The sequence below is a fragment of the Rhodoferax sp. GW821-FHT09E07 genome (assembly GCF_059416145.1).
In genome coordinates, this window is sequence record NZ_JBWKOP010000011.1 from 1 (window position 1) to 56,699 (window position 56,699).

General features: G+C 62.7%; 54 protein-coding genes and 1 riboswitch (1 of these 55 running past the window's edge). Of the genes, 12 read left to right on the forward strand and 42 right to left on the reverse strand.

What is annotated here, in order from left to right:
- The first annotated feature begins 185 nt into the window (after positions 1-185).
- Complete coding sequence (locus AC07OE_RS19385) at positions 186-1,922, forward strand: lysoplasmalogenase family protein (protein WP_495072203.1); 1,737 nt, start codon at positions 186-188, stop codon at positions 1,920-1,922.
- Here the strand turns inward: AC07OE_RS19385 and ruvB are convergent.
- Positions 1,919-2,986 (reverse strand): Holliday junction branch migration DNA helicase RuvB, encoded by a 1,068-nt coding sequence (ruvB, locus tag AC07OE_RS19390; protein WP_495072204.1) that lies wholly within the window; start codon positions 2,984-2,986, stop codon positions 1,919-1,921. The genes AC07OE_RS19385 and ruvB overlap by 4 nt on opposite strands.
- 15 nt (positions 2,987-3,001) lie before the next feature.
- On the opposite strand from ruvB, the gene AC07OE_RS19395 reads away from it, so the two are divergent.
- The gene (locus tag AC07OE_RS19395; RefSeq protein WP_495072205.1) at positions 3,002-3,148 is read left to right on the forward strand and encodes a hypothetical protein; all 147 of its coding nucleotides are present in this window, start codon (positions 3,002-3,004) and stop codon (positions 3,146-3,148) included.
- Positions 3,149-3,163: 15 nt separating this feature from the next.
- On the forward strand, positions 3,164-4,171 hold the full coding sequence (locus AC07OE_RS19400; protein WP_495072206.1) for a carbonic anhydrase: 1,008 nt from the start codon (positions 3,164-3,166) through the stop codon (positions 4,169-4,171).
- Positions 4,172-4,222: 51 nt separating this feature from the next.
- Here AC07OE_RS19400 and ruvA read toward each other — a convergent pair whose 3' ends face one another.
- Positions 4,223-4,795 carry a Holliday junction branch migration protein RuvA gene (gene ruvA, locus AC07OE_RS19405; RefSeq protein ID WP_495072207.1) on the reverse strand — a complete coding sequence of 191 codons (573 nt, stop codon included), beginning with the start codon at positions 4,793-4,795 and terminating at the stop codon, positions 4,223-4,225.
- Positions 4,796-4,907: 112 nt separating this feature from the next.
- Here ruvA and AC07OE_RS19410 point away from each other — a divergent pair, with 112 nt between their 5' ends.
- Both AC07OE_RS19410 and ybeY read left to right on the forward strand, forming a co-directional pair.
- Entirely contained in the window at positions 4,908-5,921 is a 1,014-nt protein-coding gene (locus AC07OE_RS19410) for a PhoH family protein (RefSeq protein ID WP_495072208.1), read from the forward strand.
- Positions 5,918-6,367, forward strand: a complete 450-nt coding sequence (gene ybeY / locus AC07OE_RS19415) for an rRNA maturation RNase YbeY (protein WP_495072209.1) — start codon at positions 5,918-5,920, stop codon at positions 6,365-6,367. The genes AC07OE_RS19410 and ybeY overlap by 4 nt, the downstream gene beginning before the upstream one ends.
- A 58-nt stretch (positions 6,368-6,425) precedes the next feature.
- Here ybeY and dtd read toward each other — a convergent pair whose 3' ends face one another.
- A complete protein-coding gene (gene dtd, locus AC07OE_RS19420) occupies positions 6,426-6,890 on the reverse strand; it encodes a D-aminoacyl-tRNA deacylase (protein WP_495072210.1) in 465 nt (154 codons plus the stop codon).
- 9 nt (positions 6,891-6,899) lie between these two features.
- Positions 6,900-8,144 (reverse strand): tyrosine--tRNA ligase, encoded by a 1,245-nt coding sequence (gene tyrS / locus AC07OE_RS19425; RefSeq protein WP_495072211.1) that lies wholly within the window; start codon positions 8,142-8,144, stop codon positions 6,900-6,902.
- A 122-nt stretch (positions 8,145-8,266) separates the two neighbouring features.
- Between tyrS and AC07OE_RS19430 the strand changes: the two genes are divergently transcribed.
- Together AC07OE_RS19430 and AC07OE_RS19435 are read left to right on the forward strand one after the other, a co-directional pair.
- The gene (locus tag AC07OE_RS19430) at positions 8,267-9,640 is read left to right on the forward strand and encodes a peptidoglycan DD-metalloendopeptidase family protein (RefSeq protein WP_495072212.1); all 1,374 of its coding nucleotides are present in this window, start codon (positions 8,267-8,269) and stop codon (positions 9,638-9,640) included.
- Between the two features lie 11 nt (positions 9,641-9,651).
- Positions 9,652-10,767 (forward strand): anhydro-N-acetylmuramic acid kinase, encoded by a 1,116-nt coding sequence (locus tag AC07OE_RS19435; protein WP_495072213.1) that lies wholly within the window; start codon positions 9,652-9,654, stop codon positions 10,765-10,767.
- A gap of 21 nt (positions 10,768-10,788) precedes the next feature.
- Here the strand turns inward: AC07OE_RS19435 and erpA are convergent, their stop codons facing one another.
- The 6 genes from erpA to AC07OE_RS19465 all read right to left on the reverse strand — a co-directional run bounded on the left by erpA (position 10,789) and on the right by AC07OE_RS19465 (position 15,170).
- Complete coding sequence (gene erpA, locus AC07OE_RS19440) at positions 10,789-11,154, reverse strand: iron-sulfur cluster insertion protein ErpA (RefSeq protein ID WP_310344961.1); 366 nt, start codon at positions 11,152-11,154, stop codon at positions 10,789-10,791.
- A 61-nt stretch (positions 11,155-11,215) separates the two neighbouring features.
- Positions 11,216-11,611, reverse strand: a complete 396-nt coding sequence (locus AC07OE_RS19445; protein ID WP_495072214.1) for a bactofilin family protein — start codon at positions 11,609-11,611, stop codon at positions 11,216-11,218.
- Positions 11,612-11,629: 18 nt separating this feature from the next.
- On the reverse strand, positions 11,630-12,358 hold the full coding sequence (locus AC07OE_RS19450; RefSeq protein WP_495072215.1) for a DUF6776 family protein: 729 nt from the start codon (positions 12,356-12,358) through the stop codon (positions 11,630-11,632).
- An 88-nt stretch (positions 12,359-12,446) separates the two neighbouring features.
- A complete protein-coding gene (rpsI, locus tag AC07OE_RS19455) occupies positions 12,447-12,839 on the reverse strand; it encodes a 30S ribosomal protein S9 (protein WP_094477218.1) in 393 nt (130 codons plus the stop codon).
- Positions 12,836-13,306: a 50S ribosomal protein L13 gene (gene rplM, locus AC07OE_RS19460; protein ID WP_495072216.1), complete on the reverse strand. Its 471-nt coding sequence runs from the start codon at positions 13,304-13,306 to the stop codon at positions 12,836-12,838. The genes rpsI and rplM overlap by 4 nt, the downstream gene beginning before the upstream one ends.
- 175 nt (positions 13,307-13,481) lie before the next feature.
- Positions 13,482-15,170, reverse strand: coding sequence for a serine/threonine protein kinase (locus AC07OE_RS19465; RefSeq protein ID WP_495072217.1), 1,689 nt, complete (start codon positions 15,168-15,170; stop codon positions 13,482-13,484).
- A 109-nt stretch (positions 15,171-15,279) separates the two neighbouring features.
- Here AC07OE_RS19465 and AC07OE_RS19470 point away from each other — a divergent pair, with 109 nt between their 5' ends.
- Together AC07OE_RS19470 and AC07OE_RS19475 are read left to right on the forward strand one after the other, a co-directional pair.
- On the forward strand, positions 15,280-16,170 hold the full coding sequence (locus AC07OE_RS19470; protein ID WP_310344949.1) for a 23S rRNA (adenine(2030)-N(6))-methyltransferase RlmJ: 891 nt from the start codon (positions 15,280-15,282) through the stop codon (positions 16,168-16,170).
- 13 nt (positions 16,171-16,183) lie between these two features.
- Positions 16,184-18,115 (forward strand): YhgE/Pip domain-containing protein, encoded by a 1,932-nt coding sequence (locus tag AC07OE_RS19475; RefSeq protein WP_495072218.1) that lies wholly within the window; start codon positions 16,184-16,186, stop codon positions 18,113-18,115.
- Between the two features lie 25 nt (positions 18,116-18,140).
- Here AC07OE_RS19475 and metF read toward each other — a convergent pair whose 3' ends face one another.
- The 4 genes from metF to AC07OE_RS19495 form a co-directional block, all read right to left on the reverse strand.
- Complete coding sequence (gene metF, locus AC07OE_RS19480; RefSeq protein ID WP_495072219.1) at positions 18,141-18,995, reverse strand: methylenetetrahydrofolate reductase [NAD(P)H]; 855 nt, start codon at positions 18,993-18,995, stop codon at positions 18,141-18,143.
- A gap of 43 nt (positions 18,996-19,038) precedes the next feature.
- Positions 19,039-19,926 carry a TlyA family RNA methyltransferase gene (locus AC07OE_RS19485; RefSeq protein WP_495072220.1) on the reverse strand — a complete coding sequence of 296 codons (888 nt, stop codon included), beginning with the start codon at positions 19,924-19,926 and terminating at the stop codon, positions 19,039-19,041.
- A 12-nt stretch (positions 19,927-19,938) separates the two neighbouring features.
- Positions 19,939-21,456 carry an adenosylhomocysteinase gene (gene ahcY, locus AC07OE_RS19490; protein WP_495072221.1) on the reverse strand — a complete coding sequence of 506 codons (1,518 nt, stop codon included), beginning with the start codon at positions 21,454-21,456 and terminating at the stop codon, positions 19,939-19,941.
- A gap of 76 nt (positions 21,457-21,532) precedes the next feature.
- Positions 21,533-21,639, reverse strand: a riboswitch (S-adenosyl-L-homocysteine riboswitch).
- A gap of 45 nt (positions 21,640-21,684) precedes the next feature.
- Positions 21,685-22,887: a substrate-binding domain-containing protein gene (locus tag AC07OE_RS19495; protein WP_495072222.1), complete on the reverse strand. Its 1,203-nt coding sequence runs from the start codon at positions 22,885-22,887 to the stop codon at positions 21,685-21,687.
- On the opposite strand from AC07OE_RS19495, the gene AC07OE_RS19500 reads away from it, so the two are divergent.
- Genes AC07OE_RS19500 through AC07OE_RS19510 form a run of 3 tightly spaced genes read left to right on the forward strand, consistent with a single transcriptional unit; the run spans position 22,834 to position 26,488 of the window.
- The gene (locus AC07OE_RS19500; RefSeq protein ID WP_495072223.1) at positions 22,834-24,465 is read left to right on the forward strand and encodes a peptide chain release factor 3; all 1,632 of its coding nucleotides are present in this window, start codon (positions 22,834-22,836) and stop codon (positions 24,463-24,465) included. The two genes, AC07OE_RS19495 and AC07OE_RS19500, sit on opposite strands and share 54 nt — an antisense overlap.
- Positions 24,465-25,298 (forward strand): HAD family hydrolase, encoded by an 834-nt coding sequence (locus AC07OE_RS19505; RefSeq protein ID WP_495072224.1) that lies wholly within the window; start codon positions 24,465-24,467, stop codon positions 25,296-25,298. Before AC07OE_RS19500 ends, AC07OE_RS19505 begins: the two co-directional genes overlap by 1 nt.
- Positions 25,295-26,488, forward strand: a complete 1,194-nt coding sequence (locus AC07OE_RS19510; protein ID WP_495072225.1) for an MFS transporter — start codon at positions 25,295-25,297, stop codon at positions 26,486-26,488. The genes AC07OE_RS19505 and AC07OE_RS19510 overlap by 4 nt, the downstream gene beginning before the upstream one ends.
- A gap of 18 nt (positions 26,489-26,506) precedes the next feature.
- On the opposite strand, the gene AC07OE_RS19515 is transcribed toward AC07OE_RS19510, so the two are convergent.
- From AC07OE_RS19515 to AC07OE_RS19650, 28 genes are all read right to left on the reverse strand, one after another.
- Positions 26,507-27,187, reverse strand: coding sequence for a hypothetical protein (locus tag AC07OE_RS19515; protein WP_495072226.1), 681 nt, complete (start codon positions 27,185-27,187; stop codon positions 26,507-26,509).
- Positions 27,188-27,235: 48 nt separating this feature from the next.
- Positions 27,236-28,276: a histone deacetylase family protein gene (locus AC07OE_RS19520; protein WP_495072227.1), complete on the reverse strand. Its 1,041-nt coding sequence runs from the start codon at positions 28,274-28,276 to the stop codon at positions 27,236-27,238.
- 13 nt (positions 28,277-28,289) lie between these two features.
- Positions 28,290-28,718 (reverse strand): PPC domain-containing DNA-binding protein, encoded by a 429-nt coding sequence (locus AC07OE_RS19525; RefSeq protein WP_495072280.1) that lies wholly within the window; start codon positions 28,716-28,718, stop codon positions 28,290-28,292.
- 88 nt (positions 28,719-28,806) lie between these two features.
- The gene (locus AC07OE_RS19530; RefSeq protein WP_495072228.1) at positions 28,807-29,412 is read right to left on the reverse strand and encodes a hypothetical protein; all 606 of its coding nucleotides are present in this window, start codon (positions 29,410-29,412) and stop codon (positions 28,807-28,809) included.
- 7 nt (positions 29,413-29,419) lie between these two features.
- On the reverse strand, positions 29,420-30,316 hold the full coding sequence (locus tag AC07OE_RS19535; RefSeq protein ID WP_495072229.1) for a GIY-YIG nuclease family protein: 897 nt from the start codon (positions 30,314-30,316) through the stop codon (positions 29,420-29,422).
- Between the two features lie 11 nt (positions 30,317-30,327).
- Complete coding sequence (locus AC07OE_RS19540; RefSeq protein WP_495072230.1) at positions 30,328-31,962, reverse strand: P-loop ATPase, Sll1717 family; 1,635 nt, start codon at positions 31,960-31,962, stop codon at positions 30,328-30,330.
- 57 nt (positions 31,963-32,019) lie between these two features.
- Positions 32,020-32,289 (reverse strand): hypothetical protein, encoded by a 270-nt coding sequence (locus AC07OE_RS19545; RefSeq protein ID WP_495072231.1) that lies wholly within the window; start codon positions 32,287-32,289, stop codon positions 32,020-32,022.
- 94 nt (positions 32,290-32,383) lie between these two features.
- Positions 32,384-33,097 (reverse strand): alpha/beta fold hydrolase, encoded by a 714-nt coding sequence (locus AC07OE_RS19550; RefSeq protein ID WP_495072232.1) that lies wholly within the window; start codon positions 33,095-33,097, stop codon positions 32,384-32,386.
- Positions 33,098-33,100: 3 nt separating this feature from the next.
- A complete protein-coding gene (locus tag AC07OE_RS19555; RefSeq protein WP_495072233.1) occupies positions 33,101-34,462 on the reverse strand; it encodes a HAMP domain-containing sensor histidine kinase in 1,362 nt (453 codons plus the stop codon).
- The gene (locus AC07OE_RS19560; protein WP_495072234.1) at positions 34,459-35,151 is read right to left on the reverse strand and encodes a response regulator transcription factor; all 693 of its coding nucleotides are present in this window, start codon (positions 35,149-35,151) and stop codon (positions 34,459-34,461) included. Before AC07OE_RS19560 ends, AC07OE_RS19555 begins: the two co-directional genes overlap by 4 nt.
- Before the next feature lie 5 nt (positions 35,152-35,156).
- On the reverse strand, positions 35,157-35,456 hold the full coding sequence (locus AC07OE_RS19565; protein ID WP_495072235.1) for a hypothetical protein: 300 nt from the start codon (positions 35,454-35,456) through the stop codon (positions 35,157-35,159).
- 6 nt (positions 35,457-35,462) lie between these two features.
- Positions 35,463-35,945: a Spy/CpxP family protein refolding chaperone gene (locus AC07OE_RS19570; RefSeq protein ID WP_495072236.1), complete on the reverse strand. Its 483-nt coding sequence runs from the start codon at positions 35,943-35,945 to the stop codon at positions 35,463-35,465.
- Between the two features lie 112 nt (positions 35,946-36,057).
- A complete protein-coding gene (locus tag AC07OE_RS19575; protein WP_495072237.1) occupies positions 36,058-36,828 on the reverse strand; it encodes a MipA/OmpV family protein in 771 nt (256 codons plus the stop codon).
- 96 nt (positions 36,829-36,924) lie between these two features.
- Positions 36,925-38,304 (reverse strand): MATE family efflux transporter, encoded by a 1,380-nt coding sequence (locus AC07OE_RS19580; protein ID WP_495072238.1) that lies wholly within the window; start codon positions 38,302-38,304, stop codon positions 36,925-36,927.
- Positions 38,305-38,317: 13 nt separating this feature from the next.
- Positions 38,318-38,953, reverse strand: coding sequence for a DUF2239 family protein (locus AC07OE_RS19585; protein WP_495072239.1), 636 nt, complete (start codon positions 38,951-38,953; stop codon positions 38,318-38,320).
- Positions 38,954-39,018: 65 nt separating this feature from the next.
- Positions 39,019-45,144 carry an excinuclease ABC subunit UvrA gene (gene uvrA, locus AC07OE_RS19590; protein ID WP_495072240.1) on the reverse strand — a complete coding sequence of 2,042 codons (6,126 nt, stop codon included), beginning with the start codon at positions 45,142-45,144 and terminating at the stop codon, positions 39,019-39,021.
- A gap of 47 nt (positions 45,145-45,191) precedes the next feature.
- On the reverse strand, positions 45,192-45,668 hold the full coding sequence (locus tag AC07OE_RS19595) for a hypothetical protein (protein ID WP_495072241.1): 477 nt from the start codon (positions 45,666-45,668) through the stop codon (positions 45,192-45,194).
- Positions 45,669-45,735: 67 nt separating this feature from the next.
- Entirely contained in the window at positions 45,736-45,897 is a 162-nt protein-coding gene (locus AC07OE_RS19600) for a hypothetical protein (RefSeq protein WP_495072242.1), read from the reverse strand.
- 96 nt (positions 45,898-45,993) lie between these two features.
- A complete protein-coding gene (locus AC07OE_RS19605) occupies positions 45,994-47,754 on the reverse strand; it encodes an MFS transporter (protein WP_495072243.1) in 1,761 nt (586 codons plus the stop codon).
- A 167-nt stretch (positions 47,755-47,921) separates the two neighbouring features.
- The gene (locus AC07OE_RS19610) at positions 47,922-48,578 is read right to left on the reverse strand and encodes a 2-hydroxychromene-2-carboxylate isomerase (RefSeq protein WP_495072244.1); all 657 of its coding nucleotides are present in this window, start codon (positions 48,576-48,578) and stop codon (positions 47,922-47,924) included.
- Positions 48,575-48,817 carry a DUF1289 domain-containing protein gene (locus tag AC07OE_RS19615; protein WP_495072245.1) on the reverse strand — a complete coding sequence of 81 codons (243 nt, stop codon included), beginning with the start codon at positions 48,815-48,817 and terminating at the stop codon, positions 48,575-48,577. Before AC07OE_RS19615 ends, AC07OE_RS19610 begins: the two co-directional genes overlap by 4 nt.
- Entirely contained in the window at positions 48,814-49,314 is a 501-nt protein-coding gene (locus AC07OE_RS19620; RefSeq protein ID WP_495072246.1) for a YbaK/EbsC family protein, read from the reverse strand. The genes AC07OE_RS19615 and AC07OE_RS19620 overlap by 4 nt, the downstream gene beginning before the upstream one ends.
- Before the next feature lie 8 nt (positions 49,315-49,322).
- Positions 49,323-50,231: a hydroxymethylglutaryl-CoA lyase gene (locus tag AC07OE_RS19625; RefSeq protein ID WP_495072247.1), complete on the reverse strand. Its 909-nt coding sequence runs from the start codon at positions 50,229-50,231 to the stop codon at positions 49,323-49,325.
- 15 nt (positions 50,232-50,246) lie between these two features.
- Positions 50,247-51,176, reverse strand: coding sequence for a 2-hydroxyacid dehydrogenase (locus AC07OE_RS19630; RefSeq protein ID WP_495072248.1), 930 nt, complete (start codon positions 51,174-51,176; stop codon positions 50,247-50,249).
- A gap of 19 nt (positions 51,177-51,195) precedes the next feature.
- Entirely contained in the window at positions 51,196-53,220 is a 2,025-nt protein-coding gene (locus tag AC07OE_RS19635) for an acetyl/propionyl/methylcrotonyl-CoA carboxylase subunit alpha (RefSeq protein ID WP_495072249.1), read from the reverse strand.
- 33 nt (positions 53,221-53,253) lie between these two features.
- Positions 53,254-54,417 (reverse strand): dienelactone hydrolase family protein, encoded by a 1,164-nt coding sequence (locus AC07OE_RS19640; protein WP_495072250.1) that lies wholly within the window; start codon positions 54,415-54,417, stop codon positions 53,254-53,256.
- Between the two features lie 3 nt (positions 54,418-54,420).
- The gene (locus AC07OE_RS19645) at positions 54,421-56,043 is read right to left on the reverse strand and encodes a carboxyl transferase domain-containing protein (RefSeq protein ID WP_495072251.1); all 1,623 of its coding nucleotides are present in this window, start codon (positions 56,041-56,043) and stop codon (positions 54,421-54,423) included.
- 51 nt (positions 56,044-56,094) lie between these two features.
- A protein-coding gene (locus tag AC07OE_RS19650; protein ID WP_495072252.1) for an HAD family hydrolase crosses the window boundary here: on the reverse strand, positions 56,095-56,699 show its 3' portion. 46 nt of this gene lie beyond the right edge of the window; 605 of the gene's 651 nt are visible here — the last part of the coding sequence; its start codon lies off the right edge, out of view — the gene reads right to left on this strand; it ends in the stop codon at positions 56,095-56,097.

Sequence of the window (56,699 nt, forward strand, 5' to 3'; positions counted from 1 at the left end):
CAGCAGCCCAGGAGGTTCAAGCCTCCTGCTCCACTGCACTTTGCGCACACCGCGCAAACAAAAAGGCCTGAGATCACTCCTCAGGCCTTTTGCTTTGTTCCCGCCCATCGGCTAGAGCGCCACCTCCAAGAAGCCCTAGGGTTGTCCCGCTCGGCACCAAGCGCTTGCTCGGCAAAAATGTAAGCATGAGCAAAGTCATTGTTTTCGCCACCCCCGTTTTCCTGCTGCTGATCGCTTTGGAGTTCGCCTGGAGCCGGCGCGCGAGCGCACGCGTAGCCGGCGCACGGGCCTATCGCCTGAACGACGCCATCAACAGCATCAGCCTGGGCATCCTGAGCCAGGTCAGTGCGGTGCTCACCAAGCTGCTCAGCATCGGCATTTACACCGCCGTGTTCGGCGTAGTGGCGCTCTACCCCGATCTGGAATTCTGGAAGAGCTGGTACGGCGTGCTGCTAGCACTGGTGTTCTACGACTTTTGTTACTACTGGTTGCACCGTGCAGGCCACGTGGTGGCGCTGTTTTGGGCAGCCCATGTGGTGCACCATCAAAGCCAGCACTACAACCTCTCCACCGCACTGCGCCAGACCAGCAGCGGCCACTTGTTTGGCTGGATCTTCTACCTGCCCATGGCGGTGGCCGGCGTGCCGCCGCTGATCTTTGGCATCGTGGCGCTCATCGACCTGCTCTACCAGTTCTGGGTGCATACCGAGCAGGTGGGCAAGCTGGGTTGGTTTGACCGCGTGTTCTGCTCACCCAGCAACCACCGCGTGCACCACGCCGTGAACGATCCCTACATCGATAAGAACTACGGCGGCATTCTGGTGCTGTGGGACCGCTGGTTTGGCACCTTTCAGGAGGAACAGGAACCCTGTGTGTACGGCACGCGCGGCGCCCTCAACAGCTGGGACCCCTTCTGGGCCAATGCCGAGGTCTACTGGGGTCTCGCCAAAGACAGCTGGGCGACCCAACGCTGGGCCGACAAACTGCGCGTCTGGCTCAAGCCGCCGGGCTGGCAACCACCCGACCTGGCCGCAGCCCAGCCCAAACCCGCCTTCCAACTAGCACAGGTCCGAACTTTCAACCCGCCGCTGAGCCGCAGCCAACAATGGTTTGCCGGCCTGCAATTTGCGCTGGCATTGGGAGCGGTGGCCGCCTACCTGTGGGTCGCCGACTCGCTGAGCCTGTCCGACGCCGCCATGGGCGCAGCGGCCTTGTCGGCATCCCTGTGGGCTTTGGGCCGCTTCATGCAAAACGGCCTGGCAGCGCTGGAAGTCCTGCTGGTGGAAGCCGCCGCATTGGCCACGCTGGGGGCCGTGGGCTTGCTGCCCTACTACCTGTTTACCAAACCGCTGGCCATGGTGCTTGCTATTGCTTTTGTAGCTGTTTGCGCATATTTCACGGGGGCTAGAAGCCTACGAAAGCAAAAATCCATGGCTTTGCTGGTGGGCGCCTTGACGTTCTCTTTGGTCGGGGATGTGTTCCTCATGCTGCCCGGCAACTATTTCATCCCCGGACTCGCTTCGTTCCTGGTGGCACACCTGTTTTACCTCGTGCTGTTTCGCCAGGGCCATGCCTGGTTTCCCAACCGGACGGCGCTGGTCTATGTGCTGGCTTTTGGTGCCGTGATGTACGCCACGCTCTGGGGCAGCCTGGGCGACCCGGTCCTGAAGGGCGCAGTCGCGGCGTATGTTTGCGTGATCTCGCTGATGGCCGCGCAGGCAATCGGCCGCGCCCGTGTGCAAGACGGTGCCGCTGCCCGCTGGGTGGCGGTGGGGGCCTGTGTGTTCATGCTGAGCGACTCGCTGATTGCGGTGAACAAATTTCTCACGCCCGTGCCACTGGCCGCGTTCTGGATCTTGCTGACCTACTACGTGGCCCAGCTGCTCATCGTGCACCACGCGGTCGCCGAACAGCGCACCTAGTCACCCAGCAGGTCCACCGCAGGTGCAGCCGGTGCCGTCACGCCCAGATGCCGGTAGGCGGCCAGCGTGGCGATGCGCCCGCGCGGTGTGCGCTGCAGGTAGCCCTGCTGGATCAGGTAAGGCTCGATCACATCCTCAATGGTTTCGCGCTCTTCGCCAATGCTGGCGGCAATGTTGTCCAGCCCCACGGGGCCGCCGTCAAAGCGGTGGATCACGGCCTCCAGTAGCTTGCGGTCCATCAGGTCAAAGCCCTGCGGGTCCACATCCAGCATGGCCAGCGCGCGGTTGGCAATATCGAGCGTGATCTTGCCGTCGCCCTTCACCTCGGCATAGTCGCGCACGCGGCGCAGCAGGCGGTTGGCAATGCGCGGTGTGCCGCGCGAGCGGCGGGCGATCTCAAAGCCGCCCTCTTCTTCCATGGGCACGCCCAGCAGGCCCGCACTGCGTTTGACAATGCGCCCCAGCTCTTCAGAGCTGTAGAACTCCAGCCGCGCCACGATGCCAAAGCGGTCGCGCAGCGGGTTGGTCAGCATGCCCGCGCGCGTGGTGGCGCCCACCAGCGTGAAGGGCTGCAGGTCCAGCTTGATGCTGCGTGCGGCCGGGCCTTCGCCGATCATGATGTCGATCTTGTAGTCCTCCAGCGCGGGGTACAAGATTTCTTCCACCACGGCCGAGAGGCGGTGGATTTCGTCAATGAACAGAACGTCGTTCTTTTCCAGCCCCGTGAGCAGCGCCGCCAGGTCCTTGGGCTTTTCCAGCACGGGGCCACTGGTCTGGCGCAGGTTCACGCCCAGCTCATGCGCGATGATGTGGGACAGCGTGGTCTTGCCCAAGCCCGGCGGGCCAAACAACAGTACGTGGTCCAGCGCTTCATTGCGTTTTTTGGCCGCCCCGATGAAGATCTCCAGCTGCTCGCGCACCTTGGCCTGGCCCACGTACTCATCCAGCAACTTGGGGCGCAACGCGCGCTCGATGGCCTCTTCGCTGCTGGACACCGGCGCGGCAGACACCATGCGCGGCGCGGCAGGGGGAGGAACAGAAAAGTCGTCGGTCTGAATGCTCACGAAAGAGGCCTATCCATGCTGAAAATCACAAAACCCAGGGTGGGTGCCCACTATAGCGCGGCACCGCTCGCGCTCAAGAAGCGCAGCCACAGTGCCGATATGCAGGATATCCCCTCCTTGTCTGGCGCGTCCGGGCCTGGATTCATGTTTCTGCACGACTGAAAGGCTGCGCCAGCCATGCCCCATCGCTTTCCCTACTTTCTGCTGCTGGCATTGGCGCTCGGCACCGCCACGGTATGGGCCAGCGACGCAGCGCCCGTGACCAAACCCGCCGTTGCCAAAAAAGCGGCGGTGGACATCCAGGCCACCAGCGCCTCCAACGCCAAAGAGGTGGGCGACCAGTTGCGCGAAGCACTGGGGGTGACCGCAAAGAAAAAACTCACCATCACCGTCAGCGGTACCGGGCCTGCTGGTGCGGCCTCCAACGGCCGCCGCTCATCCGCGCACAGCACGACACTGGCCAACCAGACCACCAAGCAGGGCGCAGATGCCCACGGGGGCGAGGTGCATTGGGCCTACGAGGGCGAGGCCGGCCCCCAGGCGTGGGGCAAACTCAAACCCGACTTCAACATCTGCGCTCTGGGCAAACGCCAGTCCCCCATCAACATTGAAGACGGCTACACCCTGCAGGGCCCGGCAGAACCCATCCTGTTCAACTACACCCCCAGCAACGGCACAGTCCTGAACAACGGCCACACCATCCAGGTGGATGTGCAGGGCGACAACACCGTGACCGTGCGCGGCTCGCGCTACAAGCTGCTGCAGTTCCACTTCCACACGCCGTCTGAAGAACAGGTGAACGGCAAGCGCGCTGCCATGGTGGCGCATCTGGTCCACAAGAATGACGACGGCCAGCTGGCGGTGGTCGCAGTGTTGCTGGAACCCGGCGTGGCCAACCCCCTGATCGACAAGGTCTGGACTTATATGCCGCTGGAAGTGAACGACCGGGTACGCATGCCGCGCGAACTGCTCAACCTCAACGAGCTGCTGCCCAATGACCAGCGCTACTACCAGTTCATGGGCTCGCTGACCACGCCGCCGTGTACCGAGGGCGTGCTGTGGACCGTGCTGAAGCAGCCCATGCAAATCAGCCGCGCGCAGTACAAGCTGTTCACCCAGCTCTACGCCAACAACGCGCGCCCGGTGCAGGCGCTGAATGGCCGCCCGGTGCGTGAAGCCCAATAATTCGCTATTGATTTAGTAGCTACTTGCGCAATATCTGCGGGGGCTAGAAGCTTATTTTGCCAATGCCTTGAGGGCCAACTTGATACCGTCGCTGACCCCTACTTCTTTGGGCAGCGCCTTCAGGGCGGCGGCAGCTTCCTTGTCGCTGTAACCCAGCGCCAGCAGCGCTTGCAGGATGTCGGCCTGGGCGTCGCTGGTCGCGCCCAACGGGGCACCAAGGTCCGCACCCAGCTTGCCCTTCAGCTCCAGCAGCAGGCGCTCGGCGGTTTTCTTGCCGATGCCCGGCACCTTGACCAGGCGCCCGGCCTCCTGCAACGTCACGGCCTGGGCCAGGTCGCCCACATCCATGCCCGAGAGCACCGACAGCGCGGTGCGTGGGCCCACGCCGGAAATCTTGATGAGCTCGCGAAACGCATCGCGCTCTTTGGCGGAACCGAAGCCGTAGAGGATCTGCGCGTCCTCCCGCACCACAAAGTGGGTCAGCAGACTGACTTTCTGGCCCTCGGCCGGCAGGTTGTAAAACGTGCTCATGGGCACCTGCACCTCGTAGCCCACACCGCCGCAGTCCACGATGACCTGCGGGGGATTTTTGTCGCTGAGGGTGCCTGTGAGTTTGCCGATCATCGTCTTTTGCCTGGGGTTGTAGCGCGGGGTGTGGCCTGGGGGCCGAACATTGGGGACAATGCAGGGTAGCGCCAGCCTTGGCGCCCCCTTTTAGCCTTGCCGGATTATCAGCTTGATTCTCAAACACATCTTCACCCCGCTGAACAACACGCGCCTCTCGCACCTGTGCGGCCCCACCGATGAGCACCTGCGCACCATCGAGCGAGAACTGGAAGTGCGCATCGCCCACCGGCATGAGCAATTCAAGGTGGAAGGCGCCAAGGCCAAAGCCCAGCGCGCCATGGAGATGCTGCAGGCGCTGTACGAAATTGCGGCTCGGCCGATCGCCGCATCCACGGTGCAACTCATGCTGAGCGGTGACGGCGGTGCGGACGCCGCGGACGGCCCGACCCTGGCCACGCGCCGCGCCGACCTGAAACCGCGCAGCCAAAACCAGGCCGTGTACCTGGACAACATTGCCGAGTTCGACATCACCTTTGGTATCGGCCCCGCAGGCACCGGCAAGACCTACCTGGCCGTAGCGGCAGCGGTGGACGCACTACAGCGCAGCGCGGTGCAGCGCATCGTGTTGACCCGCCCTGCGGTGGAAGCGGGTGAACGCCTGGGCTTTTTGCCCGGTGACCTCAATCAGAAGGTGGACCCCTATCTGCGCCCGCTCTACGACGCGCTGTATGACCTCATGGGCTATGACCAGGTGCACAAGGCCTTTGAGCGCCAACAACTGGAGATTGCCCCCCTTGCCTTCATGCGGGGGCGCACGCTGAACAATGCGTTTGTGATCCTGGACGAGGCGCAGAACACCACGCCTGAGCAGATGAAAATGTTCCTCACACGCGTGGGCTTTGGCACCAAGACGGTCATTACAGGCGACGTGAGCCAGATCGATCTGCCCAAGTCGCAGATGAGCGGTCTGGTGGACGCCGAGCGCATCCTGCGCCGCACGCCGGGCATTGCCATCACACGCCTGACCAGCGCCGACATCGTGCGCCACCCGCTGGTAGCCCGCATCGTGGACGCGTATGACGCTGCGCGGCTGGAAGATTTGCCACGCATCGCCATCCCAGATCCCGAGCCCGAGCTGCCCCGCGTGGGCCTCCCCAAAACCCGAACCCCGAAAGCGCGTTGATGCTGCCCGAACTCTCCCTCTCCCTGCAATTCGGCAAGCTCAGGGATGCCGACAAGCACCGCGCCGCCCTCAAGCGTCACAAGGTGATCCGCTGGATTCGCAACACGCTGGAAGTGGACGGCGAGATCACGGTGCGTATCGTCGACGCGGAAGAAGGCCAAACGCTCAACAGCGAGTACCGCCAGAAGGACTACGCCACCAATGTGCTGACCTTTGACTACACGCAAGACCCTGTGGTGACCGCCGATCTGGTGTTGTGCGCGCCGGTGATTGCCAAGGAAGCCAAGGAGCAGAAGAAAACGCTGGAGGCGCATTACGCCCACATGATCGTCCACGGAACCTTGCATGCGCAGGGCTGGGACCATGAGCTGGACGAGGATGCGGAGGTGATGGAGCTGCGTGAAACCGAGATCATGCAGCGCCTGGGCTTCAAGAACCCTTATTGATATTTTTTGGCCCTAGCCCTCATGGATAGTGCGCGAGCAGCTACTGAATCAATAGCAATCAGACGGCAGGCGCAACCCGCATAGGAATCGTCACCGGCCCATCATTGACCAGCTCCAGCTGCATATCCGCTGCAAAAATGCCGGTCTGAACAATAGGGTGCGCCGCCCGCGCCTGGGCCACAAAGTAGTCGTACAGACGTCGCCCCTCTGCCGGAGCCGCTGCGTTGGTGAAACTGGGCCGGTTGCCACCTGTGGTGTCCGCCGCCAGCGTGAACTGGCTCACCAGCAACAAGCCGCCCACCGTTCCCGCACCGTCCAGGTCCGGCACCGCGAGGTTCATCTTGCCGGCGCTGTCGCTGAAGATGCGCAGCTTCAGCAGCTTGGCCAACAACTTGTCCGCCTGTGCTTCGGTATCGCCCTGCTCGGCGCACACCAGCACCAGCAGACCGCGATCAATCTTGCCGACCACCGCATCATCCACCGTCACCTGGGCGCGCCGCACCCGTTGCACCAATGCCAGCATGGCGCGGGGTCAGGCGAGCGTCACGCGGGCGAACTTGCGCTTGCCGACCTGCAGCACATAGGTGCCAGCACCCAGCTTCAGGCCCTTGTCACTCACCACATTGCTGTCGATGCGCACACCGCCACCGTCAATCAGGCGGTTGCCCTCGCCGCTGGACGCCGCCAGTCCAGCGGACTTCAGCAAGGCGCCAATACCAATCGCCGCACCTCCATCGCCCAAGGGCAAGGTGATCTCGTCGATCTGGTCCGGCACACCACCCTTGCTGCGGTTGATGAAGTCCTGCTCGGCCGCATCGGCCGCGGCGGCCGAGTGGAAACGCGCCGTGATTTCCTTGGCCAGCGCCACCTTGGCGTCCTTGGGGTTACGCCCGCCGTCCACTTCAGCCTTCAGCGCGGCTATCTCGGCCTCGCTCTTGAAGCTGAGTAACGTGTACCATTTCCACATCAGCACATCCGAGATGCTCAGCACCTTGGCAAACATGGTGTTGGCGTCCTCAGAGATGCCGATGTAGTTGTTCTTGCTCTTGGACATTTTCTCGACGCCGTCCAAGCCTTCCAGCAGCGGCATGGTCAGGATGCACTGCGGCTCCTGGCCGTATTCGGCCTGCAGCGTGCGGCCCATCAGCAGGTTGAACTTCTGGTCGGTGCCGCCCAGTTCCAGGTCGCTGTGCAACGCCACGCTGTCGTAGCCCTGCATCAGCGGGTAGAGGAATTCATGCACCGCAATCGGTGTTCCTGCCTTGAAGCGGTCGTGGAAGTCGTTGCGCTCCATCATGCGGGCCACGGTGTAGCGGCTGGCCAGCTGGATCATGCCGCGCGCCCCCAGCGGGTCGCTCCATTCGCTGTTGTAGCGCAGCTCGGTCTTGGTGGGGTCCAGGATCTTGTCAGCCTGGGCGCGGTAGGTTTCGGCGTTGACCTTGATCTGCTCGGCCGTCAGCGGCGGGCGGGTGCTGTTGCGGCCGCTGGGGTCGCCAATCATGCTGGTGAAATCGCCGATCAAAAAGATCACCGTGTGGCCCAGATCTTGCAATTGCCGCATCTTGTTCAGCACCACGGTATGGCCGATGTGGATGTCGGGCGCAGTGGGGTCCAGCCCCAGCTTGATGCGCAGCGGCTTGCCGGCGGCTTCCGACTTGGCGAGTTTTTTCACCCACTCGTCTTGCGGCAACAGTTCTTCCACACCGCGCAGGGTCACGGCCAGGGCTTCGCGGACACGGTCGGTTACAACAAAAGAGGGGCTTGAGGCTTGATTCATAAGGGTTTTTTCTCGTTGCTGGGGGATGGGCGGCCGCTATACTGCGGGCTCTCTCCTGCAACGTGTTCGTTGCCAGCGGCTGGATTTTAGTCGTGCCGCTCCATCCACCGGAGTCCCAGATTTTGAAACACGGATTGATCCAGGCCGCAGAGGCTTGCTTTGCGTACACACGTGACCTGGCCCAGCGCCACCCCCAACGCATCACGGCCGCCATTGCGGCTCTTCTGGTAGGCGGCACCGGTGCCACCTTTGCCGTAGCGTCTTTCGCGCCCGATGCCGCCGACCTTCCCGTACGCACTGTGGTGGAAGCCGTGCAGCCCCTGTCCGCAGCGCCGCTGGACATGGCCCTGCCCGAGCAGACCATGCGCTTGTACCGCTCCGAAGTCACCCGCTCCACCGACACGGCCGACAGCCTGCTCAAACGCCTGGGCGTGTTTGATCCCGCAGCGGCAGCCTTTTTGCGTGCCAACCCCCAGGTGCAACAGCAACTGCTGGGCCGTGCCGGCCGCAACGTCACGGCTGAAGTCAATGAACTGCAGGGCCTGACATCGCTGACCGCACGCTGGAGCCCCTTGGACGACGGCACCTTCAAGCGCCTGAGCGTGACCAAAGACGGTGCCAACTTCAAGGCCCAGCTGGAAACCCTGCCCTTGGTCGCCACCACGCGCCTGGCAGGCGGCGTGATCCAGACCTCGCTGTTCGCCGCCACCGACGATGCGCACCTGCCGGACTCCATCGGCGTGCAGATGGCCGAAATCTTCTCGGGCGATATCGACTTCCACCGCGCCCTGCGCAAGGGCGACCGCTTCTCCGTGGTGTACGAAGCGCTCGAAGGTGACGGCGAGCCCTTGCGCTCCGGCCGCGTGCTGAGCGCCGAGTTCGTCAACGCCAGCAAGGCCCACCAGGCCATGTGGTTCCGCGACCCCACGGCCACCACTGCCGGCACGCCCAACAAGGGCAGCTACTACACCCTGGCGGGTGAAAGCCTGCGCCGCGCCTTCCTGGCTTCGCCACTGGAATTCTCACGCATCAGCAGTGGCTTCAAGATGCGCTTCCACCCCATTCTGCAAACATGGAAAGCCCACTTGGGCGTGGATTACGCAGCCACGACCGGCACCCCGGTTCGCACCGTGGCCGATGGTGTGGTGGACTTCGCCGGTGTGCAAAACGGCTTTGGCAATGTGGTCATGGTTAAGCACCGCAACAACCAGACCACGGTGTACGCCCACCTCAGCCGCATCAGCGTCAAAAAAGGCCAAAGCGTGTCGCAGGGCCAAAACATCGGCGCTGTGGGCGCCACCGGTTGGGCTACCGGCCCGCACCTGCACTTTGAATTCCGCATCAATGGTGTGCACCACGATCCGCTGACCATCGCCCGCCAAAGTGAATCCATGCCCGTCGCCGCCGCACTCAAGCCCCAATTCGACCAGGCTGCCCTCTCCATGCGCGCCCAACTGGCCGCCGCGTCCCAGCTGCGACCCGGCAGCGCCGAGTAGGCGCACGCGCCATGTCTGAGCTCTTCATTGGCCTGATGTCCGGTACGTCGCTGGACGGTGTCGACGGCGTGCTGGCCGACTTTTCTCAAGGGCGTATGCGCGTACTGCAACACTGCAGTGCGCCGCTGCCCGCCGCGCTGCGCGCAGAGTTGCTGGCCCTGAACACGCCGACTGATAACGAACTCCACCGTGCGGCCCTGGCTGGCAACGACTTGGTGCGGGTGTATGCCGATGTGGTCACCAACTTGCTGCAAACCACCCAGACTCCACGCACCGCCGTCCAGGCCATCGGCGCCCACGGGCAAACCGTGCGGCACCGCCCGCAGGAGTTTGATGGCACGGGCTATACCCTGCAGTTGAACCAGCCAGCACTGTTGGCCGAGCTGTGTGGCATCGACGTGGTGGCCGATTTCCGAAGTCGCGACGTGGCGGCAGGTGGTCAGGGCGCTCCACTGGTGCCTCCTTTCCACCAGGCTTTTTTTGGACAAGACGGTCGTGCCCTGGCCGTGCTAAACATTGGCGGCATCTCCAACATCACGGTGCTGGACCCTGCAGCAGAAGCGCCCGTGCTGGGTTTTGATTGCGGCCCCGGCAATGCGCTGATGGACAGCTGGTGCCAAGCCCATACCGGGCAGGACTTTGATGACGCGGGGCGCTGGGCCGCGGGCGGACAGGTACACGCGAACTTGCTGGCGCATCTGCTGACCGAGCCCTTCTTCGTAAAACCCCCCCCAAAAAGCACCGGGCGCGACCTGTTCAACCCTGCATGGCTGACCCGTGTTTTGTCGAGGTTTGCAGGCCTGTCACCGCGGGATGTGCAGGCGACGCTGACCGAGCTGACCGCGCTGTCGTGTGCGCAGGCGTTGCGTGGGGCATCCCTGCGCTGCAGCACCTTGGTGGTCTGCGGCGGAGGGGCCTTGAATGCCCATTTGATGCAACGGCTGACGCACCACCTGCCTGGATGCACCGTGGAGTCATCCGATGCTTGGGGCCTTCCGCCTCTGCAGGTTGAGGCCAGTGCCTTTGCATGGTTGGCCCGCCAAACCTGCTTGCGCCAAACGGGGAGCCTGCCAAAAGTAACGGGCGCCCAAGGCGCCCGCATACTCGGTGCAATCTTCCCCGCGTAACCACGCAGGGACTGCAAAATCTCAGGTCGAAAACGACGAACCGCAGCCGCAGGTGGAGGTAGCGTTCGGGTTTTTGATCACGAACTGCGCACCTTGCAAATCTTCCTTGTAGTCAATCTCGGCACCCATCAGGTACTGGTAGCTCATCGCATCAATCAACAAGGACACACCATTTTTGGTCATGGTGGTGTCGTCTTCGTTGGTGATTTCATCAAAGGTGAAACCATACTGGAAACCGGAACAACCGCCGCCCTGCACGAATACGCGCAATTTGAGGTCAGGATTGCCTTCTTCGGCAATCAGGTCCGCCACCTTGGCCGCAGCGCTGTCGGTGAACAGGATCGGGGAAGGCATTTCGGTCTGGATATTTTCGGCAACTGCGCTCATGGGGAACTCCGGTCAGTATCAGGATGCTGCAAATAGTACAGGAATTCGCTCGGGAATTCTCTTACTGGTTATTTGCCGCTAGTTTCAGTGTGGGCTTTTCTTCTGCACCCAGCAATGGGCGCAACTGGCCCGCAATCAGGGCCCCCTGGTGCATTTCCAGGGCTGCATACTCCACATCACCCTCGATGCGTGCCTTGGGCTGCAGCTCCAGCATGTGGCGGGCATGGATAGGCCCCTTCACCGTGCCGTTAATGATGATGTGGTCTGCGGTGATTTCACCCGTCACGCTGGCGGAATCAGAAATAACCAAAATGCTAGCTACGGCATCACTGGCCACCACGTTGCCCACGATCACGCCATCGACGCGCAGGCCGTCCGAAAAGGCCATGTTGCCGTCAATTTGCGTGCCTTCGGCAATCAGGCTTTTGATGGGGGGCTGCTTTTTCTTATTGAACATGGTGAACCTCTGTAGACATTACAGCTTGAGGGTCTGGGTCGCCTTGACCGTGGAACCCTCAAGAACCCGCGCTGACACACTTTTGACAACGACCTGAGGAGGAAGCGCCAACTCGCCCTCCATGCGTCCGTACTGCTTGATCCGGATAGGGATGGCCCCATCCGGCAAGGTGGCGAACCAGGGTTTGCCATTCACCGTGCCCGTAAAAGTCAACTCCAAACGACCTGAGAACTCTTGCGTATTGCGGCCCGGTTGCATCACCAGCGCTTGCCATTTTAACGTTCCGGGAGAACTCAGTTCTGCCTGCAGACCCCGAATCGCCAAACCTTCGACCGCTCCGGCAGGAATCAGCTTTTCAAAGAAGCCCAGATCGTCACGCAAAGTGCGATTGTCGGTTTCCAGCTGCTTGACCTGTGCCAACAGTTTTTCGTGCGATGCCTTCTCTGCCGTAACCAGCGTGTCCGCGGTATTGGCGATTGATTGGGCCTGATCGCGCTCTGTTTTGACATCAGTGAGCTCGGCGCGCAAGGTGGCAACCTCCGTGCGCAATTGCATCAACTCTTCCTTCGAACCTTTGTCCAGCCCGGCAATGTCTTTGCCAAACTCAAACGCCCACAAGCCTATGGCAGCGCAGAATCCCAGCACGATGGCCAGCACGGCCCACCGGAAAGGCCAGGGCAACGCGCTGCGCACGGCCATGCGCGGGGCACTGATGGTCAAGCGGCGACGGAGCAGGCGGAATCTCATGGAGGGCGAAGTCTAGCAGCCCAAAAGACAACAGCCGCCAGAATTTGCACTCTGGCGGCTGTTGCTTTGCAACGCAATGTTGCGGCGATTAACGCTTGGAGAACTGCTTGCGACGGCGAGCGCCGTGGAAGCCGACCTTCTTACGTTCGACTTCACGTGCATCACGTGTCACGAAGCCAGCCTGGCTCAAGACGGGCTTGAGGGTTGCGTCGTAGTCGATCAAAGCACGGGTAATGCCGTGGCGTGTTGCACCAGCCTGGCCAGACTCGCCGCCGCCAGCCACGTTGACCATGATGTCAAACGTTTCAGCGTGGTTGGTCAACAGCAGGGGCTGTTTGCAGATCATGATGGAGGTAGCACGACCGAAGAATTTTTCGATGGCCTTGCCGTTCACCACGATTTGGCCGGAGCCTTTTTTCAGAAACACGCGGGCGACGCTGGATTTGCGACGGCCGGTGCCATTATTCCATTCACCGATCATTGGGCGGACTCCCGTTTGGTTGCATTGGCAGAGATGCCAGCGATGTCCAGAACCTTGGGCTGCTGGGCGGTATGGGGATGCTCAGCACCGCCGTACACCTTGAGCTTCTTGATCATGGCGTAGCCAAGGGGCCCCTTGGGCAGCATGCCCTTGACGGCTTTTTCCAAAGCGCGGCCGGGGTGCTTGGCTTGCATGTCGCGGAAGTTGGTGGCTGTAATGCCGCCGGGGTAACCCGAGTGACGGTAGTACACCTTGTCCAGGGTTTTGGCCCCTGTAACGCGCAGCTGGGCTGCGTTGATGATGACGATGAAGTCACCGGTATCGACGTGAGGCGTGTAAATGGCCTTGTGTTTGCCGCGCAAACGGAGAGCAACTTCGCTGGCTACTCGTCCGAGGACCTTGTCGGTCGCGTCAATCACAAACCACTCGTGCACGACCTCAGCGGGTTTTGCGCTGAAAGTAGACATGAGATTTCTCTTTAAAGGAGGGTTTGGCGGGCTCTTTTCCACGGTCGGCGTTCCTCTGATGGGAATCTCTTAGGTGGGGATACTTCGTGAGAAGTCTTCGCCGCGGAGCCACAAAAGCGCTGCGAAGCCCTCGATTATACAAAAAGGCCCGCGGATCGGCAAATGGAGCCCTTTTTCAGGGCGTTACGGCCTTGTTTTGGCTTTCCCAGCGCTTGCGGTCGGCAACACACACTGGCAGTTGCGCATGTTCCGGTTTCTGGCATTCGCGGTAGACACACATAGTCTTGGTCAATACAGAGGCGTCGGCACACAGCTCCACTGGTGCAGCCTGCACAACCGGAGGCGCCGTCGGCGCAGGTGCCTTGGATTCCGTCCGGGCGGGTTTCGCCGCCACGACCGGCTTGTCACCAGGGCTTGCCGAGGGGGCGACTGGCGCTGAAGGCTTGGGCGTCGCAACGGGCGCACTGCGCGGCACTGCAGCGGGGGCAGCAACTGCGGGTGGTTGCGCCGTGATTGCCGGCGTCTCAGCCGTTGGCACGGCTTCCATCGCTAGCGCGGGTTTTTCCGGCTCCGTGACTGCGGCCGGTGGGGTCGATTTAGGCCCTACCCCGACGGTAAAAGCGGCGGCCAACACACCAATGACCAGTGCCACAACGGCGGCGATCCACCACACCGAGAAAGCGCCCTTGCGAGGCGCTGCCACAGGTGCCGAGGGCGGCTTGTGGCGATGCCGGGTAGCTCCTTGTCCCTCTTTGGCAGAAGACCGAGGCTTTTTGGGTGCAACGGGCTGGGTGTGCGGCTGCGGTGCTGGCTGGGTCGTGAGCAAGGCGGTGGTCAACGGTATGGACGCGACACCACGTTCCTCCAGCGTGATGGAAGCGCCCAACCCCAGGCGCCAGTCAAAGCGCGCCATATCTGCGGGCGCCTGCAGCGCCATCTCCTGGGCGAACGCATCCACGCTTTGGGGGCGTCCCACAGGCTCAATCACCAGGGCGTGCTCCACGGCCTCGACGAATGCCTGTGAATACAGTTGACCGAAATGTGTTTGCGCCGTCTTGGCCACCTGCGAAAAGGCAGGCATGCGATCCCTAACGACCCGGAAGGTCGCGGGCAATGGTGGCTCATTGCACAGGCAGCCATGCACCACGGCGGCCAGGGCATACAAATCGGTCCATGGCCCCTCACGCAGATCGTGCGCATCGGCATACTGCTCGATCGGTGCGTAGTTCACTTTGAGAATGGCCGTGTGCTTTTGGCTGGAATCCATGAGCGCGCGGCGAGCCGCCCCAAGATCCAACAGCACCGGAGGACCCAGGTTTTGCAGAAAGATGTTATCTGGAGACACATCCCGGTGCAGGGTATCGTTGCCGTGCAGCACGCGCAGTGCCTCCAGCACCGACCACAGCACCTGACGCAACCATTCTTCTGACGGCGGGCCACTCATGCGGCGGCGTGCTTCCTTTAGCGTAATCCCCTCATAGAGGGGCATGGCCATGTAGGCCGTGTTGTTGGCTTCCCAAAAACGGTAGACCTTGACCAAGGAAGGATGGTCAAAACGGGCCAGGATGCGCGCCTCGGCAATAAAAGACTGCAATCCGGTCTGAAACGGCTGGGCATCTGCCGTGGAACGCGCCGATACCGACAGGTCGGCGCCGCGCCCTACCAGCGCCGAGGGCATGTACTCTTTGATGGCTACGGCGCGGTGCAGAGAATGGTCGTAGCCGCGGTACACCATGCCAAAACCGCCCACGCCCAACAGAGCCTGCAGTTCAAACTCGCCCAGCATGGTGCCGGGCGGCAACGCGTCCATGTGGCCCAGGGGCAAAGCCGTTGGCTCGCTGGGCTGGGAGGGGGTATCACTCATGCAGTGGCAACAGTAGGTAGGAGCTCCAGGCTCCGCACAATATTATTTTCAGGCCGCGCTTCCAACGTCCCGCCCTGTGGCGGCTGGCCTTGCGTGGGTATCATAGGGGATGTTCAGTTACCGCCACGCCTTTCACGCCGGCAACCATGCCGACGTCCTCAAACACACCGTATTGCTGGCGGTGCTGCGCCACATGACGCAAAAAGACACGGCCCTCAATGTGTTTGACACGCATGCAGGAGCTGGCCTGTACCGGCTGGATGGCGATTTCGCCAAAACCAGCGAGGAAGCGGCCGAAGGTTTCCTGAAGCTGGTCGCCACCAAGCCCGCAACGCCTTTTGCACCGGCCCTGCAAGACTATGTGGACATGGTGGCGGGCTTCAACAGCACCAACCACTGGAGTGTGTACCCCGGCTCCCCGTTCATCATCCAGAGCCTGCTGCGTGACCGCGACAAGCTCAAGCTGTTCGAGCTGCACCCCACCGACACCAAAACCCTGATGGCCAACATTGCCCAGCTGGAAGCGGGCCGCCAGGTGGCCATCCTGCGCGAGGATGGGTTTGAAGGGTTGAAAAAATTTCTTCCCCCACCTTCCCGCCGCGCACTGGTGCTGTGTGACCCCAGCTACGAAGTCAAAAACGACTATGCCCGCGTCACTGCCATGGTGGCAGACGCCATGGTGCGCTTTGCGACCGGCACGTACGCCGTGTGGTATCCCATCATTCCGCGCCCTGAGGCGCATGACCTGCCCAAGAAACTCAAGACCCTGGCCAACAAATCGGGCAAATCCTGGTTGCATGCGACACTGACCGTGAAGTCCAGCAAACTGCTGCAGGACGCCGAAGGCGAAGTGGTGCGTCCCGGCCTGCCAGCCAGTGGCATGTTTCTGATCAACCCGCCCCACACCCTCAAAGCTGCATTGAAAGACGCCTTGCCGCAGATGGTGGAATTGCTCAAACAAGACGCCAATGCCACCTCAACGCTGGAGTCAGGCGGCTAATACTGGAGTTTGCATGACGTTTCTTCGCGACGCGCTGGCCATCTTTCGTCTGGAGGCCACGCTCTTTAAGCGCTTTCCCAAACTGAAGATCTCCGCGATTGGCGTCATGCTGATCCCTGCGCTGTATGCGCTGATTTACCTGGCCAGCGTGCAAGACCCCAGTGCCCACACAGGAGCGCTGCAAGCCGCCATCGTGAACCTGGACCAGGGCCTGGACTACCGCGGCCAAACCATCAACATCGGTGAAAGCGTGGTGGCCTCGCTCAAGGAAAAGCACACGTTCGGTTTTGTGGACTACCCGGCGGAAGAAGAGGCCAAGCTGGCGGTGCGCCAGGGCCACCTGGCATTTGCACTGATCATTCCCAAGGATTTCAGTGCCAACGCCGTACCGGGCAACGCCGTGGCAGGCGGTCGCCTGGTCATGTACATCTCGGAAGGCAACAACTACAACGGTGCCAGCCTGGCCAAGCGGTTTGCCTCCGAGCTGGGGCACCAAGTCAACATCAACCTCAATGAAAAACGCTGGTCGCTGGTCCTCACCACCGCTGCAGGCTCGGCCGACAAGTTGGTCCAACTGCGCCAGGGCGTGCAAGCCCTCAAGGACGGTGCCCACCGTCTGGACGACGGCCTGGGCAAAGCCGATGCCGGCTCCCAGACCATTGCCACGGGCGCCAACAGCTTCAACAGTGCAGTAGCCCAGTTGGGCGACGGTATGAAGCAGTTGGGAGCCGGGCTGCACACCATGGACCAGCAGCGCCCGTCCGCTCAGGACCTTGCCGCGCTGAAAGCCGCGCCTGCGGAGCTGGGCAAGGGCCACGCTGCACTGGCCCAGGGCCTGCAAGATCTGCAAGCCGGTTCGCAAAAACTGGCTGACGGCAGCAACAAGATGCGCGAAGAGACCAAGAGCATTCCCTTGTTTGGGGGCAAGGTCTCCGAAGGCGCCGGTCAACTGGCCGATGGCGCCACCCAGCTGACGGCGGGACTGCAAACGGCACGCGGTGGGCAGGCGCAATTGGCGGAGGGCACACAAAAGTTCGGCGCAGGCGTCACCAAACTGGCCGATGGCATGGCGGCACTGGGCAATGGCATCCACCTCGCCGCCACCAAGGTCCCTCCCGATGCAAAACTGGACGAACTGATCCAGGGCGGCAATACGCTGGTGAGCGGCACCCAGAGCCTGCACGGCGGCCTGAGCCAGCTCAAGGCCGGCTCGCGCGAGCTGAGTGCCGGCCTGGACCTGCTGAACAAATCACTGCCTGCAGATATCCAGACACCCGAGGGAAGCGCCCGCGGGCTGGCGGACTCGGTAGAACCGGCACTGGACATCGTGGCCCCCGTGCCCAACAACGGCGCAGGCTTTGCGCCCAACTTTGTCGCCACATCCTTGTGGATGGGGGCGGTGATGACAGCCTTCCTGTTTCACCTGCGGCGCCTGCCAGAACAGGCCGCCAAGGCTTCGCCGGTGGCCCGCATTCTGGGCAAACTCGGCATCCTCTCCTGCATTGTGTTGATCCAGGGGTTGGTCATCATGCTGATGACGCTATTTGCCCTGAACCTGCACATCTACAACCTTGGCGCCTATCTGGTCACACTGGTGCTCACCTCGCTGACCTTCCTGATGATCATCGTGGCGCTGACACGCGCCTTTGGCGATACCGGCAAGGCGGCAGCGCTGATTCTGCTGATCCTGCAGCTATCGTCTGCGGGAGGTGTCATGCCGGTAGAGCTGAGCGGCGGCATTTACCAGATCCTGAGTCCCTGGCTGCCCTTCACCTGGGTGGTCAAGGCATTGCGTGCCAGCATGTTTGGCGCCTATGACCAGGCCTGGTTCAGCGCCTGGGGGCCGATTGTGGTGATCGGCACACTCGCGTGGCTGTCGGCCTGCTTTGTCGGACAATGGAAGTTTGTCAGCCCCGAGGAACATCGCCCGGCGATGGACATTTAAGCGGCCCCACGCGGGGCCGCCGTGCTCACTGCACCGTAGGCACCAGCCCCAGGTTCTGGCACAGCGCCAAGGTGGGGGCGCTTTGGTTCATCGTGTAGAAGTGCAGCGCAGGCGCGCCGCCCGCGCGCAGCTGCTCGCACAAGTCCGTCACCACCTCCAGCCCAAAGGCCTTGATCGAGGCTACATCATCGCCATAGCTTTGCAGGCGCAGGCGAATCCAGCGCGGAATCTCGGCGCCACAGGCGTCTGAGAAACGCATCAACTGTGTAGAGCTGGTGATGGGCATGATGCCGGGCACCACCGGCACCTCCAGCCCCAGCGCATCCACCTCTTCCACAAAGCGGAAGTAAGCGTCCGAGTTGTAGAAATACTGGGTAATGGCCGAGTTGGCGCCAGCCTTGACCTTGGCTGCAAAGGCCTGCAGGTCATTGGCAGGCGACTTGGCCTGAGGATGTACTTCGGGATAGGCCGCCACCTCGATGTGAAAGTCGTCACCCGTCTCGGCACGGATAAAGGCCACCAGGTCGCTGGCGTAATGGAACTCGCCGCCCGCGCCATAGCCGCTGGGCAGGTCCCCGCGCAGGGCCACCAGCCGCTTCACGCCCATGGTCTTGAGCGTCGCCAACTGCTCGCGCACGGTGTCTTTGGTGGCACCGATGCACGAGAAGTGCGAAGCCGCGCTCACGCCCTCGGCGAGGATTTCGCGCACCGCGTTGAACGTACCCTCTTGTGTGGACCCCCCCGCGCCAAAAGTGACCGAGCAGAACTCGGGGCGCAGCGCATACAGCTGCTGGCGCACCCCACGCAGCTTTTCTGCGCCTTCGGGCGTTTTGGGAGGGAAGAACTCCAGGCTCAGCGGAATTCGGTCGTTGGTAAACATCAGCATCTCCGTCTCACACGCCCCACAGTTGCGGGGGCCGTGTTCAGCCCGCCTTGCGGGCGCAAATGAAAAATTCGCGGTTGCCGTCGCCGCCCTCAATGGGCGAGTCGAACCACGCGGTGACCGTCAGGTCCAGTTCGGCACAGGCCTCGCGCAGGCGCTGCTCCACAATGGCGTACATGGCCGGGTCCTTGACAATGCCGCCCTTGCCCACCTGGCCGGGCTGCAGTTCAAACTGCGGCTTCACCAGGGTCAGCAAGGTGCCCCCTGCTTTGAGCAGGGTCACGGCAGCTGGCAAGACCAGGGTTTGCGAGATGAAAGACAGGTCTGCCACCAGCAGGTCAAACGGCGGTTCGAACTCGGGCGGCAAGGCGGCCAGTTCGGCCTCTTCCCGGCTCTCGTCGGAACCGTCGTACCCCTCAAAGGTCGCGCCGTCTTCTTCCAGGTCAAACTGGCCTTCAGCCCCCGTACTGTCTGCGTAAGCAGCTATCAAATCTGCAGCAGACAGGGTACGGGCATTGACACTCTCCACGCACAAGACCCGGGCATCCTCTCGCAGGCTGGGGTGCAACTGGGCACTGCCCACGTCCACACCCACCACCGCGGCAGCGCCGGCCTGGAGCAGGCAGTCGGTGAAGCCACCCGTGCTCTGCCCCACGTCCAGGCAGCGCAGCCCCGTCACCGACAGGCCTGCGTGTTTGAGCGCCGCCTCCAGCTTCAGGCCACCGCGCGACACATAGCGTGCCTCGGAGTCGTCCAGCAACTGGATGGGAGCGTCCTCCGGTACGTCGTCGCCATTTTTGACCGCGCGTTTCCAGACTTCGCCACCCGCCTCCATCTTCTGCCATTGCACGCCATCGGCGATCAGGCGTTGGGCCTGCGAGCGGGTGCTGGCCAGCCCGCGCTGTACCAGCAGTTGGTCAATGCGCATGGAGCCTTCGGCTTAGTAGCGGTAGGTGTTTTTCTTGTACGGACCGGCCTTGGAGACGCCGATGTACGCGGCCTGCTCATCGGTCAGCTCGGTCAGCATGGCGCCGACCTTCTTCAGGTGCAGACGCGCCACTTTCTCGTCCAGGTGCTTGGGCAACACATACACCTTGCCAACCTTGTATTCCTTGGGCTTGGTGAACAGTTCGATCTGGGCGATCGTCTGGTTCGCGAAGCTGGAGGACATCACAAAGCTGGGGTGGCCAGTGCCGCAACCCAGGTTCACCAGACGGCCCTTGGCCAACAGGATGATGCGCTTGGCGGGCTTCTTGCCCTTGGCAGGGAAGATCACGTGGTCGACCTGGGGCTTGATCTCTTCCCACTTCAGCTTTTCCAGCGAAGCGACGTCGATTTCGTTGTCAAAGTGGCCGATGTTGGACACGATGGCCTGGTCCTTCATGGCCTCCATGTGCTTGTAGGTGATGACGTTCTTGTTGCCGGTGGTGGTCACGAAAATGTCGGCCTTGTCGGCGGCATATTCCATGGTCACCACCTTGTAGCCTTCCATCGCCGCCTGCAGGGCGTTGATGGGGTCGATCTCGGTCACCCACACTTGGGCAGACAGGGCCCGCAGAGCCTGGGCGGAGCCCTTGCCCACGTCACCGTAGCCAGCCACCACGGCCACCTTGCCGGCGATCATCACGTCCGTGGCGCGCTTGATGCCGTCCACCAGGGATTCGCGGCAACCGTAGAGGTTGTCGAACTTGCTCTTGGTCACCGAGTCGTTCACGTTGATGGCGCGCAGGGCCAGCGTGCCCTTGGCGGACATTTCCTCCAGGCGCATCACGCCGGTGGTGGTCTCTTCGGTCACGCCGATGATGGCCTTCAGGCGGCGGCTGTACCAGGTGGGGTCCACCTTCAGCTTGGCCTTGATGGCGTTGAACAAGCAAATTTCTTCTTCGCTGCCTGGCTTGGCCAGCACCTTGATGTCCTTCTCGGCGCGGGCGCCCAGGTGCATCAACAACGTGGCATCGCCGCCATCGTCCAGAATCATGTTGGGGCCTTCGGTCTTGGAACCCTTGGGTCCAAATTCGAAGATGCGGTGGGTGAAGTCCCAGTACTCTTCCAGCGACTCGCCCTTGTGGGCAAACACGGGTGTGCCGGCAGCGACCAGGGCAGCAGCAGCGTGGTCTTGCGTGGAAAAGATGTTGCACGAGGCCCAGCGCACGTCAGCACCCAGGGCTTGCAGGGTTTCGACCAGCACGCCGGTCTGGATGGTCATGTGCAGCGAGCCGGTAATGCGCGCGCCCTTCAGGGGCTGGCTCTTTGCGAACTCTTCGCGGATGGACATCAGGCCGGGCATTTCTGTCTCGGCAATGGTCAGCTCTTTGCGGCCCCAGGCAGCCAGGCTGATGTCGGCAATCTTGAAATCTTCGGTCTTGGCCACGGGAGCCTTCACAGCCTTGGGGGCAGCAGTTTTCACCGCAGCTTTGACGGCCTTGGGGGTCTTGGTAAATTTCAACACAGCGCTCATGGTTCACTCCAAAAGTTCATTTGAATAAACACTGGCGGGCGGGGGTTCAGAAGGCAAAACTCACCGCACACAAACCAGTGGGTGAGCGCCGTTGGGAGGCACAGCGCAGGGCGCGCCGTGTTTTCCGAGCCTCACTCGCCGTGCCGCTTTGGGCTGGGGCGAGCTGCAACGCTCCTCGGAAGTGCTGCATTTTAGCCTGTTGCAGCGGACTCTGTCAGCCAAATGCAGTCAGGATACCGGTCCTGTACTGGTGCCCAGCTGCAAACCGGGCTGGCGCAGCATGTGGTACGGACCGGCCTCGGGCGCATGCAGCACCTGGAACACCATGTCGGCCAACGCCTCGCCCGTGGTGTGCGGTGTGGGCTGGGTCACGGTGGTGACCTGCATGCCAGTGAGCAGCGTGTCCTGCGGAATATCGCCATGCACCACCACCGAAATGTCCTGCCCGACCCGCAAGCCGGCATCGATCAGCCCGCGGATGATGCCCACGCCGCCCAGGTTGTTGTCCACCAGCACAGCGGTAGGCCGCGGATGCATTGCCAGCAAGGCTTGTACGGCCTGCAGACCGCTGCGGCGGTCCTGCACATCGCCCACGCGGTAGCGGGCCGGGCAGTCCAAGTTGCGCGCCTTCAGCGCAGCCATGAACCCCCGATGGCGCTGAAACGCAAAATTCAGCTCCAGCGGTGCGTGCACATAAGCGAACCGCGTGTGGCCCAACGCCAGCAAATGCTCCACGGCCAGGCGACTGCCCAAGTCATTGTCAAAGTCCACCCACGAATACGCGTCGCACTGGGCCGTGCGGCCATAGCCCACGAAGGGGTAGCCCTTTTCCAGCAGGTAGTCCACCCGCGGGTCCTGCACGCGGGTATTGGGCACCACCACCGCATCCACCCGCCCGCCATGGAACAGGCGTTCGTAAAAGGTCAGATCGGTTTCATTCTTCGCCACGGCCAGCAGCAGGTCCAGCTGCTTGCTCTGCAGGCGCTCGCCCAAGCCGTCGGCCATGTCCAGAAACTGCGGATTGCCCAGGTTTTCCACCGCGGCGGAATACACAATGCCTACCGCATCGGTCTTGCCACGCACCAGACGGCGCGCACCGGCATCGGGCCGGTAGCCCATGGCCGCAGCCATCTCCTGCACCCGCTGGCGGGTCTGCTCATTCACATCGGTGTAGCCGTTCAGGGCGCGACTGACCGTGGAGGTGGATAACCCCAGTGCACTGGCCAATTGCTTGATGCTCACACGCTGCTCCGCTCGTTTCGCTTGTTGGAGCGCGAGTGTAAGGGCAAGCAGGCCGCTGGCGCCCTCTGTAAAATACCGAGCTTCTCTCTGGTGGCCCGCCCCTGTGCGCTGCCCACACCCGACCTTGGACCCCCTGTGACCTACGCCCCCGAAACCCGCCGCCGCCGCACCTTTGCCATCATTTCCCACCCCGACGCCGGCAAGACCACGCTGACCGAAAAGCTACTGCTGTTCTCGGGCGCGATCCAGATTGCCGGCTCGGTGAAGGCGCGCAAGGCCAGCCGCCATGCAACGTCCGACTGGATGGAAATCGAAAAGCAGCGCGGCATCTCGGTGGCGTCGTCGGTGATGCAGATGGTCTACCGCGAGCACGTCATCAACCTGCTGGACACGCCCGGCCACAAGGACTTCTCGGAAGACACCTACCGCGTGCTCACCGCCGTGGACTCGGCGCTAATGGTGATTGACGCGGCCAACGGTGTGGAGGCGCAGACCCGCCGCCTGATCGAGGTCTGCCGCCAGCGCGATACGCCCATCATCACCTTTGTGAACAAGATGGACCGCGAAGTGCGTGAGCCGCTGGACATCCTGGACGAGATCGAGCGCGAGCTGGGCATGCCCTGCGTGCCCATGACCTGGCCCGTGGGCCAGGGCAAGCTATTTGGCGGCATCGTCAACCTGCGCACCCAGGCCATGACCGTGTTTGAGAGCGGCAGCGAACGCCGCCCGCAAGACTTCGACACCGTGCCGCTGAACGACGCCGACTCGCTGGCCAAGCGCTTTGGCCACGAATGGACCACGGCCATGGAAAGCATGGAGCTGGCCACCGGCGCCAGCCCCGCCTGGGACCTGGACGCCTTTCTGGCCGGCAAGCAAACCCCCGTGTTCTTTGGCTCGGGCGTGAACAACTTTGGCGTGATGGAAGTGCTGGACGCCCTGGTGGACCTGGCGCCCAGCCCGCGCAGCCGCACCAGCACCACGCTGGTGAACCGCCAGCCCGTGGTGAAAGAAGTGCAGCCCGAGGACGACGCCTTCAGCGGCGTGGTGTTTAAGGTGCAGGCCAATATGGACGCCAACCACCGCGACCGCATCGCCTTTGTGCGCATGGCCAGCGGCAAGTACACGCCGGGCATGAAGCTCAAGGTGATGCGCACCGCCAAGGAGTTGCGCCCCACATCGGTGGTGACCTTCATGAGCCAGCGCCGCGAGGCGGTGGAAGAGGCCTATGCGGGCGATATCGTGGGCTTTACCACCCACGGCGGCGTGCAGCTGGGTGACACCATCACGGATGGCAGCGTGAACCTGATGTACACCGGCCTGCCCTTCTTCGCGCCTGAAATGTTCATGACCGTGGTGCTGAAAAACCCGCTGCGCACCAAGCAGCTGCAGCAGGGCCTGGCCCAGCTGGGCGAGGAAGGCGCCATTCAGGTATTCCGCCCCGAGATGGGCGGCAATATGCTGCTGGGCGCTGTGGGCCAGCTGCAGTTTGAAGTGGTGCAACACCGCCTGAAGGCCGAGTACGACGCCGACATCCGCCTGGAAGGCAGCCAATACACCGGCGCACGCTGGATCACTGCCGACACGCCGGCCGAGCTGCGCGAGTTTGTGTATGCCTACCCGCAGCGCATGGCCAAGGATGCGGCCGACACGCTGGCCTACCTGTGCACCAGCCCGTATGACGTGCGCCTGGCACAGGAGCGTTTCCCCAAGATCCACTTCCACCCGCTGCGCGAGCACGCGGGCCTGGCGCTGCAATCAGCCGGTTGATGCTGCCGCTGTCCGACTGGCCACTGGACGCCCGCCGCCACCTGGTGGGCGTCTTCACCGACATTGACGACACCCTGACCACCGAAGGCGCCATCACTGCCGACGCGCTGCAGGCGCTGGCAGAGCTCAAGGCCGCAGGGCTGGTGGTCATCCCCATTACGGGGCGGCCCATTGGCTGGTGCGAACCCTTTATGACTGGCACGCTGGGTACGGCCTGGCCCGTGGACGCCATGGTGGCAGAGAACGGGGCCGTGGCCTTTGTGCACAAAAAATGCCTGCAGCCCGCGCCTAATCTACGCGAGCCGCTATCAAAACTGTATCAACAGGACGCTGCCACACGCTCCGCCAACCAGACCCGCATGCAAGCCATTGCGGCCCAGGTGATCGCCGAGGTGCCCGGCGCGCAACTGAGCCGCGACAGCGCCGGCCGCGAGACCGACCTGGCGTTTGACTACGCCGAGTTCGCCCGCCTCTCGCCCGACACGGTGCAGCAGGTGCTGGCTGTGCTGCAGCGCGCGGGCATGCAAACCACGGTGAGCAGCATCCACATCCACGGCTGTTTTGGGGACTTCAACAAATGGCAGGGCGCTTGCTGGATTGCGCGCGAACTGCTGGGGCGCGACTTGCCGGCAGAGCTAGACCGCTGGGTGTTTGTGGGCGATTCGGGCAACGACCAGGCCATGTTTGAACACTTCACGCACAGCGTGGGCGTGGCCAACATTGCGCGCTTTGTGCCGCAGCTGGCCCACCTGCCAGGCTATGTGACCACGGCCGAGCGCGGTGCCGGCTTTGCCGAAGTGGCGCGCGCAATTCTGCAGGCACGCGGCCTATGAGCGACGCGACTGTGCAACGCAACGCCGCCGGCTCGCCCATGGGCCTGCTCAGCGTGTTTGGCTCCACGCTGTTCCAGCTCTCGGGCGTGTTCATGCTCTCGCCGCTGATGCTGGTGCTGCTGAAGGAACGCGAGGTGTCCACCACCATGGCCGGCCTGTTTGCGGCCACCACCTGGTTGGGCATTTTCATCGTCACCCCGTTTGCATCCGCACTCACGCGGCGCTGGGGCCAGCGCACCACCATGTGGTTTGCATCGGGTGCGCCGCTGCTGGCAGCCATTGGGTTTTTGACCACGGACGCGCTGTGGCTGTGGTTTGCGCTGGAGCTGTTGGCCGGTGTGGCGGGCGGGCTGCGTTGGGTGTTGGCTGAGGCCTTCATTGCCGAGTTCTCCCCGTCGGACCGGCTGGGGCGCTATATCGGCATCTACGCCACCATGGTGGGCGCCACCTTCATCATCGGCCCCACGCTGCTGGCCTGGGTGGGCTCAGAAGGCCCGGCCGCGCTGGGCTTGGTGATTGCACTGCTCAGCATCGGCCTCGCGTGGACCACGCTGATCCCTGTGGTGCCGCCCCATGCCGAATCGGCCAACACGCACGTGGGCCTGCAGGGCCTGTGGCAGGCGGTGCGCAGCCATCCCATCATCATGCTGGCCGGCTTCATTGGCGGGTTCTTTGAACTGGGTCTGGCGTCCATCCTGCCGCTTTACGGGCTGGCCATGGGCCTGGGCGCTGCGGCCGGCGCGCTGCTGATTTCGGTGAGCGGCCTGGGCAGCACGCTGGTGGCCATTCCCGTGGGCATGGTGGCCGACCGCTTCACAGACAAGGTGCGTGGCCGGAGGACGCTGATGGCGCTGTGCGTGGCCATGGCACTGGCCACGGCCTGCGGCTTGCTGCTGGTGGCGCGCTGGCATGCGCTGGCCTGGCCCATTGTCTTTCTGCTGGGCGCGGCGGGCAGCAGCCTGTACACGCTGTCCATGACGGACATTGGTGCGCGCGAACAGGGCATCGCGCTGGTGAACAGCACCGCAGTGCTGGTGCTGAACTACACGCTGGGCGGGCTGGTGGCGTCGGCCGTGTCTGGTGCGCTCATCGATTGGTCGCCCAACCTGGGCTTCCCCCTCGTCCTCATTACGGTAGCTGCTATCGGTTTGGTAGCACTGCTGCGCACCCGGCGCGCGGGCCGGTTTTAGGCCACCACTTCTGCGGCCCTAGGCATGGGCCTTCTTCTTGTGGTGGCTTGTCTTGAGCATCGCGGTTTTTTTGGCACTGGACTTGGTGCCTTTGGAGGACGTCTTGCCACTGGCCTTTTTGGAAGCCTTGCCTTTGCCCTTGCCCGCGTGCCCCTGCTTTTTGCCGTGCTTGGTACTGCGCGCCTGATGGGGTTGGCGGGGCGGCGGCACCATCAAATCCTCAATGGGCACATTGGAGCGCTGGGCAATGGCCGCCCAACCCATGCCCTGGGCGCGCATGGGCAGCACCCCGGGCAGCTCTTGCACGCCACCGGGGGTTTCCGCCGCACCGCCGTGCAGGGCAGCGCGCAGCTGTTCGGTGTTGGGCTGGGTAACGCCCTGTTGGGCCAACGTGCTCTGGGCCATCTTCAGCGCCAGGCGCGCCTCGCCATAGCCCATGGGGCCGGTGGCCGGGCCTACGCCCGCTGCACCATTGGGACGAGTGGGTTGGCCACTGCGCAGGGTGTTGACCAGCGCCTCGGTGTCATCGCGGTTCCCCAGCCAGGGGGTGAATTCGGCAATCAGGCGGTCGGACAGCTCATCCGTGAACAGGCTGGACGATGCAGGCTCGGCCGGGGTGGCGGCCGACACGGGGATGGCCACGGCGAGCAGCGCACCCAGCAGGCCAGCGGCCAGCCACTTGGAAATGTCTCGTTTCATGGGGCGCTAGCTTAGCCTGCCTAGGGGACGCCCCGTGGCGTGCAATTGTTAATCGCCGGTAAATCCCTGGAGCACGTTGACGGCGTTGATGCCAACCTCTTCCACCGCATAGCCCCCCTCAAACACAAAGACTGTGGGCAACCCAGCCTTGGCCAGGCGCTCACCCACGCGCAGGTAGTCGTCGCTTTTCAGGGTGAAGCCCGAAATGGGGTCGCCCTCGAAAGTGTCCATTCCCAGCGACACCACCAGCGCCTCGGCACCAAATGTCTGGATAGCCGCCAGCGCCGCGTCCAGCGCACGGGCCCAGGTGGCGTAGTCGGTGCCGCGCGGCAGCGGCAGATTCAGGTTGGCACCCAGGCCCGCACCCTGCCCCGTTTCATCGGCATGGCCCAGGTAGAAGGGGTACTCGGTGCGCGGATCGCCGTGGATGCTGGCGAAGAACACATCGGGCCGGTCGTAGAAGATGGCCTGGGTGCCATTGCCGTGGTGGTAGTCCACATCCAGCACGGCCACCTTTTGCATGCCGGCATTGCGCAGGTGTTGCGCGGCCAGTGCGGCGTTGTTCAGGAAGCAATAGCCGCCAAAAAAGTCCATGCCAGCGTGGTGGCCCGGTGGGCGGCTCAGCGCAAAGGATGCGCGGTCGCCCAGTACCAGTTGCTGCGCCGCACTGAGCGCACAGTGCGCCCCGGCACGCGCAGCCACCCAGGTACCGCTGGTGAACGGCGAGCCCGCGTCGTACGAATACAGGCCCACCTTGGCGGCAAAGTTGTCCGGCTCGATGTCGGTGCGAAAGGTGCGCGTGGGCCAGACCGACGGCAGGATGTCTTTGTCCGCATTGGCCGGGTCCAGCGCCACCCACTGGTCCCAGGCCGTGGCCAGAAAGTTCAGGTAGCGCGGGCTGTGGATGGTAGTGAGCGCGCTGTCGTCAAACACGTGCGGGTTTTGCACCCTGCCCAGCTGGCGCCGCTTCAGCTCCGCCAACACATGGTCGGCACGCGCCGGCACTTCAAAACACGGCACCAGTGCGCCGCGGAACATTTCGACTTTGCCCTGGTGCTGGGCGTGGAGGTGGTTGTAAAAGGTGATCATGGTGTGTTCATTGTCAGGGAGTCTGGCCCGGGTCAGCCACCCGAACCACCAGTTCGTCATAGCCGGTTTGGGCGTCCGGCTCACGGCTGAACTGCCAGTCGAGCAGCAGCGCCAGCAGCACCTCGGCCGTCGTGAGCACGATGCAGCCCGGTGCCACATGCCCGCCCAGCACCTGACCCGTAGCGGTGGAAATGGCCATGTGCATGTGGGAGGCGGTCTTGTCGCTATCAGTCACCGCCACCGTACCCGACAGAGTAAGGATTTCCATGCTTTCCGTCAGCCGCGTGGGCTGCTCCGCGCCTGCCAGCCGGATGCCTGCCGTGGACAGGCTGCCGATGCCAGACAGCACAAAGGCTGCACGACAATTTTGGGCGAGGACTGCTGCCTCCAGCGCGGCCCGCAGGTCTTGGCCGGGCATCAGGCGAATGGGGTAGGTTTTTATGGGCTGCATATCAAACTGGCCTATGGTCCGCGTATCTATTGCACTAGTAGCTATCAAAAATGAAGCAGATGACACCCGTTCGGTCGCCTTATACAGTCGGCGACTCGAAAAGCTGGTTGATCAAATCCCGCACTGCAAGGAACTCCCAACTCACGTTTGACTTCAGGAGTACGTCACCGTGGGCCAGCGAATTGCGGATCTTCCGGAAGGCGTTTACCAGCCCCTTGGCGTAATCCTGCTCGTGAATCGGTCCCACAAAAGGCTCAGACACCACGCCCATAAAGCGCAACATGTCCAAATGCTCCGCCTCACGCTTAGGCCGATCCGCAGTAACTTCAAAGTTCGCGTCCAGCAACCAACGCCGCTCAAGTGCCATATCCAATAGCTCTTTGAGCGTGCTCTTTTGTGTATCCACTCCCTCCATATTGGCCCGAGCCTTGATTGCCACCTCGCCCGCGACATGCAACTGCATGAGCGCAACCTGCAACAGCCGATAGCTAAAGAAAGCGTAGAGCCAAGTGTTGCGGGCGTTTTCGTAATGCTGGGCCACCGCTGCGGGCACGCCATCATGCAAGGCATATTGAGTGACCAGCGCATGATGCTGCTCCATTGAGCGATCGCCGAATAAGCGCCAACGCTCGTCGCGGCTCAATACAGTTGTAAGCGGCTCTAAGCCATCAAATCCATCAGACATATGCGGCTTACTGACGTGACTCTTCCTCTTGAATCTCTTTCAACGTCCGGCCTTGAGCGTCACGCCACTTTGTGCGCCCGTTACTACTCATACCGAGCACAAACGTTGCTGCAACGCTAGGTGAAGAAAAAACATAGTCCTGTGTAAACCGGTATGCGCCAGCATGTGTCTCCACCACTCCGCGGGCAATCAAGTCTTCGCGTTGAGCAAGGCGGGCGGGCTTGTTGGACTCCAAAGAGGGGACCACGTCGGCCACTGCCAGCGAGCTCTTACACACCACGAACCCCTGAGTGGACTCATACCCCATTGCCTCGACCCCCTTGCCTTTGCAATACAGCATGGTGGGGACAATAGAGACTACTCCGTCAATAGACGAATTAAACGCCACCGCAGATGGCGTCTGCTCAAACGCATGCACACCCAGCACCGGCAGCATGCCCAGCATGTGGCCCAAAAAGACTTCCATGTCAGCCCGGTCGGCCTCGCTCAGGGACGGCTCTGCGGGCTGGTTGGCGTTGTCCAGCGGCATGCGCTTGGCGGCGCGGGCCAGGGCGATGAGGCGCGACTCCAGAAACTGCACATGCGCCTTGTTGAGCTGCCCGGCCGTGGTGGTGGTGAAGCCGATAGCGCGGGTCCAGAAATCCTTTTGCGCATAGTGGCTCTCCAGCCGGGGGCGAATGGGGTCGCCCTCACCCACGTAGAGCATGTCGCCCTCACCGTCCGGGCGCGGCCCCAGCAGCAGGTATACGCCGGTCTGTGCCAGCTCGGGCCTGGCCTTGACTTGGGGCAGCAGCGCACGCGGGAACACCAGCGCCTTGCCGATCCAGTTGGACTTGTCGACGATCCGCAGGCCGTCGGGGTCGCCATCGGCGACGAAGATGCGGAGAGAAAAAGGCTGTTCCATTTCCACCCCTCTCAGCCTTTTCGCTGGCTGGATAGTCTAGGCGGCAGGAATGTATCTAGTGAACGCCACAACATTCTATGGATTTGAATTGACGAACTTGATTTGTACTGACCGTCGGGTACCCCCCGATCCTCTAGAAATGACCAACTTGTCTTATCCGTCGCCTGCGGCTTGATGCCGATAACCGATGTTGTGTACAAAATTTTTAATATCTGTTGGAGGCAATAGTTCATTGAACGCTTGCTTTCAAGATACTCTGAAACCAGCTTTTTAAATGGATCTTCATCAGGAAGAGCTTCAAACGCATCAGACATGAACTGCTGAAACTGATCCTCGGTTATGTCTGTAAATTTGAAAGATGCCGGACGCCCACGCACCAATTCGGCATAGGCAGCCAGATCGGGATAGTGATTTCGCCATTCGTCAGCAAGTGACCGCAGGCGTCCATCTGAATACTTTTTCTCTGCATCCTGCACAGCAGACGGTGAGATGTACTCCTTGTTTTCACAAAGCTCTATGCAACAGTTAACGAACGCGATGACGTCTCTCGGCCTGAACAAGGTGCGACTTGCAACATAGTCAAATGCGCTCTCCCCTCTGACCTCTCCCCGAAAAACATCATTGAAGGTCACTCTTTTACTCGTGTACTGCTCCCGAACAAGCATGGCAATGCGCAAGTCCAAAAGCTCACGTAGCTGTGACGGCTTCCATCGCAATCGAAGGAAGAGTGACTCGTATTTTTCCTCCTGGAACCCGGAGTCACGAGTTTGGTCAAAAACAAGTCTGAGCAGATCCTCGCGAAGAGCGACAACAATCTTTACTGGCCTAACGCGAACGAAAGCTTTCACCGTTTCAATCAAAGCACGAATGAGCTTGAACCTTATCCGGTCGTCTACCCAAGCATCATCCAAACGATCTATAACAACGTAGTAGCGATTTAACGGATCCGCAAAAACATCATCCGCCAAGAAACTGATGATTTCACCCAACTCTCGGACTTGATTGGAATTAACAATGCTTTGAGCTTTGTGAACAATTTCACCGCGAATCTCATCAGAGAGATTTTTTGCGCCTGACGCGTTCAGTGTGAGAGGTCCATATTTCGCATCAATCGATGTGGACAACTTCTGTTCAAGCTTAGATGCAAACTCCTTTACCCGCATTTCAGTATCTAACCAGAACTTGTCTCCCCATTGCTCTAAATACTGAATCGCTCGTTGTTTTGCGGGGTCGCGTCTGAATAGTTCGTGAAAATTCGAAAGAAAACCTTTCGGATCTCTATCGGTTATGCGGTAGCGCCTCTTTAGCAGTTCAACTACAAATACATGCTTCCACAATAGTTGATAGAACAAATCCAATTTGACGCCGGCGTTTTCAAAAAATTGGATGATGTCGGAGTTAGATATCCAGTTCAGGGACAAATCTTCTGCCTTGACCTCGATAGCGTTGGGGCTTTCTTCCAGCAAGCGTCCAAGCAACGCACTCTTGCCAGCACCCACTCGTCCTACGACGATTCTTTTGGGCTCATCACAGTCTTGCAGCACCTGCAAGTCGCCAGTTTCAAAGAAACACTCCTTCAGATATTTGTTATCTGACTCAGCATCCATCGCACCGATATGACTGTTACGTCGAAATGTGTACTTCAAACTCCCCTCCTTTTATTGCTGTGCAAACACCTTCACCAGCTCAGTCTATTGCGGCGCTCATGCGCGCAGGAGATTGGCATTGGCCATATTCAACTTCACGGATGACGGGCAGGCAGCGCCCTCCCTCTTGGCTTCGACGAAGCCGCGGGCTTTGCCGTACACATAGAGCACATAGTCGACAAAACCAAAGCCAGTGTTGAGGGGGAATTCGCGGATGGCCACGCCTACGGACGCACGGATGTTGGCGTCAGCCACATTGCTGACGTGCCAACCGGCTGCAACTAGCAGCGCGTCGATGCTGACTCTGGCTTTTAGCTCTGGCGTCATGCCCGTTCCTCCCGTGTTTGCATTCTAGTTACAAACAGAAACAGGCACTAGCCCTCGTATTCATTGCGCCAGCAGCTTCTCTTTTGATAGCACCCTAACTTGCCAGCCAGGCCGCAAACACTGCGTTCACGGCATCTGGTTGCTCCATGGTGCTCATGTGGCCGCACTGCTCCACGATGCACAGCTGCGCACCGGGGATGGCATTGGCAATAGCTTCGTGCTGGCTGGGCGGGCTCCACAGGTCTTCGCGGCCGGTGAGGACCAGCGTGGGGCAGGTGATGGTGGGCAACACGGGTGCTGCGTCGGGCCGGTTCAGCAGCGCGTGGATCTGGGCGGCAAACTGGGCGGGGCTGCTGCGCTCCAGCATGTCCAGAATGTGTTCGAACAATGCCGTGCCCAGCACACTGGGGTGCACCATGCCCTTGGCCCACTGCGCGCCCATGGTGCGCATGCCGCTGCTTTGCGCCAGCGCCAGCAGGGCCATGCGACCTTCCTTTTCTTTGGCCCCGGCTGCGCCTGCGGCCAGTGGCGCGGTGCCTGTGTCCAGCAGGGCCAGGCGCTCCACACGCTGAGGTGCCATGCGCATGACTTCCAACGCGACGCGCCCACCCATGCTGTGGCCAGCCAGGGCAAAGGTACGCGCGGGTGCGGTGGCCAGCACGTGTTCCGCCATGGCGGTAAGCGTATCCAGCGGGCCCCAGTGGGGCACATGGCACGTGGCGCGGGATGCGAGGGCCTGCACCTGCGGCGCCCACACCGCTGCGTCACACATCAGGCCGGGGAGAAGAACCAGGGTTGTATCGGTCATGCCTCAGACTGTAGCGTCTGGCAAGACCACCTGCACTTCCAGGCCGGGTTGCGCGTTGCGCACGGCAAAGGTTCCGCCATGCGCCTGCGCCACCAGGCGGCACAGGTACAGGCCCAGCCCCACGCCACCGCCCTCGCGGGTGCGGGCGGCATCAGGCCGGTAAAACGGCTGACCCAGGTTGGGCAGCTGGGCCTCGGCGACGCCGGGCCCAAAGTCTCGCACGGTGATGGCGATGCCCCCATCGTCCCGGCGCTGCACGCTGATCTGGGGTGCGGCGGGCTCACCGGCGCTGTGGCGCAGTGCGTTGTCCAGCAGGTTGCGCACCAAGAGTCGCATGCGCGTAGGGTCCAGCGCCATGGCAGGCAATCCGGCTTGCACATCGACCGCAATGTGGGGCGCGGCAGCATGTGCGGCCTGCAGTTCGCACACCACGTCTTGCACCAGCGCGGCCAAGGCCACGGGCTCGCGGTGCAGGGCTGCATGGGGGTTGGCAAGGCGTTCGCTTTCCAGCAGGTCGGTGACCAAGTCGCGCATCAGCGCCAGATCACGCAACAGGGCTTCGCGGCTGGGCTGCACCTCGGCAGTTTCGGGCAGCAGCTCGGTGTTCAGGCGGGCGCGGGTCAGGGGGCTGCGCAGCTCGTGGCTGATGGCCAGCAGCAGTGTGCGCTTGGCCTCCAGCATCTGGTGGATGTCGGCCCCCATGGTGTTGATGGTGTTGGCCAGCTCGCCCAGTTCGTCGGGATGGTGGAGGTAGCACACCGGTATTTGCCTTGAAAAATCGCCTGCACCAAAGCGCATGGCACCCGCGCGGATGTCGTCCAGCGGGCGCAGCATGCGGCGCACGCGCACATAGGCCAGCGCCGTCAGCACCAGGAGCCCGGCCAGCGTGGCCCAACCAATGAAACGCGGCCGGTCGTGCCAGGCCTGCACGCTCACACCGAACTGGATGCGGTGGCCGTCGGCCGTGGTGCGCTCGTAGAAGCGCAGCTCGTCGGTCTTGCTGCGCTTGTCGTCCATCCAGCCATGGCTGTAGTCGGGGTCTTGCGGGTTGCTACGCCAGTTGGTTTGGGGACCGCTGATGCGCACGCTCAGCGGCAGGCGCTGGGTCAGCGCCTGGGCCCGCTCGATGCTGGGCGGGCTGCCGATGTCAGCAGCCAGCTTGTCGATGTAGTCGGCCACCAGGGGCTTGGCAGCGTCGCGCCAGCCGATGGACAAGGCCGACTGCATGCCAAACAGAAAGCACGCTGCCATGGCCATGGCCAGCAGCACAAACATGGCCACCAGCCGCACGCGCAGCGAATGCGCCAGCGCGTGCTTGGCACGGCGGTGCCAGCGCAGCCGCTCCTTGAACTTCTGTGCGCTCATGCTGAAGGCGCCAGGGCCAGGGTGTAGCCCGCGTTACGCAGGGTCTTGATGCAGTCCAGCGGCTCCAGCTTCTTGCGCAGGCGGCTGACCACAATGTCCACCGCACGGGTGTAGAGCTCGGCCTCGTGGCCGCGCAGCTGGTTCAGGATGTCGTCACGGCTGAACACCTTGCCGGGCTCGCGCGCCAGCAGGTACAGAAAATCGAACTCGGTGCTGGTGAGGTCCACGGGCTCGCCCTGGCGCTGCACGGTACGTGTGGTGCCATTGACCACCAGGCCGTTGAAGACGAAGGTGTTGGCGTCTGCCGCCGCGGGCTTGGCCACTGCGGGCAGGCGGCGGCGCAGCACGGTTTGCACCCGGGCCACCAACTCGCGCGGCTCAAAGGGTTTGGGCACATAGTCGTCTGCGCCCAGCTCCAGGCCCACCACGCGGTCCATCACCTCGCCACGCGCGGTGAGCATGATGATGGGAATGTCGCTGTCCTTGCGGATGGCGCGGCACAGCGAGAAGCCATCCATCTCGGGCAGCATCACATCGAGGATGGCGGCGTCCACCCCGCCCTGCGCCAGCCGGGCCAAGCCTTCGCTGGGCTTGAGGGCGCATTCCAGCACCATGTCAAAGCGTGCAAAGTAGGCCGCCAAGGGCGGCCCCAATTGGGTGTCGTCGTCAATCAGCAGGATGCGGTGCATAAGCGTTATTGGGTGGCCTGCGCATTGTCCCACCGGCTGCGGTGGCGCAGGATGAGCTGGCGCACGCGCCGCTGCTCCTCTGCCGCCAGTTGGTCAAACTGGTCCGCCGCGCTTTGCACGGTGTGCAAGACCTGCGGCACATAGCCGGGGCGGCGTTCCAGCAGGGTGTGGGCGTGCTCGCGGTCAAAACGCGGGCCCCACACCAGCGCCATCACTTCGGCGTGGGGCTCCTCGTATCCCTCGAACAGCACCGCACCATAGGCTCGCAGCGGAGCCACGAGCGCGCTCAAGGTGGTAGTGGCCATGGTCTTTTATCCGCGGTGGAACCAGTGACCACGACCATCCATGTAGTCGCGCACTTTCTGCTGTTGTGCAGGGTTCAGGCTGTTGTAGAAGTCGGCCAGCGCGGCAACCACCTCGGGGCTCTTGGCTTGCAGGGCGGTGGTCTTGTCGTTGATGAGCACCTGCGCACGGGCGGCATCAAACTTGTCGCCAGCCACCAGGGCTTTCATCTCGGCGCGCGGGTCGGTGGTCTGGCCGATCAGCGCCGTGCGCTGTTCGTAGAGTTTGTCACCCAGGGTGGCCAGGCGCTTCTTCTGGTCTTCGTTGAGGTCCAGTTTGCTGGCAACCTTGTCGACCATCTTGTCGCGCTTCTGTGCGTACTGTTCGGCACTCATGCTGCTGCCATAGTCGTGCGGGCGATGTCCGCAAGCGGACAGGCCGCCCACCAGCAGGGTGACGCCCAGGGCGCCAATGAGTGTGCGTTTGAGGTTGCGGCGGAAAAAGTGTTTCATGCTGGCCTTTCGAATCCCGAAGGATGTGTTGAAGATGACTGCAATGGTGCCGGCGAGACCCTGATACCGGGTGTCAGGGCAGTTTCGGTTTGTTTCTCTTTATGTCGTGTGGCTAGAACGCGTACGTCAACGCCACCAGACCTGAAGCCGCACTGCTGCGGCGAACCATGGGTGCGTCCTTGGCATCGCCCATCAAGCTGGTGTGGCTGATCACGCCGGTGAGTGCCACGCGGGGAGTGAACAGGTAGGTGAGCGACACCTTGGCCGTCACATCGCGCAGACCTGCAGAAGGCGTGTAGACCGCATAGCCACTGGCTGCGGCTTGCGCTGGGGTTACGCCGTAGTAGGACTGCAGGTAGTCGCTGTTGGCATAGGTGGCCGTCAGTCCGCCGCCCACGCGCCAGTCGGCACCCAGGGGGCGGCCAAACTCCAGGCCCACATCCCACAGCGCACCCTTGTTGCCCACGCCCGATCCGGCACGCAAGCCTGTCTTGGCCACTACCCCGCCACCCAACGCGTAGCGCACAAAGCCGCCCAGCTCGGCGGAGGGGTCCACATTGCCCAGGCCGCGCAGTGCGGCGCTGCGGCTTTCCTCCCGGCCGAAATCCACGGTGAGCCTGGCGCCGTATTGCAGGTCACCCGAGGTCCATTGGCGCCCCACGCCATTGAAGCCGGCAAACCAGCCGTTGGCCCACTCGTAGTCCAGCACGGGCAGTACCAGGTTGCGCGGCTCGTCCGATCCCGGGTATTCGTAGGTCCCGATAGCCGCCAGGCCCACACGACCACCATCGTGTGGCGTTTGCTGGGCGTGGGCCTGCGTAGTCAGAGCAGCGCCGGCAAGGGCCAGCAAAGACAAAGGTGCGGTGGATACACGAAGGAACATGGGGGAAGCTTTCAGAAAAGAAGGCGAGGATGCCGGTCCCTGCTCGACATGGGGTGTCAGGGCAGTTTCGGTTTGTTTCGGTTTATTTCAAGCAGCTCAGAGTCGGCGAATGGGCTTCTTGCGCCACACCAGCCGGTAGTACGCCGTCTGCAAGCCCAGCATCACCAGAAAGGCGATGGGATAGGCCGCCCAGATACCGTTCAGGCCGTAGTGCAGGCTCAGCCCCCAGGCGACTGGCACTTCCACACAGGCAATGGCGAACATGCTGATGGCCGTGGGCCAGAGCACCACGCCGCTGGCGCGCATCAGGCCGGACAGCACCATCGACATGCCCATGACCACCACGCTCCACAGCATGACGTGCAGCAGGGTTTGCGCCAGATCCACCACCGCCACATCCGTAATGAACAGCCCCAGCATGCTGCGCGAGAACACGTAGCACAACAGCACCAAGGCCCCGGTAACCACCAGGTTCATCAAGATGCCAGTGCGCGCAATCTGACCCAACAGGTGGGTGCGTCCGGCACCGATGGACTGCGCCCCCAGGATGGATGCGGCGATGGCAATCGAGAAAGCCGGGAACTGCACATAGGACACGATCTGGTTGACGGCCCCGTAGGCGGCCGTGGCCTGTGATCCAAAACGGTTCACCAAAAACAGTACGGCAATTTCTGCGATCGAAATCGTGATCATGGACAGCCCGGTGGGCAGCCCGATGCGCAGTACCTTGGCCAGAATGGCGCGGTCCACGCCCAGGTGTTTTCTGAGCGCTGCGTTGGGGGCCATGGGATGGTTCATGCGCAACATGTGCCAGGCCGTCCATGCAATGGCCGTGAGGAATGACACGACCGATGCCCATGCACCACTGGCGACCCCCAGCCGGGGCAGGCCCAGCCAACCCTGGATCAACGCGGGTGTGACCACCAGCCCCACCACGGTGGAAATGATGAGCGTTTTCAAAGGCGTTTTGGTGTCGCCCACGCCACGCATCATGGAGGTGATGAGCAGGAAGACGAAGATGCCTGGGGCCGCAATCATGCTGATGCGTGCGTAAGCCACGGCGTCGGGCAGGATGTCGGGTGGCGTGCCGAGCATGCGCAGCAAAACCTCGGTGAACGTGCCACCGAACACCGCCACGACCAAGCCGAAATAGATGCCCACCATGAGCGTGGTGCCGGTGATGGCACGCACGCGCTCCGGCTCTTTGGCACCCCAGGCCTGACCAATGAGCACCGAGGCACCGGCGCCCAAGCCGATCATGAACGCGATGAGGAAAAACAGTACCGGGAAGAAGGCCGACACCGCCGCCATGGCCTGCACGCCCAGCATTTGCCCCAGGTAGATGTTGTTCACCGTGCCGGACAGCGCCTGCAGGATGTTGCTGATGATCATGGGCACCAGAAAGGCCCCATAGGCCTTCCAGAGTGCAGGGGGCGCCGCCTTGGGCAACGCAGGATTGCTGGTGGTTGTAGTCATGAAAACTCCCTGGTCACGCTGCAAAGGCGTGGGTTGATATGTGGTGCAAATGGGCCTGCACATCCGCAGGCCAGGCGGCGATGCGGGCCGCAAAGCCCGCCTGGTCACCGGCAAACAGCGCGCGGCTGGCTTCTTCAAAGCCGGGCTCGTGCCCGGCCATGGTGGACATGAATTTGTAGGTCACCGCGCCGCAGTGGCGCACGCGGTCCTTGGTCTCCGAGGCCAGACGCGCGGTCTCCACCAGCTTGCGCAGCGCCACGGAGGCGCCGCCGGGCTGGCGTGCCAGCCATTCCCAGTGGCGCGGCAGCAGCGTGACCTCGCGGGCGGACACGCCCAGCTTGGGCCGGCCAGGCCCACGCGGAGCATCCGCCGCCACAGGCGGTTCCTCGACAGGTGCCGCCGGCATGGCCTGGGTCATCACCGGGTCCAGCGCGTTCAGCCGCGCCTCAAAGTCGGCCGGCGTGCCGCGCCAGTCCAGATCGATCACCTCGCTGCTGGCGTCCTCAAAGACGAGGATGGGCGGTGGGCTGATGCTGCTGGCCCACCGGTCGACCACCGGTTTGGTGGCCAGCGCCACCTCGCGCAGCGTGCCACTGGCAATGCAGCGGCTGCCTTCAAATGCCGTAGACGGCGTATCTAACCATGCCATAAATTTACCCGGATTTAATTAATTGGCAAATTATATCCGGGTAAATTAAAAGTGCAACTTCCGTCCTATCGCGCCAACACAGCCTCCAGCGCCTTGCCCGTGTGGGTGCCCAACTTCACGACTGCCTCGGGGTTCGCCGCAGCGACCACTCGCCCGCCGCCGTTGCCGCCGTCGGGGCCCAGGTCGATGACCCAGTCAGCTTCGGCGATCACATCAAGGTCGTGCTCGATGACCACCACGCTGTGGCCGCCGTTGACCAGGCGGTGCAGCACGTGGATGAGTTTTTCCACGTCGGCCATGTGCAGGCCCACGGTGGGCTCGTCCAGCACATACAGCGTGTGCGGCGCCTTGTTGCCGCGCTTGCCCACGTCGTCACGCACCTTGCTCAGCTCGGTCACCAGCTTGATGCGCTGGGCCTCACCCCCGCTGAGCGTCGGTGACGGTTGGCCCAGCGTGAGGTAGCCCAGGCCCACGTCCTTGAGCAGCTGCAGCGGATGCGCAATCACCGGCATGGCGGCGAAGAAATCGACGGCTTCGTCCACTTCCATCTGAAGCACATCGCCAATGTTCTTGCCGCGCCAGGTGACGGCCAGCGTCTCGGGGTTAAAGCGCGCACCCTTGCAGGTTTCGCACAGCACCTTCACATCGGGCAAGAAGCTCATGCCGATGGTGCGTATGCCCTGCCCTTCGCAGGATGGGCAGCGGCCTTCGCCGGTGTTGAAGCTGAACCGGTTGGACGCATAGCCGCGCGCCCTGGCCTCCAGCGTGTCGGCAAAGAGCTTGCGGATGGTGTCCCAAAAACCGATGTAGGTCGCAGGGCAACTGCGCGGTGTTTTGCCGATGGGCGTCTGGTCCACTTCGAGCACGCGGTCCACGGTCTCGAAACCTTCCACGCCTTCACAACCGGTCCACTGGATCTTCTCGCCAGCCTCCAGCGCGTCGCGGCCGGCCTTGGTACTGCGCTTTTGCACGGCCATCTGTACATTGGTCAACAGCACGTCACGCGCCAGCGTCGACTTGCCGGAGCCGCTGACGCCGGTGATGGCGACCAGACGTCTCAAGGGCACGTGGGCGGTCACGTTTTGCAGGTTGTGCAGGTTGGCGCCTTTGACGGTCAGCCAGTCGATCTTCGCCAGCAGCGGTGCGGTGGAACCAGCTGCGGCAACCGAAAGCTTGGCCAAGGAGCGATCGGCCAGGGCCGCGTACTCCGCCGCAACACGCATACGGTCCGCCCGCTCCACATTCGCCTGGGCACTGGCTGCCACGTTGGCCGCCAGCACTGCGGCCTTGGCCGCTTTGGCGCTCAGCTTCTTCGCCGGTTTGGTTGCCGTGCCCTCCGGCACTTCGGCCACCGAAGCATCGCGCGCCGCCAGATCGTCCGCAGAGCCAAAAGCAAATACCGAACGGCGCAGGGCCAAGGGATGTTTCATCGCATGGAGCAGGTAGCGTCCGGTCTGCGACTCGGCTGCGTTCTGCACATCTTCAATCGAACCTTGCGCCACCAAACGCCCACCGCGCTTGCCCGCGCTGGGGCCAATGTCGATGATGTGGTCGGCATGGCGAATGGTGTCTTCGTCGTGCTCCACCACCACCAGCGTGTTGCCCTTGTCGCTCAAGCTCTGCAAAGCGCCTAGCAAAATCTTGTTGTCGCGCGCATGCAGGCCAATGGTGGGCTCGTCCAGCACGTAGCACACGCCCTGCAGATTGCTGCCCAACTGCGCGGCCAACCGGATGCGCTGTGCCTCGCCACCACTGAGCGTAGGCGCACCGCGGTCCAGCGTCAGGTAGCCCAAGCCGACTTCTTCCAGAAACTCCAGCCGACTCTTGATTTCGGGCACCAGATCGCGTGCGATGTCGCCTTCGCGCGTGGTCATGCCGCCCGCCACTTGCAGCGTCTGCACCCACTTGCGCACATCGGTCACGCTCAGGCGCGCAATGTCGGTGATGCCCACATTGGCGAACTTCACATTGCGTGCCGTAGCGTTCAGGCGCGTGCCGCTGCACGTGGGGCAGGTCGCATCGTGCAGGTCTTCAATGTCCGCCTCGGCAAAAGTCTGCTCGCGGCCCTTGTTGTCATCGTCCTTCACCGAATCGTCAAACACCTTGCGCTGCTCCTTGGTCAGCGCCACACCGGTGCCTACACAGTCCGGGCACCAGCCATGCTTGCTGTTGTAGGAGAACAGGCGTGGGTCCAACTCGGCATAGGAGGTGGAGCACACGGGACAGGCGCGCTTGGTGGAGAACACCTGCACCTTGCCAATACCTGCGGCGGGCGAGCCAGCGACCATGGCTTCGCGCAGACCATCTATCTCGCTCAGCACATAGACCACACCCTTGCCATGCGTGAGCGCATCGGCCAGCGCCTGGCGCAGGGCGGGCTCGTTGGATGGCGTGACATCGAGGCTTGCCACGGGCAACTCGATGTTGTGCTCCTTGAAGCGGTCAATGCGCGGGAAGCTGGTGGTGGGCAGGAAGTTGCCATCCACCCGCAGGTGGGTGTAGCCGCGTGGCCGCGCCCAGTCGGCCAGCTCGGTGTACACGCCCTTGCGCCCCTGCACCAGCGGCGCCAGCAGGCCAATGTGTTGGCCACGGTAGTTTTTCAACAACTGCGCCGCAATGCTGTCCGCCGACTGTGGCTCCACGGCTGCACCATCCTTGTAGCAATGCTGCGTGCCCAACTTCACATACAGCAGGCGCAGGAAGTGCCAAACCTCGGTCGTCGTACCCACCGTACTCTTGCGCCCACCGCGCGAGAGCCGCTGCTCAATCGCCACCGTAGGCGGAATGCCGTACACCGCGTCCACCTCGGGCCGCCCTGCGGGCTGCACGATGGAACGTGCATAGGCGTTGAGCGACTCCAGATAACGGCGCTGCCCTTCGTTAAACAGAATGTCAAACGCCAGCGTCGATTTACCAGACCCCGATACACCGGTCACGACACTGAACTTACCGCGTGGAATGTCGACGGACAACGACTTCAAGTTGTGTTCCTTGGCATTGACGATACGAATGGAATTCGACGCGTCAGCGAGCAGTGCCCCTGAGGCGGAGGGGCTTGTGCCCGATGCCGATTTGCGACTCGCAAAGCGAGTTGATGAGGCCTCGGGCGCAAGCCCTTCCGCCGCAGCACGCACCAAATACTTCGCAGGTGGCTCCGCCACCTCATGCACCACCCCCATCGCCGCCGCATAGTCCCGCAAAGCCTGGCCGGTATGTGATGTGGCATGCAACATCACGTCTTCCGGCGTGCCATGGGCGACCACCTCGCCTCCCGCATCGCCGCCCTCGGGCCCCAGATCAATCAGCCAGTCCGACGCACGAATCACATCCAGGTTGTGCTCAATCACCACCAGCGAATGCCCGGCGTCCAGCAGCTTGCGCAGCGCGCGCATCAGCTTGGCAATGTCATCAAAATGCAGCCCGGTGGTGGGCTCATCCAGCATGAACAGCGAGCCGCGCTTGGCCATGAGCTGCTTGCTCGCGCTGCTGGTCTTGGCGGCCTCCGCCAAAAATCCGGCCAGCTTGAGGCGCTGCGCCTCCCCGCCGGACAGCGTAGGCACCGGCTGCCCCAGCTTCACGTATTCCAGCCCCACATCCACAATGGGTTGCAGCACACGGATCACATCGCGGTCCGCACTGAACAGGTCAGCAGCTTCGCTGACGGTCAGGTCCAGCACATCCGCAACATTGACATTGCGACCCTTGCGCTCAATCGTCACTTCCAGAATCTCGGGCCGGTAACGCTTGCCATCGCAGTCCGGGCAACGCAGGTACACATCGCTGAGGAACTGCATTTCCACGTGCTCAAAGCCCGAGCCACCGCAGGTGGGGCAACGGCCATCGCCGCTGTTGAAACTGAACTTGCTGGCCGTGTAGCTGCGCTCCTTGGACAGGGCGGCGCCCGCAAACAGTTCGCGGATCGCATCCCACGCACCCACATAACTCACGGGGTTGGAGCGCGCCGTCTTGCCAATGGGCGATTGGTCCACAAACACCACCTCGCTGAGCTGCTCGGCACCCAGCAGGCGCGCATGCGCACCTGGCGTCTCGGTGGCCTTGCCAAAGTGGCGTAAGAGCGCGGGTGCCAACACGTCCTGAATCAACGTGGACTTGCCCGAGCCGGACACACCCGTCACGCAGACCAGGCGCTGCAGGGGAATCTCCACCGACACGTTCTTGAGGTTGTGCTCGGTCACTCCCTCCAAAATCAGACGCGGCGTATTGGGCGCCACCATGCGCTTGAAACCCATGCCCACCTGCTTGCGGCCGCCCAGATAAGCCCCCGTCATGGTGTCGGCACTCTTCAAGGCTTCGGTCGTACCGTCAAACACAATCTGCCCGCCCTTTTCACCCGGGCCCGGGCCCATGTCAATCATGCGGTCGGCGGCCAGCATCACGGCGGGGTCGTGCTCCACCACCACCAGCGTGTTGCCCGCATCGCGCAGGCGCTGCATGGCGACGATGATGCGGTTCATGTCGCGCGGGTGCAGGCCGATGCTGGGCTCGTCCAACACAAACAGCGTGTTGACCAGCGAAGTGCCCAGGGCCGTGGTGAGGTTGATGCGCTGCACCTCGCCGCCTGACAGCGTGCGGCTTTGGCGGTCCAGCGTGAGGTAGCCAATGCCCACATCGCACAGATACTTGAGGCGTGTTCCCACCTCTTCAAACAAGAGCTTGAGCGTCTTCTGCTCGGCCTCGGACGTTGCCGCTGCGGCCAGCGCAGAGTTGGGGGTATCCAACTGCACCTGCAGCGAATCAAAGAAACGCTTCAGCTTGTCCAGCGACATCAGCATCATGTCGTGCAGGCACAGCCCCGGCAAAGCCTCCAGCTGCGCGCGCGTCCACTTCACGCCCTGCGGCATGAAGCGCTTGGACGGCGGCAACACTGCGTCGGCCTGCGCCTTGGTGCCAATGCGCCACAGCAGGCTTTCGGTCTTCAGCCGCGCACCGCCGCAGGTGCCGCACGGGGTGTAGCTGCGGTACTTGGACAAGAGCACGCGGATGTGCATCTTGTAGGCCTTGCTCTCCAGGTACTCGAAGAAGCGGTCCACACCGAACCAATGCTGGTTCCACTTGCCGTTCCAGTTGGGCGAGCCCTTGTAGACCCAGTTCTTCTGCTCCTCGGTCAACTTGTACCAGGGGGTGTCGCGCGGAATGCCCGCGGCCTCGGCGTGGCGCATCAGATCGTCCTGGCACTCCTGCCAGGCCGGGGTCTGCATGGGCTTGACGGCACCCGCGCGCAGGGTGAGCTTGTCGTTGGGAATCACCAGCCCGTAGTCCACACCCACCACGCGGCCAAAGCCACGGCAGGCCTCGCAGGCACCGACGGCGGAGTTGAAGCTGAACATGGACGCGATGGGGTCCGTGTAGCGCAGGTCACTCTGCGGGCAATGCAGGCCGGTGGAAAAGCGCCACAACGTGGGCGCCGCATTTGCTACAGTTTCAGGAGCTCCCGGCGCAGTATCGACAGGGGCTACAGCCTCATTCAATACATACACATTCAACCGGCCACTGCCACGCTTCAACGCTACCTCGATGGCTTCCAGCACACGGGCCTTCTCCACGCCGTCGATGCGGAAGCGATCGGCCACGACATCCAAGACCTTTCTCGGACCGCTGACGGTAGAGACCTCGCGCTCCGCCTGCACCCGCGTGAAGCCGCTGGCACTGAGCCACTGGGTGACCTCGTCCTGTGTGGTGCTGGCCGGCAGCTCCACCGGGAAAGTCAGCACCAGACGCGGCCCCGAAGCCTCTGCGGCGCGGCGCACCAGCTCGGCGTAAATCGTCTCGGGCGTGTCGTGCTGCACGGGCAACGCCGTGTCTTTGTCAAACAGGTTGCCCGCACGGGAAAACAGCAGCTTCAGGTGGTCGTTGAGCTCCGTCATCGTGCCCACGGTGGAGCGGCTGGAGCGCACGGGGTTGGTCTGGTCGATGGCGATGGCCGGAGGCACGCCCTCCACCTTGTCCACCGCGGGCTTGTCCATGCGGTCCAGAAACTGGCGGGCGTAGGCGCTGAAGGTCTCGACGTAGCGGCGCTGGCCTTCGGCGTACAGGGTGTCGAACACCAGGCTCGACTTCCCGGAGCCACTCGGCCCGGTGACTACGGTCAATTCGCCGGTGCGAATGTCCAGGTCAAGGTTCTTGAGATTGTGCTGCCGCGCTCCGCGAATGCGGATGGTTCCCTGGGACATAAGTGAATGCTCTTCTGGAGGAGGAGAGACATTCTAGGCAGCTCCGATTACCCTTTTAATGCGCGTTCCAATTCCCGACACGCTTTGGAGCCCAGGGCCTCCTGGATCTTCGGCAACAGGGCCAGCAGATCGTCGAAACCGGCCGCAGACTCCACCGCCAGGTTCAGCCGGAAACCGCGCAGGCCCATGCCGGCGGTCAGCCTGGTGGCAATGGGTTTGGCATCGCTGTAGCGCTCTTGCGGGGTACGGTTGCTGGCCGGCGTAGCCGCGTCTTCCGCGTCCTGGATCATGTCCGCAGAGGCTGCGGGAGCGGGTTCCGCCTGGGCGACTGCCGCCAAGAAGCCCTGCTCCACCATGTGCTGCACATCCGCCTCGACCACCCCCATGCCGGCGGTGGCCGCGAGCACCTGTTCCAACGTCTTGTTGCCGTCGAACAGGATGAAGGTGGAGCGCTGTTTTGCAGAAAACAGGGGCGAGCGCTCTTTGAACGCCTGCTGCCCCGCCTCCGTCTTTGCATATCTCATGCGGGCATTTTAGGGGCCACATCCCGCTTTTGCGGTGCGATGCGGCGTTTGCGCCCTCAGGTAAACCCTAGTTGGCGGCGCTGGCTGCGGCGGCTGGCGCTGGGGCGGCCTCGGTGTGGGTGGCATCGATGCCGTGCTTTTCCCCACTCATATCCAAATCTCCACCCTTGCTCAGGATGAACAGAGCCAGGGCGGCAAACACCACAAAGCCCACTGCAATTTTCCACATACCATTTCTTTCAAAAAAAAGGCCCCCACAAGGAGAGCCTGGAAATTGCCCCGACCCACCAAGGCCGGGGCGTTAACTCAACGTCAATCGAACAGATCAGTCGTTCGCGTAGATGTCCACGTCCTTGGTTTCCTTGATGAACAAGGCACCGATGACGACGGTTGCAGCAGCGATGATGATGGGGTACCACAGGCCGTTGTACATATTGCCGGTCTGCGCCACGATGGCGAACGCAGTGGTGGGCAACAGGCCACCGAACCAGCCGTTACCAATGTGGTACGGCAGGCTCATGGAGGTGTAACGGATGCGTGTGGGGAACATTTCCACCAGCATGGCAGCAATGGGGCCGTACACCATGGTCACCAAGATCACCAGGTAGGTCAGGATGGCAATGACCATGACCTTGTCCACCTTGGCGGGATCGGCCTTGGTGGGGTAGCCGGCAGCCTTGAGGGCAGCACCCAGGTTGGCGCCCAGCAGGGAGGCACCAGCGGTCTTCTCGTTGCTCAGGTCCTTGACAGACTTGGTGGCAGCTTCGATGGCCTTGGGGTCTTGAGGATTGGCAGCAGTCACTTCAGCCAGCTTGGCTTCGGCCTTGGCCTTGGCAGCAGCCACGTCTTCAGCGCTGTACTTCACATTCACCACAGTTTCACCAACCTTGATCACGGCAGGCGTGCCGGCAGCGGCCACCACGTTGTCATAGCTCACCGAGCGGTTGGCCAGGTTTTGCTTGGCCACGTCGCAGCTGGAGGTGAACTTCTTGGTACCAGTGGGATTGAACTGGAAGGAGCACTCGGCAGGATCGGCGGTTACCGTCACCTTGGCAGCGGCTTGTGCAGCGGCCAGGTCAGGGTTGGCAGCCTTGGTCAGCGCGGCAAACACGGGGAAGTAGGTCACCACGGCCAATGCACAACCACCCAGAATGATCCACTTGCGACCGATCTTGTCAGACAGGGAGCCGAAGATCACGAAGAAGGGAGTGCCGATGATCAGGGATACCGCCACAAAGATGTTGGCCGTAGGACCATCCACCTTCAACGCCTGGGTCAGGAAGAACAGGGCATAGAACTGGCCGGAATACCAGACCACGGCTTGGCCGGCGGTCAAACCGATGAGCGCCAGGATCACGATCTTCAGGTTCTTCCACTGGCCGAAAGACTCGGACAGGGGGGCCTTGGAGGTCTTGCCTTCAGCCTTCATCTTCGTGAAGGCGGGCGACTCATTCATGCTCAAGCGAATGTAAACCGACACACCCAGCAGCAGGATGGACACGATGAAAGGAACGCGCCAGCCCCAGTCGGCAAAAGCCTCTTCGCCCATCGCCGTGCGGGTACCCAGAATCACGATCAGCGACAGGAACAGGCCCAGGGTCGCCGTGGTTTGAATCCAGGAAGTGTAGGCACCACGCTTGCCTTGGGGGGCGTGTTCCGCCACGTAGGTGGCAGCACCACCGTACTCACCACCCAGGGCCAGGCCTTGCAAGAGGCGCAAGCCGATCAGGATGACGGGAGCAGCAACGCCGATGGAGGCGTAGTTGGGCAGGATACCCACAATGAAGGTGGACAAGCCCATGATCAGAATCGTCACCAGGAAGGTGTACTTGCGACCGATCATGTCGCCCAGACGGCCGAACACCAGGGCGCCGAAGGGGCGCACGATGAAGCCGGCAGCAAACGCCAACAGGGCAAAAATGAAGGCGGAGCCTTCGTCCAGGCCGCTGAAGAACTGCTTGGCGATGATGGCTGCCAAAGAACCGTAGAGGTAGAAGTCGTACCACTCAAAAACGGTGCCGAGTGAGGAAGCGAAGATAACTTTCTTCTCTTCCGCAGACATCGGCCGTGGGGCTACGTTTGCCATGTGTGTGTCTCCAATCGTTGTACAGCCCCCGACATGAAGGCTTGCCGTATTCTTGGAGTGGGCACTGACCCTGCTCTGACGCGAAACCAACGCTGGCTTGCGTGAAACTGACGAGGCTCTGACAGATTAAGGTCTAACCCTGTAGCGCCATTTCACATCACGGCAATTCACCCCGCGCGCAAGGGTATTCCCGAGGGCAGGCTCTGCACGCCCTCCCAGCGGCTGTCAGCTTCGCTGTCGGTGAACCAGGCGTCTCCATCGAGGTAGGCGCGCAGCATGGGCAAGGCGTCCAGCCCCCAGAAGACTTTGCCATCCACCTCAAACGCCGGCACCCCAAACACACCAGCCGCAATGGCCTGGTCGGCGTGCGCCTTGAGCTGGGCCTTGACCTCGGCACCCGCCGGGTCCTGCACGGGCGCCAGCGCCTGTGTGAGTGCGGCCAGGCGCTGGGCATCGGCCGCGTCCGCCCCACCTTGCCACACGTGGTGAAACACGGTCTCGCACACATAGCGGTTGGGCGTGCCGTCAATGCGAGTGGCCACGGCCAGGCGCAGCAGACCCAGTGGGTTGAAGGGGTGAGCCGCAGGCATGTCCAGCGCCACCCCTTTGCTATGGGCCAGCCATTGCACATGGCGGTAAATCCAGGCGCGCTTGGGCGGCACCTCGGCAGGGCCCAGCATCGCGTTGTGTTTGAGCAGCCCCCCCAGGAACACCGGCTTGTAGTGCACCTGATAGCTCAGCCCCATCAGCGCCAGCGGCAGTTCTTCAAACGCCAGGTAGGCGTAGGGGGAGATGAAGTCCAGGTAAAAAGTAATCTGTTTCATGCGGGGAACTCCTGGGGATGCGCCGCCGCGATACGCTGCGCAATGGCCGCCCAGACCTGCCGCTTGGTGGCGTCGGTGCTGGCACTCCAGTCTCGTATCTCGTCCAGCGTGCGAAAACAGCCCTCGCACAACCCGGTGCTGGGCCCCATGCGGCAGACCGAGCTGCAGGGAGAAGGCACATTTTCGGCCACAGCCCGCATGGATATTGCGCGAGCAGCTAGCCTTCTGATAGCACTCATGCGGGCACCTCGACCACATCGGCCACCGGCGCACCCGCCAGCACCACCAGGTCTTGCGGCGCCAGCTTGAAGACACCGTGCGGGTGCCCTGCGGCGGCCCACACCTCGTCAAAGCGAAACAGGTCCCGGTCGATCAGCGTGACGCTGGGCGTGGCATGGGCAATGGGGCTGACGCCGCCAATCGAAAAGCCGGTGCGCTCCTTCACAAATGCAGCATTGGCCCGGCCCAGCGGCCCCACCAGCGCAGCCACCTTGGCCTCGTCCACGCGCCGGTCGCCCGAGGTGACGACCAGCACGGCCACATCGTCAGCCAGTCGGCGGAAGATGATGCTCTTGGCAATCTGGCCCACGGCAATGCCCAGCGCATCGGCCGCCTGCTGCGCCGTGCGCGCCGCGCCGTCCAGCATCACAGGGCCATGCGGATGATTTTTGTCTTGCAGGGCAGCTGCCACGCGCTGCACGCCTTCGGGTAGTTCAGTCAATTCCGCTCCACACATCGTGTTGTTTATCCAAGGCGTTTGGTCAGCAGTGCATTGGCCGCGCGCGAATGCGGCTTGCGTTGCAGAAAGTCACTGATGAATTTGCCGGCGTCGATAAGCCTGTCCAGATCAATGCCTGTCTCAATGCCCATGCCGTGTAACAGATAGACCACGTCCTCGGTGGCCACATTGCCGGTGGCGCCCTTGGCGTAGGGGCACCCGCCCAGGCCGGCGGACGAGGTGTCGAAATGCCAGATACCCATCTCCAGGCTCACCAGCGTGTTGGCCAGCGCCATGCCATAGGTGTCGTGGAAGTGGCCGGACACCTGGTCCACGCTGTAGTGCTGCAGCGCGGCGTCCAGCGCACGCTGCACCTTCACGGGCGTGCCCACACCAATGGTGTCGGCCACGCCCACATGTTCCACACCAATGTCCTTCATGAGCCGCGCCACCAGCGCCACGCGCTCGGGCGCAATCTCGCCCTCGTACGGGCAGCCCACGGCGCAGGAGATGGCACCACGCACGGCAATGCCCGCCGCCTTGGCCGCAGCCGCTACGGGGCGGAAGCGTTCAATGCTTTCCTCGATCGAGCAGTTGATGTTCTTCTGGCTGAAAGCTTCGCTGGCCGCGCCAAACACCACGATCTCGTCAGGCTTGGACAGCACCGCCGCCTCGTAGCCTTGCATGTTCGGTGTGAGCACGGAATAACGCACGCCAGGCTTGCGCTGGATCCCCGCCATCACCTCGGCGTTGTCGGCCATCTGCGGCACCCACTTGGGGGACACAAAACTGGTGACCTCAATTTCCTTGAGCCCCGCATCCTGCAGGCGGTGCACCAGTTCCACCTTCACGGCGGCCGGCACGGGCTGCTTCTCGTTCTGCAGGCCGTCGCGCGGGCCTACGTCGATGATCTTGACTTGGGTGGGGTAGCTCATGGTGAGTCTCCAGGTTCAGTAGCCGCGCACTGCGTCCACACGGCCTGCCACCGCCTCGCCACGCTGCAGTGCACCGATCTTGAACGCGATTTGCGCAATGCTCTCGCTGCGCAATGTGCGGGCCGAGGTGTGGGGGGTGAGGGTAATTTTGGGGTGGGCCCAGAACGGGTGGTCTTTGGGCAGGGGCTCCACGCGAAACACGTCCAGCGTGGCGCCGGCCAGGTGGCCGCTGTCGATGGCGGCAATGAGGTCGGCGTCCACCACATGGGCACCACGTGCCACGTTGATCACATAGCCACCGGGACGGATCTTTGCCAGACGCTCGGCGTTGAGCAGGTTTTCGGTATTAGGGGTGAGCGGCAACAGGCATACCACCACGCGGCTGGCGGCCAGAAAGGCGTCCAGCTGCGCCTCACCCGCAAAGCTCTGGATGCCGGGTACCGCCTTGGGGGTGCGGCTCCAGCCATTCACCGGAAAGTCAAATTGCGCCACGGCCTTGGCCACGCGCTCGCCCAGCACACCCAGACCCAGCACGCCCACGGGGTAGTCCAGCCGACTGCGCGGCTTGCGGAACGACCATTTGCCATGGCCCATATCGGCCTCGTAGCCTTCGAATTCGCGGAAGTGGCGGATGAGTGTGTGGCAGACGTACTCGGCCATCTGCACCGACATGCCGGCGTCGTCCAGCCGGATGACGGGCACGCCTTGCGGCAGGTCCAGCTTCATGAGCGCGTCCACCCCCGCGCCAGTGTTGAAAATGGCTTTCAGGCCGGGTTGCTCGTCGAGCAATTGCTGGGGTGGCTTCCACACCACGGCGTAATCTGCAGCAGGAGCACCAGGCTCCCACAGGGTGACCGACGCACCGGGCAAGGCCGCTTGCAGGCCGGGAATCCAGGAGGCCGCATCCATATCGGCCGAGTAGTAGATAACGTTCAAGGAAGACATGCGGCCATTTTCGCCGCAGTCAGGCGGGCGTCTCCAGGCGCAGCAATTCAGCCCCTTCGGTCACCTGGTCTCCGGGCGCAAACAGCAGCTCGGCCACGGTGCCGTCGGCCGGCGCGGCAATGGTGTGCTCCATCTTCATGGCTTCCATCACGGCCAGGGCCTGGCCCTTGGTCACGGCGTCGCCCGCCTTCACCGCAAACGACACCACCTTGCCCGGCATGGGCGCCGTCAGCCGGCCGCCCTCGCCCTGTGTATCACCGGCATGGGCAAGTGCGTCAATTGCTACGATTTGTGTAGCGCCTTGCGCAGTGAATACGTGGGCCACATCGCCATTTCGGTACACATGCACCAACGCACGCTGACCCGCCAGTGTGATGTCCAATGCGTCGCCCTGCGCGGCCCAGTGCAGCGCCAGCGTCTGGCCGGCCACGGCCAGTTGCAAGTCGCCACCGCGCACAGCTGTGAGCAGCGCGGTGTGCTGCGCACCCGCGTACTCCAGCGCAAAGCTGCGAACCCGTGCACCGTGGGATTTCCAGCCATCGCGCTGTGCCCAAGGGTCTTGCCAACCGTGGGCGTCCTTCTGCGCGGCCAGTGTTTGTTCGGCCCACAGCGTGTGCGCCACCAGGGCCGCAGCCGCCAGTGGCAGGCCCAGCTTGTCTTGGTGAAACAACACGGCCGCTTCACGGGGGATCAGCGCGGTGTCCAGGTTCGCCTGGGCGAAGGATGCGCTGGTGGTGACATGGCGCAGGAACTGCACATTGGTCGCCAGCCCCACGATATGGGTTTGTGCCAGCGCCGCGTCCATGCGCGCCAGCGCCTCGGCACGCGTGGCACCGTGCACGATGAGCTTGGCCACCATGGAGTCGTAGAACGGACTGATGGTGTCCCCCTGGCGCACACCCGAATCCACGCGTGTGCCATGGCTGGCACGTTCAAAGGTCACGTGGGCTGGCAGGCCATAGACCTGCAGCGTGCCGGTGGCGGGCAGGAAGTTGTTGTCTGGGTTTTCAGCACAGATGCGTGCCTCAATGGCATGGCCCTGGATCTTGAGTTCGTGCTGCTGCAGCGGCAGCGGCTCGCCTGATGCCACACGCAGTTGCCACGCCACCAGGTCTTGCCCGGTGATAGCTTCGGTCACCGGGTGCTCCACCTGCAGGCGCGTGTTCATCTCCATGAAGAAGAAGGTCATGCCGCCATCGGGCTTTTGCTCCACGATGAACTCCACCGTGCCGGCACCCACATAGTTCACCGCGCGGGCTGCGGCCACGGCCGCCGCACCCATCTGCTGGCGGAAGGCTTCCGTCATGCCGGGCGCAGGCGCTTCTTCGAGCACCTTCTGGTGACGGCGCTGCACCGAGCAATCGCGCTCAAACAGGTACACATAGTTGCCGTGTGTGTCGCCAAACACCTGGATTTCGATATGGCGCGGGCGCTGTACGTACTTTTCAATCAGCACCGCGTCGTCGCCAAAGCTGTTGATGGCCTCACGTTTGCAGCTGGCCAGCGCGGCCGCAAAATCTTCGGCCTTGTCCACGGCGCGCATGCCCTTGCCTCCGCCACCTGCACTGGCCTTGATGAGCACGGGGTAGCCAATGCGGTCTGCCTCGCGCTGCAAGAGGGCCGTATCCTGGTCTTTGCCGTGGTAACCGGGCACCAACGGCACACCGGCTTTTTCCATCAACTGCTTGGACTCGGCCTTCAGGCCCATGGCCAGGATGGCGGATGCGGGTGGTCCAATGAAGACCAGTCCGGCCTTTTCGCAGGCCTGCGCAAACTCTTCGTTTTCGCTCAGAAAACCATAGCCGGGGTGGATGGCTTGTGCACCCGTAGCCTGCGCGGCGGCAATGATCTTTTCCCAACGCAGGTAGCTGTCCTTGGGCGCGCTGCCACCGATGTGCACGGCTTCGTCGCACGCGGCCACGTGCTTGGCGTTGGCATCCGCATCCGAATAGACGGCCACGGTCTGGATGGCCAGGCGGCGTGCCGTAGCAGCCACGCGGCAGGCAATTTCGCCACGGTTGGCAATGAGAATTTTGGTGAACATGCGTGTCTCTCTTCGGTATTTTTGGGGTGATGTTTATTTGCCGGGCCAGACGACGTCATCGTCCACCGCGTACAGCGTGCACTTCTGCACGTGGCGACGGCAGTTGCCCAGGGCGCGGCCCACGGCGTAGTCGCCCGTGGCCATGCCATAGCCACCGCGGTCGCTCACGGCAAAAGCACGCGGCGCCTTGGCCGTCAAAAACTTGGCGTAGGCGGCCTGCACCTCTGCGCGCACCGGTACCTTGGCCGTGTCATGCAGGTCCGCAAAGCCACTAGGAGCTGGGCGCGTGACGATGGCGGGCGCCGTGAACCCCAACTGGCGCAGAAAACCGTCCACCACAGGTAGCCAGTGGTCCATGTCCTCGTCCAGGCCATGGTGCCCCTCCTCGCCCGACGAGCCAAAGGTGGCGAACTGAGCATTGCCGCCCCCGGCCACCCACGCCTGGTGCCAGGCCTTGGGCACATCGGGGCCCCAGTATTTGTCATTGGGCCAATACAGCCACAGCATGGGGGCCTTGGCACCCTTGGCCAGGTCGCCCCAGTAGCGCTCCATGGCTTGCGGGCTGCAGGGCTTGCCAGGGCTGGTCTCGGGGTTGCCGCCCGTGCCACCCGCAAAGTTGATTCCACCCAGCAACCCGGCCGGCGCGCGCGCCACGGTAACCACGGAAGCCGCCCCGCCCGCGCTCTGCCCCGCCACGATCCAGCGGCTGGTGTCCACATAGGGCAAGGTTTTGGCGAAGGCCACAGTGGCCAGCACCTGGTCGCCCACGGCCTGGGCCGCAGCCTCCAACCGCGGGCTGCCGCAGGCGCCCGTAAATTCGGGGTCAAAGTCGCCAAAGGTTTCCCAGTAGCCCACGCGCGTGGGCGCCAGCACCACAAAGCCCTTGTCCACCAGGTAGCGCGCCAGGCTCTCGGGGCGCGAACGCCCCTGGGTGGCGCGCTTGGCCGTCACGGCTCTGCCGTGGTTGAACACCACCAGCGGGAACGGGCCCTCGCCCTGCGGGCGGTAGACGGTGATGGCCAGCGGCTTGGTTTCCTGCCGGCCATACATGTCCTTCACCGTGACCGGCGTGCGCAGAATCTCCTCGCGCATGTCCCTGGCCAGCACCTCGGCGGGCGCCGTTGCCTGGGCCAGCGCGCCGGAGCAGCCCACCCCCACCACTACAGCCAACATCCAGCGCTTGTGCAACAGATCCACGGCTTACATCCGGAACACGCCGAACTTGGTATCCGGTATGGGCGCGTTCAGCGAAGCAGACAGGCCCAGCGCCAACACGCGCCGTGTATCGGCCGGGTCGATGATGCCGTCGTCCCACAGGCGCGCGGTCGCAAAGTAGGGATGGCCCTGCTCTTCGTACTGCTGGCGGATGGGGGCTTTGAAGGCCTCCTCTTCCTCCACGCTCCACTGCCCGCCTTTGCCTTCAATGCCATCGCGCTTGACAGTCGCCAGCACGCTGGCCGCCTGCTCACCACCCATCACGCTGATACGCGCGTTCGGCCACATCCACAGGAAGCGGGGGCTGTACGCACGGCCGCACATGCCGTAGTTGCCGGCGCCAAAACTGCCACCGATGATGATGGTGAACTTCGGCACCTGGGCCGTGGCCACCGCCGTCACCATCTTGGCGCCGTTGCGCGCGATCCCTTCGTTCTCGTACTTGCGGCCCACCATGAAGCCTGTGATGTTTTGCAGGAAGACCAACGGGATCTTGCGCTGGCAGCACAGCTCGATAAAGTGCGCGCCCTTGAGCGCCGATTCGCTGAACAGAATGCCGTTGTTGGCGATGATGCCCACGGGCATGCCTTCCACATGGGCAAAGCCGCAGACCAGGGTGCTGCCATAGCGTGGCTTGAACTCGTGCAGCTCGCTGCCGTCCACGATGCGGGCGATGATTTCGCGCACATCAAAGGGCTTGCGCGTGTCGGTAGGGATCACACCATACAACTCGTCTGCTGCAAATTTAGGAGCTACCGGCGCTTGTGTGGCGGGGGCTGGCACCTTGTTTTTATTCAAATGGGCAATCGCCTCGCGCGCCAGCGAGAGCGCATGCAGGTCGTTTTGTGCCAGATGGTCTGCCACGCCGGAGAGTCGCGTGTGCACATCGCCACCGCCCAGGTCTTCCGCCGTCACCACTTCACCGGTCGCCGCCTTCACCAGCGGAGGGCCGCCCAGAAAGATCGTGCCCTGGTTCTTGACGATGATGGTCTCATCACTCATGGCCGGCACATAGGCGCCACCCGCCGTGCACGAGCCCATGACCACGGCAATTTGCGCAATGCCCTGCGCGCTCATGTTGGCCTGGTTGAAGAAGATGCGGCCAAAGTGGTCGCGATCCGGAAACACCTCGTCCTGGTTGGGCAGATTGGCACCGCCACTGTCCACCAGGTAGATGCACGGCAGGTTGTTCTGTGCCGCCACTTCCTGGGCGCGCAAATGCTTTTTGACGGTGAGCGGGTAGTAGGTGCCGCCCTTCACCGTGGCGTCGTTGCACACGATCATGCAGTCCACGCCGCTCACTCGGCCGATGCCGGCAATCACACCGGCGCACGGAGCACTGTCCGTGCCATCGCGGTCTGGATACATGGCCAGCGCGGCCAGCGGGGAAAGCTCAAGGAAGGGTGTGCCGGGGTCCAGCAACATGCCCACGCGGTCGCGCGGCAGCAGCTTGCCGCGGGCCGTGTGCTTGGCGCGGGCGGCTTCGCCACCACCCAGCGCGGCTTTGTCAATCTGCGTGTTCAGGTCGGCGACCAGGGCGCGCATGGCCGTGGCATTGGCCACAAAGTCCGCAGAGCGGGGGTTGAGTTTGGATTCCAGAACCGGCATGGACACCCCAAAAAGAATTGACGTTTACGTAAACGTCAATTGTGGCAGATTTCAAACCAACAGCACCGGCAAATCCGCCATATCGGTAAACACCTGCGAGGCCCCAGCCCGCATCAACAACTCGCCCTGCCCCTGCGGTGCGTAACCAAACACGATGGCTCCAGCGGCCACACCGGCGGTGATGCCGGTTACCGTGTCCTCCACCACCGCACACAGGCTTGGCGCTACGTCCAAGGCGGCGGCCGCCGCCAGGTAAACATCGGGATGCGGCTTGGAGCGCGGCTGGTCGTGCCCGCTGAACATGCGCCCTTCAAAATAGCCAAACAACCCGACCTTGCGCATCTGCAGCATCACTTTGGGCAGGTCCGCGCCGGAGCCACAGGCAATTTGACCTCCATACGCCGCGTGTATACGGGCCACTGCGGCAAGCACATTGGGGATGGCGGCTACGTCTGCCTGCAGCGCAGCATTGCGCCGCGCACGAAATTCCGCCATCCATTCGGGTGTCAGCGGTTTGCCGGTGCGCGCTTCGATCAGCAGGCGCTCGTCCATCACGGCTTTGCCCACAAACGTGTCCATGCAGGCCTGAACGGTCATTTCCCAGCCTCGCTCGGCCAGCATGTCGCGCAGCACCCTATTGGTAATCGGCTCGCTGT

What these genes read in the sequence shown, in the direction of transcription:
- AC07OE_RS19485 (WP_495072220.1), bottom strand. Translation starts at nt 19,926, where the DNA reads ATGCGCATTGACCAACTGCTGGTACAGCGCGGGCTGGCCAGCACCCGC.
- AC07OE_RS19530 (WP_495072228.1), bottom strand. Translation starts at nt 29,412, where the DNA reads ATGTCTGATGGATTTGATGGCTTAGAGCCGCTTACAACTGTATTGAGC.
- uvrA (WP_495072240.1), bottom strand. Translation starts at nt 45,144, where the DNA reads ATGTCCCAGGGAACCATCCGCATTCGCGGAGCGCGGCAGCACAATCTC.
- AC07OE_RS19600 (WP_495072242.1), bottom strand. Translation starts at nt 45,897, where the DNA reads ATGTGGAAAATTGCAGTGGGCTTTGTGGTGTTTGCCGCCCTGGCTCTG.
- AC07OE_RS19560 (WP_495072234.1), bottom strand. Translation starts at nt 35,151, where the DNA reads ATGCACCGCATCCTGCTGATTGACGACGACACCCAATTGGGGCCGCCC.
- AC07OE_RS19610 (WP_495072244.1), bottom strand. Translation starts at nt 48,578, where the DNA reads ATGAAACAGATTACTTTTTACCTGGACTTCATCTCCCCCTACGCCTAC.
- AC07OE_RS19595 (WP_495072241.1), bottom strand. Translation starts at nt 45,668, where the DNA reads ATGAGATATGCAAAGACGGAGGCGGGGCAGCAGGCGTTCAAAGAGCGC.
- AC07OE_RS19515 (WP_495072226.1), bottom strand. Translation starts at nt 27,187, where the DNA reads ATGAAACGAGACATTTCCAAGTGGCTGGCCGCTGGCCTGCTGGGTGCG.
- AC07OE_RS19635 (WP_495072249.1), bottom strand. Translation starts at nt 53,220, where the DNA reads ATGTTCACCAAAATTCTCATTGCCAACCGTGGCGAAATTGCCTGCCGC.
- AC07OE_RS19645 (WP_495072251.1), bottom strand. Translation starts at nt 56,043, where the DNA reads ATGCCGGTTCTGGAATCCAAACTCAACCCCCGCTCTGCGGACTTTGTG.
- ruvA (WP_495072207.1), bottom strand. Translation starts at nt 4,795, where the DNA reads ATGATCGGCAAACTCACAGGCACCCTCAGCGACAAAAATCCCCCGCAG.
- AC07OE_RS19580 (WP_495072238.1), bottom strand. Translation starts at nt 38,304, where the DNA reads ATGACTACAACCACCAGCAATCCTGCGTTGCCCAAGGCGGCGCCCCCT.
- AC07OE_RS19615 (WP_495072245.1), bottom strand. Translation starts at nt 48,817, where the DNA reads ATGAGTGCTATCAGAAGGCTAGCTGCTCGCGCAATATCCATGCGGGCT.
- AC07OE_RS19435 (WP_495072213.1), top strand. Translation starts at nt 9,652, where the DNA reads ATGTCTGAGCTCTTCATTGGCCTGATGTCCGGTACGTCGCTGGACGGT.
- AC07OE_RS19400 (WP_495072206.1), top strand. Translation starts at nt 3,164, where the DNA reads ATGCCCCATCGCTTTCCCTACTTTCTGCTGCTGGCATTGGCGCTCGGC.
- AC07OE_RS19505 (WP_495072224.1), top strand. Translation starts at nt 24,465, where the DNA reads ATGCTGCCGCTGTCCGACTGGCCACTGGACGCCCGCCGCCACCTGGTG.
- tyrS (WP_495072211.1), bottom strand. Translation starts at nt 8,144, where the DNA reads ATGAATCAAGCCTCAAGCCCCTCTTTTGTTGTAACCGACCGTGTCCGC.
- ahcY (WP_495072221.1), bottom strand. Translation starts at nt 21,456, where the DNA reads ATGAGCGCTGTGTTGAAATTTACCAAGACCCCCAAGGCCGTCAAAGCT.
- erpA (WP_310344961.1), bottom strand. Translation starts at nt 11,154, where the DNA reads ATGAGCGCAGTTGCCGAAAATATCCAGACCGAAATGCCTTCCCCGATC.
- AC07OE_RS19550 (WP_495072232.1), bottom strand. Translation starts at nt 33,097, where the DNA reads ATGACCGATACAACCCTGGTTCTTCTCCCCGGCCTGATGTGTGACGCA.
- AC07OE_RS19385 (WP_495072203.1), top strand. Translation starts at nt 186, where the DNA reads ATGAGCAAAGTCATTGTTTTCGCCACCCCCGTTTTCCTGCTGCTGATC.
- AC07OE_RS19565 (WP_495072235.1), bottom strand. Translation starts at nt 35,456, where the DNA reads ATGGCCACTACCACCTTGAGCGCGCTCGTGGCTCCGCTGCGAGCCTAT.
- AC07OE_RS19570 (WP_495072236.1), bottom strand. Translation starts at nt 35,945, where the DNA reads ATGAAACACTTTTTCCGCCGCAACCTCAAACGCACACTCATTGGCGCC.
- AC07OE_RS19450 (WP_495072215.1), bottom strand. Translation starts at nt 12,358, where the DNA reads ATGAGATTCCGCCTGCTCCGTCGCCGCTTGACCATCAGTGCCCCGCGC.
- AC07OE_RS19625 (WP_495072247.1), bottom strand. Translation starts at nt 50,231, where the DNA reads ATGAGCTACCCCACCCAAGTCAAGATCATCGACGTAGGCCCGCGCGAC.
- AC07OE_RS19520 (WP_495072227.1), bottom strand. Translation starts at nt 28,276, where the DNA reads ATGATCACCTTTTACAACCACCTCCACGCCCAGCACCAGGGCAAAGTC.
- AC07OE_RS19470 (WP_310344949.1), top strand. Translation starts at nt 15,280, where the DNA reads ATGTTCAGTTACCGCCACGCCTTTCACGCCGGCAACCATGCCGACGTC.
- AC07OE_RS19620 (WP_495072246.1), bottom strand. Translation starts at nt 49,314, where the DNA reads ATGTGTGGAGCGGAATTGACTGAACTACCCGAAGGCGTGCAGCGCGTG.
- AC07OE_RS19605 (WP_495072243.1), bottom strand. Translation starts at nt 47,754, where the DNA reads ATGGCAAACGTAGCCCCACGGCCGATGTCTGCGGAAGAGAAGAAAGTT.
- AC07OE_RS19535 (WP_495072229.1), bottom strand. Translation starts at nt 30,316, where the DNA reads ATGGAACAGCCTTTTTCTCTCCGCATCTTCGTCGCCGATGGCGACCCC.
- AC07OE_RS19585 (WP_495072239.1), bottom strand. Translation starts at nt 38,953, where the DNA reads ATGGCATGGTTAGATACGCCGTCTACGGCATTTGAAGGCAGCCGCTGC.
- AC07OE_RS19630 (WP_495072248.1), bottom strand. Translation starts at nt 51,176, where the DNA reads ATGTCTTCCTTGAACGTTATCTACTACTCGGCCGATATGGATGCGGCC.
- AC07OE_RS19475 (WP_495072218.1), top strand. Translation starts at nt 16,184, where the DNA reads ATGACGTTTCTTCGCGACGCGCTGGCCATCTTTCGTCTGGAGGCCACG.
- AC07OE_RS19465 (WP_495072217.1), bottom strand. Translation starts at nt 15,170, where the DNA reads ATGAGTGATACCCCCTCCCAGCCCAGCGAGCCAACGGCTTTGCCCCTG.
- metF (WP_495072219.1), bottom strand. Translation starts at nt 18,995, where the DNA reads ATGTTTACCAACGACCGAATTCCGCTGAGCCTGGAGTTCTTCCCTCCC.
- AC07OE_RS19395 (WP_495072205.1), top strand. Translation starts at nt 3,002, where the DNA reads ATGCTGAAAATCACAAAACCCAGGGTGGGTGCCCACTATAGCGCGGCA.
- dtd (WP_495072210.1), bottom strand. Translation starts at nt 6,890, where the DNA reads ATGCTGGCATTGGTGCAACGGGTGCGGCGCGCCCAGGTGACGGTGGAT.
- AC07OE_RS19575 (WP_495072237.1), bottom strand. Translation starts at nt 36,828, where the DNA reads ATGTTCCTTCGTGTATCCACCGCACCTTTGTCTTTGCTGGCCCTTGCC.
- AC07OE_RS19555 (WP_495072233.1), bottom strand. Translation starts at nt 34,462, where the DNA reads ATGAGCGCACAGAAGTTCAAGGAGCGGCTGCGCTGGCACCGCCGTGCC.
- AC07OE_RS19545 (WP_495072231.1), bottom strand. Translation starts at nt 32,289, where the DNA reads ATGACGCCAGAGCTAAAAGCCAGAGTCAGCATCGACGCGCTGCTAGTT.
- AC07OE_RS19510 (WP_495072225.1), top strand. Translation starts at nt 25,295, where the DNA reads ATGAGCGACGCGACTGTGCAACGCAACGCCGCCGGCTCGCCCATGGGC.
- rpsI (WP_094477218.1), bottom strand. Translation starts at nt 12,839, where the DNA reads ATGATCGGTGAATGGAATAATGGCACCGGCCGTCGCAAATCCAGCGTC.
- rplM (WP_495072216.1), bottom strand. Translation starts at nt 13,306, where the DNA reads ATGTCTACTTTCAGCGCAAAACCCGCTGAGGTCGTGCACGAGTGGTTT.
- AC07OE_RS19445 (WP_495072214.1), bottom strand. Translation starts at nt 11,611, where the DNA reads ATGTTCAATAAGAAAAAGCAGCCCCCCATCAAAAGCCTGATTGCCGAA.